A 57,671-nucleotide genomic window follows, 5' to 3' on the forward strand; every position below is an offset into this window, starting at 1 on the left:
GCATACAAAGTGGAAGCGTACGGCATCCAGGTGCACCGCCAAGAAGAAAGTTACACATCAAAAGCAAGTTTGGTAGACATGGATGAATTGCCCACCTATGAAAAGGGTGTTCCAGCGAAGGTTAGATTTAGTGGCCGCAGAGTAAAACGAGGGTTATATCGCACCAAAGAGAACACTTGCATCCACGCTGATGTGAACGCAGCGGGAAATATCATAAGAAAAGTAGTCCCTAACGCTTTTGCCGAGGGGATAGAGGGCGTCGTGTCTCGCCCACTAATGTTAAGCATCGGTTGAAGTTGATACATTAGAAACTCGTCACTTTAGTGATGAGAGGTTCATTTCATCTAAAATCTCCAATAAAAGTTTTTCTGCCATTTAACTGCACTCCTTCTTATTATATGTTTGATTATAGCATACTTGACGGATGTTTTGACATCACCTGCTATAAGGGGAGTGTGATGACTTTTGCACTTTTGCGAATGTAAGTTCTGTGTATTTTAGAATACTACTACAAATTGAAAGCAAGTATTTTGTTCATAAGCAAACGCAGCGTCATATGTGAGCTGTAATATAGAACCATATGCCGTCAATATGTAGAAGGAAAGTTATTTAAACATCCCTTCTATCTCAAATATTACCATGTTTCATGCTATAATCGAGGTAATGTTTAGGGAAAACAAGCTAAGGAGTAACTTCAGGTGGCTTTATGGAGTTTGTGTGTTATATAGTGGGACGATGATAAGTTACTTGATATACTATTTACTAGAATAAAGAGAAAATGATACATAAGCCAACGAGATACTATAATAATTCAGAGGGGACTTAGATGAAGTTAAAACTATTTTTTTTGTTACTATTATTGTTAACAGCCTGTAGCAATCAAACGTTATCGGAAGACGAAATATGGAATAAGACAGTAGAAAATATGAATCAATTAGAAAACTATTCTTTCCAAGGTACGATGGAACATATAGAAAAAAATAATCAATTGGAATCAGATTATGCCATTTCGATTGCTGGAGATAATCAAGTAGAGCCATTCGAAGCCACAATGGACACAACCTTTCAAATACATGATGAATCCCAACAATATAAAACATACTATATAGAAGATACCGTATTTTATGAGGCTGAATCTGAGGAAGAACAATTGATAAAAGTAGAATTAGATGATCAACTGACACAAGTTCCAGATATTCTGGCATTTTTAGATGAACACAAAGACCAATTGACATATCAAGAACAAGCTGAAAGCTATCAGTATACTTATGCTTCAGACTCCGAACAAGAATCATCCATTCTTTCGTCGGTTTATCCTCAGATACTATCATACGCAGTGTTTGAAATGCTTGCAGTTGAGGTAGTGCTAGAAGATATGAATATAGATAATTTAGTAGTTGATGTCGATATTGATAAGGACGATTATGTTATTTCAGAAATCGATATTGCGTTCGAAGGTAAGGGAAAACAAGCAGACGCGCTTACTATAGCGCAAACAGTGGAATATCAACTTTTTGACCATAATCAAGTAGAGGAATTAGCTATTCCTTATGAAAAAACAGAAAAAGCTGTTACTTTTATGGAATACATACAGGGTCAAACGGAAGTAGCACAAGAGGAAAGAGAAAAGGAAGCAATTGAAAATGAAAAGAAATCACTCGGTCATACGCATGGTAACCTTATGAACGGTGGACGTTGGGCTACGGATGGGGAATGGATCTATTATTCGATATTTAGTGATGGACTTTTTCGCATGAGTATGGACGGGACACAAAGACATCGGATAACTGAAAGTGAAGCAACCCACATTAATATTGTGGATGATACATTGTTTTTTATTGATAAAAGTAATGAGAATAAGCTGAGTAAAATAAATAAAGGCGGAACAGCAAAAGAATTTATAAATGATGTATCTGCTAAACATTTAATTGCGACGAAAGAGTGGTTATATTTCATTGAATTGGATGAGTATTATCATTACCCATTATGGCGAGAAAAACATGATGGCTCTTATGGAGAAAAGGTTGTAAATAAAGCGAGCGACTTTATGTTAAATGGAGATAATATGATTTATACCAAAAATTCGGATTCATTGTTGTATTTTCGTGATCTCCAAGAAGATATATATGAGCACACAGAGGAAGAATTTTTCGAATTAGAATCCCCTCATTATCTTATGAAAGATGAATGGCTATACTTTGAACATTGGAAAGCTGACAATAAAATTTATCGAAAAAATATCGAAACAGGAGATACGGAACCATTAACAGTAAATAGCAGCTATAGTTTTAATATGAGTGATAACTATATATTCTATGTCAATGACAATGATAATTTTAGCCTATACCGATATGACCTTTCATCTCAAGAAGAAAAAAAGCTAGTAGATGGTGAAGTACATTATATTCATATTATAGAGGATGAACTATTTTTTGCCCACATGCCGGGACCTAATGCAATAGATTGGTACCGAATGTCATTTGACGGGGAACAACAAGAAAAAATACAATAAAAAGATATAGGAACTAGAAAAAAAGAGGTGTTAATCATGCAATATGATTCGATTATAGTTGGAGCAGGCTCGATGGGAATGGCAGCAGGTTATTATCTAGCCAAACAAGGAAAGAACATTTTATTAATAGATGCAGGAGATCCACCACATACAGAAGGTTCCCATCACGGAGAAACGAGAATAATCCGGCATGCATATGGTGAAGGGGAAAGTTATGTCGAAATGGCTTTGCGTGCTCAATCGTTATGGGAGGAGCTGCAGGCAGAAACCGATCGGAATATATTTGTGCCAACAGGTGTGCTCAATATTGGTAAGGAAGATTCTGCTTTTATTCAAAATGTACGAAATAGTGCTCTAAATTATCAATTAGATGTTGAAACTCTAACAGCAGCAGATATTAATTCAAAATGGCCAGGATTTGCTATTCCAGAAGGATTAATGGGCTGTTATGAAGTAAACTCTGGTGTGTTAATGAGTGAAAATATTATCAAGACATATCGAGAGCTAGCAATTAAGCATGGCGCTGTCCTAAAAGTAAATGAACCAGTAACAAATATTGTGATGGAGGAAAATCAGGTTACGGTTACGACAGAGAAACAAAGTTACAAGGGAGCAACATTAATTTTAACACCTGGAGCATATGCAAAGCAGGCCCTTGCTAATCTTGGTTTAGATTTACCGCTAGAAACAGTGCGTAAGACTTTTTCATGGTTTGCAGCAAATGAGGAATTGTATGCAGACGACCATTTTCCTGCTTTTAGTTTTGCTTTAGATCATGCTACCTATTATGGTTTTCCAAGTGTTGAAGGAGCAGGTGTTAAAATCGGCAGGCATGATGGTGGTGTGAATCGGGATATCCATAAACCAATTGAGCCGTTTGGAACATATACCGAAGACAAACAGGATGTCTCGATGGTGGCAGATCATTATTTTTCCAAAATTGATGATCACAAGGTGGGAAAGGTTTGTACCTATACGAATACACCAGATGGGGATTTTATCATCGACTGTCATCCTGATTATCAGCATGTTGTATTTGCTTGTGGTTTTTCGGGGCATGGATACAAATTTAGTAGTGTTATCGGAGAGTCTCTAGCCAAACTTGTAACCGAGGAACAACCGTTAGTCGATATTACGCCATTTGCTAATGAACGGTTTTTAACTGAGTGACAGATACGAATCTATCTTTATATGATAAGGAAACTAGAGTTGGATTGAATGGAATTCATAGTGATTATAATAGGTTTGTTCATTTTGTTGTTCACGGTAGATAAAATAAGGATACGATATTTTTGGGTCGAACAGAGAAAAGCTTCAGAAACAACTGGGTAAAAGTCGCTTGATGTAGTGTTAGTTATATTTTACAAGGTGTAATTCTGGAATGAAGTATATAAAAAACCGATAGCTGCTGATGGCTATCGGTACTATATTTATCTCATTAGCAAATAAATATTACGCTTGATCGTATTAAGCTAAATGTAATTGATAATGATAAAATTGTGAATCCCGTAGATATCCATTTTTTTTATATAGTCTTTGAGCAGAGTAATTATCTGGTGCAGTGCTTAAAGTAATACTATTAGCACCCGTTTCAATAGCGTAATCTTTTGCTTTATGTAAAAGCATTTCTCCTATTCCTAATTTTCTACTTTTTGCATCCACGTATAAATCATTTAATATCCATTCTTTTTTCATAGAGATCGATGAAAATGTAGGATATAGTTGAGTAAAACCTACATACTTTTCATTGTCTTTAGCAACAAATATAACAGAATCTTTGTTTTGTAAACGTTTTTCTATGTATGATTTAGCACTTTCTATATCTGATGAATGCTGGTAAAACACGCGGTACAAATTAAATAAATACGACACACCCTCTAAATCTTCTTTCTTAGCTTGATATATTTCCACTAATTTTTCTCCTTCCTATATTTTTGTTTGTAAAAAAGACAGTGTAGACTAATAATCAGTCCATTTGCCACAGTTACTAATATTTTTCTACAACTTCATTCTATTTTAACATATTTTTTCCAGACGCCATCTAGAAGAACCTCAACAATATGCTCCAATTATTAGAATGTATCGTGTTTATCACGTTGTTAACCTTCTGTAAAAACCGCACTGATAATAGTCTCACTTTATGCTACTTCAACGAATAATTTATCAAACCACTCTTTCCAATTGCCTATCTTAAAAGCTAGCGAAGTTAATAGCTTGAAAGATTAGGCAAAATTCAATAAAGTGACACCGGTATTAATTTATGTTTTCATATCCTTATAAGGTTATAAATTGCACGCAATATAATGAAGTACTTTCCATAATTTCTTGATAAAGGATGATATAAAATGGGACATGTATGCGGAAAGACATATAACTGCGAAAAAGAATTAACTCTTGCAGTTATCGGTGGTAAATGGAAAATATTGATATTGTGGCATTTAGGTAAAGAAGGAACCAAACGTTTTAGCGAACTTAAATCGCTAATGCCGGGTATCACACAAAGAATGTTAGTCAATCAATTAAGAGAGTTAGAAGAGGATCGGATTATTCACAGGGAAGTTTACCCAGTAGTCCCACCAAAAGTGGAATATTCTTTAACCAACCATGGCCAAACTTTGATGCCTATACTTGATTCATTATACGAGTGGGGTAAAAATTATATGGAGGTTGCATTAGAGGATCGAGACGATATAAAGATATTAGAAAATTCCTAAGGAAAACATCTGTCATGATTTATCATGACAGATGTTTTTTTATAAGGGCAAAATGTATATAACCCTTGGTATCACAACTTTTATATAAAGTAAATTGGAAAAGGTTGTTGTAAAAGGCAAGGTTAGTTATTCAGATGTTTTTTCACTTTGTAAAAATAGCTACTGCAAATCAACGGATACGGCTGATCTTTTCGCTCATTGGCTAGCTTTAATTTAAGTACCAAAAATTACACGCATGAAATTAAAATGGTACTAAATAGTCAATTAAGTACCAAAAATAGAAATAGTTACATCAAAATGGTACTTAAAACAGGTTTTAGTACCAAAATGAACCTTCCTGAACACTAAATTGGTACTAAATCATAAAACACCCAACACCTTCTTGTTTAATACCTCAAGTGTATGTATATCTAAGAAGTTTCAGTTTTCGTTCTCACGGTTCTAAAGTCTGTAAGAGCCCCACTTCAAGCTTCAAGTAATACAAAGATAATTTTCAGGTATAACAAAGACGATTACAATCTGATAAGTCAAAACCTCCAGTATCATGATCTCACTTTATAGATACTTAGTGAATTTTTTGTAACTATATGAGATTAAAGTGCGTACTTCCGCTTCTTTACATGTCATTTTACAATAGAGATGTATCAGAAATTACAATAGTAGGAGTGAAGAAAATGGAACTTCAATTAGCATTAGATTTAGTTAACATTCCGGAAGGTAAAGAAGTTGTAAATGAGGTACAAGACCATATCGATATCGTAGAAATCGGTACACCTGTTGTGATAAACGAAGGATTAAAAGCTGTGAAGGAAATGAAAGATGCATTCCCACATTTAAAAGTATTAGCTGACTTGAAAATTATGGATGCTGGTGCCTATGAGGTGATGAAGGCTTCTGAGGCAGGAGCAGATATTGTAACGGTGCTTGGTGCGACAGATGATGCAACCATTAAGGGAGCTGTTGAAGAAGCGAGAAAGCATGGCACCAAAATTCTTGTCGATATGATTAATGTAAAAGATCTTGAGCAACGCGCCAAAGAAGTAGATAATCTAGGTGTTGATTATATTTGTGTTCATACAGGATATGACTTACAAGCTGAGGGAGAGAATCCATTTGAGCAGCTTGAAGCGATTAAGGCTGTTGTGAAAAATGCGAAAACTGCCGTTGCAGGAGGCATTAAATTAGCTACGGTTCCAGAAGTTGTCCAATCACAACCTGATCTTGTCATTGTAGGTGGTGGCATTACAGGCCAAGATGATAAAAAAGCTGTAGCATCTGAGATAAAAGAAGTTATAGATAAAGAGAAGATTGGTTAAAAGGAGGAGTCTATAATGCAGACTACTCAATACATGTTAACAGTTATCGATGAACTGAAGCGTACAGCAAATCTCACAAAAGATGAAGAAGCAGAACAGCTATTGGATGCAATGACGCGAGCTCATAAAATATTTGTTGCTGGTACAGGAAGATCAGGGTTTATGGGAAAATCATTTGCCATGAGATTAATGCACATGAATCTAGAGGTCTATGTTGTCGGTGAGACGGTAACACCAAGCATAGAAAAAAATGATTTGTTGATTATAGGTTCTGGATCAGGAGAAACGAAAAGTTTACTAGCAATGGCTGAAGAAGCGAATAGCATTGGTGCAACTGTAGCAGTTGTTACAACATCTACTGAATCTAGTATTGGTAGCTTGGCGAACATTTCTGTGAAAATTCCTGCTAAAGCAAAGGCAGATAATGAGGGAAAGCACGATACGATTCAACCAATGGGTTCGTTATTTGAACAATCTTTATTACTATTCTATGATTCATTGATATTAAAATTGATGAAGAACAAAGAATTACAAGGTAGTTCGATGTATACGCAACACGCTAACTTAGAGTAGCTATTGAAAGGGCGAGCCAAAAGACGAGATCATATTCCTTTGGCCGTCCTTTTTTACATGTTATGTTTAAGAATTAAAACCATAATAAAACCTTTATTTCAGCTCTTTCTATTAATCAACTAATGAAGAGAAGCACCTTAAAATGTGTCTTACCCTCCACTTATGGAATTCTCTAAATTTCGTTTATCATCATATCGTTTTCAAATAATTCCACACCGCATTCGTAAATAACTGTACCTGCGTGACCATAGTTGTCCCCTCAAATAATTGAAGAAATGGTTTCAGCAGTTTCTTGACAACAATCTTCCGTACACGTTCACTTTCTAATTCACTAACGATCACGTCAAAAAGATCCTGCTGCTCTTCATTAAAATCATGTTGCGCTTGCAATTGCTCTGCCATTTCCATTACCTCGGATTTCGTTACCACTTTTTTATGGACATTTCTATGAAGTAAGTCAATTGCATAATTGTTTAAAAAACTACTATTTTTCTTTTGCATCTCTGGTATAAGTACTTCTACATAAGACAAAATAGTTTCGATTAATTCATGTAAGGAAAATTGGCTGTTTGTAAGATTTAATGTAAATAGCATATACTGCAGCATGCCAAAATACAATACCGTTGCCTCTGTCGCATATTCTCGAATATCTTCTCCGATAACATCAACGAGACGATTCGCTAGCCATTCCATTTCGATCACTCGATGCTGCAACACTAGTTTTTTTAAATCTGCTTGATCAGAAGATAGAATATTTTCAAATAGCGTCCTTAAATTTTTTTCCTCATTCAGCTTCATGATGATAGTAATTTGTTCAATTAACACTTCTCGATCTTGTGGGTCTTTTCCAATTTGTATGGCAACTCTTTGTTGGCTTGCATCATAGCGAATGTTTTCTAATATTTCAGCAATACAATCATTTTTAGAAGAGAAATAATTGTAAAATGTACCTTTAGATATGTCGGCTTTGTCTATAATTTCTTGGATGGATGTCTGTTGAAAACCTTTTTCGATAAACAAGTTTAAAGCAATGTCTGCTACCTTTCTTTTACGCTCGTTCATAATATCCTCCTGTCCTCTATATGGAATAGTATACGTTTCTTAACCCATAAAAACAATATTTTTATACTTTTGGTACAAAAATATTGCAAAAATTGAACTGTAGGTATAAAATATTCAAGTACTAAATATACTAAGTAAAGATAAGAAGGGAAAAATTATGAATACACAAATAAATAAGACACCATATTTAATGATCAGTATTTTGTTTATCGGTGCTTTCGTCTCGTTTCTAAATAATTCATTATTAAATGTAGCACTGCCATCGATTATGGTTGATTTAGGAATTAAAGACTATTCAACGGTACAATGGCTTGCGACAGGTTACATGCTTGTTAGTGGAGTATTAATACCAGCATCAGCATTTTTAATTACACGTTTTTCAAACCGTAGCTTATTTATTACTGCAATGACAATATTTACGTTAGGTACAGCACTAGCGGCTTTTGCACCTAACTTTGGAATTTTGTTAACTGGACGTATGGTTCAAGCTGTAGGTTCTTCTGTAATGGGACCATTATTAATGAACATCATGTTAGTAAGTTTTCCGCGTGAGAAACGTGGTGCAGCAATGGGTATTTTTGGTATGGTGATGATCGCCGCACCAGCCATTGGACCAACATTATCAGGGTATATTGTTGAATACCATGATTGGCGATTACTTTTTGAAATGATTTTGCCATTAGCTATTATCAGTTTAGGGCTGGCGATTTGGAAGTTCCAAAATGTTATGGAGCAAAATAAAGAAGCCACACTTGATTATTTATCGCTTGTATTATCCAGTCTCGGTTTTGGTGGCGTACTATATGGAGTAAGTAATGCAAGCTCACAAGGTTGGGATGATACGATCGTGTTAACAACATTGATCGTAGGTGGTATTGCGTTAATCTTATTTGTGATACGTCAATTAAAATTGAAGGAACCATTGTTAGATTTACGTCCATATAAGTATCCTATGTTCGCACTCGCATCAATCATTATGATTGTTAATGCAGTTGCTATGTTCTCAGGTATGATTTTAACACCTGCTTACGTTCAGGATGTTCGGGGTATTTCGCCACTACAGTCTGGCTTAATGTTACTTCCAGGTGCGATTATTATGGGGATCATGTCTCCTATTACAGGAAGGCTTTTTGATAAATTCGGTCCACGTATTTTAGCGATTGTTGGACTGACTGTTACAGGGGTATCAACTTATTTGTTGGCACATGTACAAATTGATTCAACCTATACGTATATTGTTCTAGTTTATTCTTTAAGGATGTTTGGTATGGCGATGGTAATGATGCCAATCATGACAAATGGTTTGAATCAGTTACCAACATCGTTAAACCCACATGGTACTGCGATAAACAATACGGCACAGCAAGTATCAGGATCAATCGGAACTGCTGTTATGGTAACCATTATGAACTCTGTAGCGACTTCAGAGGGTGAAAAATTAATGAGTGGAGTTGATCCAACTACATTAACAGAAGCTTCAACAGCTTCCATGACTCAACAAGCTTTACTCAGTGGAATCCAGTATTCCTTTTATGTAGCACTAGGCATCAATATCGTCGCGCTCGTACTTTCCTTATTTATGAAACGAGTGGATACAAGTGATAAAGCGGTACGAGAAATAGAGAAGCAAGAAACAAGCACGTTAGAACCAGCAATAGAATAATAACTGAAAGGCGTAGTACCTACATTTTCATCTGTGGGCACTGCGCCTGTTTAGATAATGAGAATTGTTAAGTTGCCAGAAAAGTAGCCGAAGTTGCCAGTAAAATCGAAAAGTAGCCGAAGTTGCCAGTAAAACCTAGTAAATAGTCGAGCAACTTTCCACATCTTCAAAAGGTACTACCTTATAACAAATTATAGGACCGTCAGTTATGTTGCGCCGATTCTTGGTAGCTCACTATTCCTTTATTCGAGCGAATGCAATTTTTTAATAGGTATTTTCAAATTATTTTACAATTAATAGTTGTAAAATAATTATTTTTTGTGTATATTGTATATAAAGTATATATACAATATTATTAGTGAGGTTTTTTGCATGCAAATAATAATTTCGAATAATTCAAAAGAACCAATTTACGAGCAAATATATGCTCAAATAAAGACACATATTTTGAAGGGTGAATTGCAAGTAGGACAACCGTTACCATCCATGCGTCAATTAGCAAAGGATTTAGATATAAGTGTGATTACGACAAAACGTGCCTACGAAGAATTGGAGAAGAATGGATTTATTTATTCCATTGTGGGAAAAGGATCGTTTGTTTCAGAGCAGAATAATGAAATGATTAAAGAAAGAAAAATGCAAGTCATTGAAGAACAATTAACGGCTGCTATTCAAAATAGTAAAGAAATAGGTGTAAGTCGTACAGAACTTATAGAGTTGCTCACCATGTTATACAGGGAGGAAGAATAATGGAAAATGTAATAGAATTACAAAATGTCAATAAATCTTTTAAAGGTTTTCAATTAAAAGATTTTTCTATGACGGTTAAAAAAGGGTTTGTAACGGGTTTTATTGGTGGAAATGGTGTAGGGAAATCAACAACTATTAAGCTGATTATGAACCTACTACAGCCTGATAGTGGAGCGATTTCGATATTTGGATTGAATTATAAGCAACATGAGAAAGAAATTAAACAGCGAATTGGTTTTGTTTTCGATGATAATATCTTTTATGAGCATTTAACATTGACAGAAATGAAACGAATAATAAAACTTGCCTACTCTAATTGGGATGACAACCTTTTTCGGTATTATGTCGAACAATTTGAACTACCATTAAATAAAAAGATTAAAACATTTTCAAAAGGAATGATGATGAAGGCTTCGTTAACAATAGCTTTATCCCACCATGCAGAGTTAATTGTCATGGATGAGCCTACATCTGGCCTGGACCCAGTTTTTCGCAGAGAGTTTTTAGATGTATTGCATCGTTTAATGGAAAATGAGGATAAGACGATCTTTTTCTCCACTCATATTACAACAGACTTAGACAGTATTGCAGACTACATTACATTTATTGATAAAGGTCAACATATATTTACGAAAGAATCGACGCAAATTGAAGAAGAGTATGCGATTGTTAAAGGAGAAAGAGAACTGTTAGATGCTGATACGAAAAAGGAATTCATCTCCATTCGTAAGTCAAATCACGGTTTTGAGGCGTTAACAGCAAATAAAAAACGTGTAGAAGAAGTGTTTGGTCAAATGGTTTTGACTGAAAAACCATCGCTTGAAGATATTATGTTCTATACGAAAAAAGGAGCGGAGTGGCATGTTTAATTTAGTGTGGAAGGATTTGGTTATGCAAAGGAAAGGGGTCATCATATTGTTGCCTGCTTTATTCGGTTATATAGTGTTTAATCCAACATACACTTTTTTAGGGTTCGTATTTAGCGTTGTCGTTATACAGGATGTTTTTGCTAAGGATGAGCATTCATCCATCAATAAGTTACTTAATTCGCTTCCATATACACGGAGAGAAATCGTCAGTTCCAAATATATAGGAGCTATTATTTTCACTTTGTTAGTAGCTTTAGCAATGATTATTGGAGGTGCGCTAATTCACAGGGAAATACCTGCTTGGAAAGAAATCATGTTAATGGTTAGTCTATCGCTACTAGCTGTTTCATTCATTTTTCCATTTTCATATAAATTCAAATCGCAATATATCTTAAAAGCTTTTCTAGTTCTTTTTGTTGTTTATTTGCTAGTTATGAGTATTTTTATCCATAATTTGAATGATATTTTAAGAGAATTTGTACAAACGATCTTAACCTTGCAAGATCCTTCTGTGTTTTTAGTGATGATATTGTCTATTATGGTGCTATATATCTTTTCATGGTTACTTTCGATTCGCATTTATAGAAATAAAGTATTTTAAAATAGGAGGTGTACTACGATGCGGTGGGGCGTTTTATTAATAGCTGGATGGGCAACGATAACTGGTGGGCTGTTTCTAGGATCGTTAACAGGAACGGTTGTAGCTGAACAGTTTGGTTTTACTAGAAATTATCGGTTATTGACGCAAGGTCTTGTCATGACAGGAGTCGTTGTCCCAATTATTTTATGTTTGTATCAATATTTCTACCGAATAACAGGTATTAAGCCAAAGAAAGCAATGTATAATTGGAAGAAAACTTATCACTTTTTTACTGGGCTGTTGCTAGCTATTGGTTTAGCTTTTTTGGGTATTTTCCTTGCCACCTCTTTTGGCTGGATCTCGATAGAAAAATGGCATACCCCCGATCAATGGCTGATGGCACTACTTGTTAATATAGGTATTGCCTTTTTATATGAGGCATTACCAGAAGAACTCGCTTTGCGTGGTTTTTTGTTTGATGTTTTACGTCATCGTTTTGCTACTTGGGCTGCCGTTCTATTACAAACACTGTTATTCCTTTCTGTTCCATTAACCACAACATTACTACAAGTACTGATTGGGCTGGCACCTGGGAATAATATTAATGGTGGATATATTATGCTGATCCTTTTGTTCGGTATTTGTTTGCAGTTACTGCGTCTCTGGACGGGAAGCTTGTGGACAGCAATAGGTTTTCATTTAGGATACTTAGAGATCACACGATTTGTCGTTAATAATAATTATTACGGTTCGTCGATTTTAAGTTATCAAGAATCTTTTCCTGGATTAGGTGTTTTATTTATATCGCTCGGAATGATAGTAGTTGGTGGTATTGTAGTTTCTCTTTTCATTTTAGGTATGAAGCGGTTGTTGCAAAAAAATTAGGTTATGGTTGCTGAAGTCTCCCTTTTGTGAGTGATCTCTTTTTGGTTATTTGATGAACTACAAACTGGTAGTTATCTGTTATTTTTACAATAAACATCTATAAGTAAAAATACTAGACATGAACGTGAGAATTTATTAATATGATCCTTTCGGTAGAATAGCAGGGGGGATTATATGAATCCATCAAAAAAATCATGGGTACTTACTTTTTTTATGATTTCAACGTTTGCTGTTGGCATGACAGAATATGTGGTAACAGGATTGTTAACCCAATTTGCTAGAGATCTAGATGTAGCGGTATCCACTACAGGATTGTTACTAAGTGTTTATGCCATCAGTGTAGCTATATTTGGTCCGATACTTCGGATGTTGACGATTAAAATATCACCTCGACCTTTGTTACTGGCACTAATGGTAGTATTTATTATTAGTAATGTAATGGCTGCATTGGCCCCTAACTTTGAAATACTATTGCTCTCGCGGTTATGCTCTGCAGCAATGCATGCTCCATTTTTTGGAATTGCCATGTCCGTAGCTATTTCGATATCTCCACCAGGTAAGGGGCCACAGGCGATTGCTTTGGTTCAAGGAGGATTAACAATCGCCGTCATGCTTGGTGTTCCGTTTGGCTCCTTTCTGGGTGGTATGTTTCATTGGCGCTATGTATTTTGGTTTATTGTTATCATGGGAATCATAGCACTTATTGGTATGCTCTTTACCACTCCTAATGTCAAATCAGACGTGCCACCAATATTGAAAAACGAGTTAAAGGTAGTAAAAAACAAAAGTGTTATGCTTGTAGTTGCAATCATTGTTTTCGGTTTTTCAGGTGTCTTCACGGCATACACCTTTCAAGAACCTATGTTGCGAGATATCGCTGGTTTTGACGTTACAAGAATAACCATCGCGTTATTGTTTTTTGGGGTTGGAGCGGTTATCGGAAATTTCGTGTCTGGAAGAGTGTCACCAGAACAACTTACCAATCGATTGATACAAGCGTTATTGGTATTAGCTGTTGTATTAGCGTTATTTACATTCTTGATTCCGTATGCACCGTTTGCTTTTGTCATGGCATTTTTATTCGGAATCGGAACGTTCGGTACAACACCTTTATTAAACTCAAAAATTATCCTCGGTGCAAAAGAGGCACCGGCATTGTCAGGAACTATAGCAGCTGCTGTGTTTAATTTGGCCAATAGTCTCGGTGCTACATTTGGAACATTACTGCTAAGTAGTGGTATTAGCTATCGTGGTATAACATTAACAGCTTCAGGGATGATCTTCTTTGGCTTAGTTCTTGCTCTATTAACCAATCGTAGGGAAGATAAATCCCTCTATCAAGTGGAAAAACATGAGAACATATGAGAAGAAGAACCCAGTGACACCTTACGGGGTTCTTCATCATATCGTTTGCAAATAATTTCACATTCCGTTCTTATATATTGGTAATGTCCTATCTATAAAAGCACTGTTGTCTACACTAAAAAAGATTCCGATCAGCCTTCTTTCATGACCGGAATCTTTTAGTTGAATGATCAGTTTTACATCTAATCTTGTTCATGTTGGTAAGCTTTTCTTATCCCGTCTATTGTCTTTCCTTTAAAAGTTGCCTTATCAACAATCTCCCACTCATCTTTTTCTGTTAATTGATAAATATGGTTTGTGCCATTAAATTCTTTGTATATGATATATGCTTCTTGTTCATTTGCCTTGTTTATAAAGGCAGTGGGCTCAATCATTTCATCATCTGTTTGGGGAAGCGAACGATAAAAGCTGCTGGAAAATTCTCCGCCAAATACAGTCACTGCTGCAAGTTGATATTGTGCAGGGTCAATGGAAACGTAATTAGCCCACTCATCCTCAAGCACATTCCAAGCGTATGTTTGAAAATCGATTTTCCTTAGAGAATGATCTTTATTTAGATTGGTTGTATCTTTTTTTATCGCTACAATATTCTTAGGTGCTAGATCAACAGTTATAGCTAAGTCTGACAGTTGTTCTTGCTCCATATCCGTAATCAAAGTAGGAATAATCGTGATTTCTTCTATTCCTTTTATTGGTTCAAAGGCTCCCCGTAATTGTACAATATCTTTATTAAAAGGTGATAAGTGGAGTCGCTTCTTTTCTTTGCTATCTATTTTCTCGAGCTTTTCCCCGTCATAGTAGATCTCAAGGTCCAATTTATCTTCTCCATACAAAGGTGTAGTAATTTCCGCATCGATGACGATTGTACTTGGAGTTGTTGTAAGTTCATTAATAGCAAACTGGTAGTCATCAATCTCGCTAGTTTGATTAGGTTCATAGATAGCAATCGTATTATTTCGCTCTATGGGCATGTTGAAGCTCCACTCTCCTGATGTCCATAATACCTCTGAAAATGTTAGTTGAGCAGTAAACTTTTCGGGTAAGGGTTGATCCACACTGATTAACCCAAGTAGCGAATCACCTTCACGGTGCCAATTTTCATCAAGATTGGAAACGGGTTGTTGATCAATAGTAAGTTGATATGCCGAACGAAAAATTTCTTGAAAGCTGTCAATCTCCTTTTCTGTTTTTTTAGAAAGATCAATGACATAGCCGATCGCAAAACGATTGTAATCATAATAAATATCGGTTACAGTAATTGAAATTCCTTGATCAGTCACGGTTTCTCCGATTTCGGTTGTCATATTGTTACGACTAACATATTCCAAGCCAATATCATAATGACTTAATACCGAACCAATTCCAGGTATTTGCTGCAAAACACTCGCAACAACAGGGGAGAAGTAGGCAGAGCCAACTAGAGAGCAAAATAAAGTAGCTGCGATGACAATACTAATAAGTGCTTTATTTCGTAATGGAATAGTTTTTCTTGGTGTATTTTTAATAGCATTAGAAATAACTGTTTCTAATTCTTCATCTGGAACCGGGATCTTCTCAACCTTTTTATGAAATTGGTTAATCTCGTTATTCATTTGCACAATCCTCCTTTTGAAATTTTTGCCGTAGTCGCAGTAGCGTTCTATGCAGTGTTGATTTAACTGTGCCTTCAGGACATCCAATGATGATGGCAATTTCACGATCTCGATACCCTTCGAAATATTTTAAAATTATAATAGATTTTTGTTTTTCATCTAATTCGTCAAGCAAATTATATAAATCTATTTGTTGATCAAGATCAACAGGCTTGTCTGCTATTGCTTCCATTTGTTCGTGTATAATGGGGGTAACTTTGCGATGTTTGCGAATATAATCGATAGCAGCATGGATAACAATTTGTTTCAGCCAAGCAGATACTTGTGCACTATCACGTATGGTATGCATAGAAATAAAAGCTTTAAAAACAGCTTCTTGAACAATCTCTAACGCATCGGCTTGATTTTTTACATATAAATAAGCAATCTGATACATTTTAGTTCGTTCTGTTTGGAGGATGTTTTCCAATGCTTTTTTGTTACCTTTTTTAGCTTTTTGTACATCTTTTTTTGTATACATGTTGACCTCCTTTCGCAAACATGACGGATGAGTTATGCAAATCGTTCCATTTTGTTATGATTAATTTCACTATACATTAAATTAAAGTTATATGATGTCTTCTAACAAGTGTAAAAAATGAAACAACTGACATCATTAAAGAAACTTATCCTAATGACTTAAGTGTGACCTCCATCTTTTCATCTGAAGAGGAAGGTTTTTCTTACTCTTTGTATGAAGAAGTAGAAGCTGATCCAAGTATAGAAGCCTATTATTATACAAATGAAGTTGTTTTTCTTATATTAAATCTTCCTCGTAATCAGGGTGAATTATCAGAAGTCATATTAGGTATCACTGGAACAGATATTCAATATAGTTTTGATTCTGGAGATGTGAGGACAAATTTATCTTCTGCAAATGAGATGAGCGACAATGGGGTGATGCTTACCGAAGAAACGGCTAATAAGCTTGGGTATATTTTGGGAGACACAATCGTTGTAAATGTGTCAGACAATTTAACTGTATTAGATGAAAGAGAGTTTGCTATCGAAGGAATTATAACGAACGCAGATCATATCAATGATAAATATCGTTTGTTTACAACAAAGGAAAATATGGACACCATGTTTGGTATAGATACACTATACAGAGTTGAAATGAATATCCGTAATGATGAAGAAGTGGAAACGGTGGAATCAATTAAATCTTTACTTGAGGATCCCAGATATAACCATACGATGCTGTACGATCGTGCCAAAGAATTAGCAGATTTAGAAGAACAGTTTCTTCAGAGAGTTTTCATCTTATATTTAGCAGTTGGTATAATGATTGTAATTACGATGATTGGTTTAATAAATAGTTCGGCAAGTAGTATAAAAGAAAGATTAGAGGAGCTTAGTATGCTACGAGTACTTGGGAGTACAAAGAAAAGGCTAATCGCATTGTTATTATTGGAAGGCGCTTTGTTAACAGGAGCAGTTGGTATTCTGGCAGTAGGATTTTCTACTATATCAGCCTATTGTTTTATGGAAAACTTGAACGCTAATACGTTCGCCACATTACCTTATCTCCTAATTGGTTTGGTTGTTACTTCTCCTCTTATTGGTGCTGGAGCAGTATTATTTCCTGCACTATGGGCAACCAAGCAGGATCTGATGAAGGAATTACACTGATAAAAATAATAAATATGATCTCATAAAATATCGAATGGAAGGGCCATTACTAGTCGCTGTTGCAGATGATGAATCTATCATGACAGAGTCTCATGAATACTACGTTGATATTGAAATAAAGGGTGAATTAACAAGAGGATATAGCCTTGTTGATGTGAATAACAAACTGGACCAAAAGCCAAATGTCCGTGTTTGTGAAGCAATAGATCGTGACAAATTTAAAGAAGATTTGTTGATAAGTATGAATAGCCATTAAATAAAGTGAGACTATGGTGTATGGGAAGTAAAATACCCACGGATCATAGTCTTACTTTATTGCTACCATTATTTCATAAGGGAATTGACAATAGTTCATATAAATACCATACTTCAAATATAGTAATTCTCTGTTTTTATATTTCGTCATGATAATTTAGCAAACATAGGAGATTAGACATGAAAAAAATAAAGCGTTTACCTTTGGATAAATGGAAAATAAATAAGCTGAGGAGTAGGTTTCTTTTTGTACTCATTCTTTTATCAATACCGCCTATTTTTTTAGTAGGAGCAATTGCATATAATATCTCAGCAAATTCGATCGTCGAAAATTATACGAATTATTATAATGAACAGTTAAAAACATTTAATGAGCGGGTCGATTATGTGTTTAACAGTATTATTAAGATGAATCGCTATATCCTATCAAACTCAGATTTGCAGCAACTATTAACAAAAATCGGACTAGATGAGAATGAAAGGGTTGCTGCCTATGAGCTCCAGACCATTATTTCTGATTATATTGTTGAGCGAGAGTATATCGACTCTGTTTGTTTAGTTGATAATCAATATCGAGCTATCTGTAATGGTAGATCCGATAATTTAGGAATCTATGAAACAGATAATAAGGAAGTGATCGTACAACAATCTGAGTGGTTTGAACAAGCAGTATCGATGAGAGGACGAGAGGTGTTTTTTACATATAATGTGCTAGAACCTGAAGATGATCAATCTATTTCTACGGTAAAATGGTTGTTGAATCCCCAGGATAGGAATTTTGATGCAATGGGCTTTTTAATTATTAATTTTAATAAGTCATTGTTTCAAAATGAGAATGCCGTTGCTAAAGGACAAGAGTTCATTGTGACTGATGAACATGATGATCAAATGGAGATCGTGTATGCTAGTGATGATAAACTTGAGCAATATTTTAAGGAAAATAATAAAGATGCTATTAATAACATAATAGATGATGAAGGATTTATACAAAGTCAATTTCAAAATCGTACAACAGGATGGAACTTTATTCATATTATCCAAAAAGATGCTTTACTAAATGAATTACATTCGATCCGAAATATTACATTTCTGATTGCTTCTATTATTTCTATTGTAGCGATTATCTTATCAATTTTATTGTCAAAAACAATAACAAATCCGCTTAAGAAACTAAAAGTAATGATGATTCGGTGGTCGAAAGGAGAATTTGGCTTCTCTGAAAAATTTCCAAACGATGAAGTTGGACAAATAGGTGAAACCTTTAAAGAAATGGCAATTGACAATAAAGAGTTGATGGAAAATTTGAAACAACTTGAAGTAAGAGAGCGTGAGGCAGAACTAAGAGTGTTACAAGCGCATATAAATCCACACTTTCTCTATAATACGTTAGATTCTATTTATTGGATGGCTGTTATTAATCAGCAAAGTGAAATAGAAAAGATGTCTGTAGCGTTATCTGAAAGTTTTAAAATTATATTAAGTAAAGGAAAGACTGAGATCCCAATTCGTGAAGAGTTAAAGCATATCGACTACTACATGACGATCCAAAACATTCGTTATAATAATCGGTTTGACTATATTAGTGAGATTAATCCGGAGATAAACGATATACCTATATTAAAATTGCTTCTTCAACCATTAGTCGAGAATTCGATTTATCATGGTCTAGAGAAAAAAGTAGGGCCAGGCACCATTATTATAAAAGGAAGACACTATCATGACATGATTGAATTTGTAATTGCAGATAATGGTGTTGGAATTAAGGATAAAAAGGCTATTTATCAAGGTTACGGTTTAAATAATATAAAAGAGAGATTAAAATTATATTATGGTACATCTAGCTCATTTAAAATGAAAAGTTTGGCAGGCAAGGGAACGGTTGTGAAAATTAGGTACAATCCTAATGATAAAGGGGTTTATAAAGATGAAAGCAATCATAATAGATGATGAATTTATCGTATTAGAAGGTATGAAGAAAATGATTGACTGGTCTAGTTATGGGATAGAGATTGTGGGAACAGCAGATAATGGAGATGATGGCCTATCGTTGTTTGAAAAGCATCAACCAAATATTGTGTTTACTGATATTCGAATGCCAGGGAAAGACGGGTTAACCTTGGTAAAAGAAATATTACAACAATCTCCTGATGTGTTATGTATTGTCTTTAGCGGATTCAATGAATTCGAATATGTTCGCAGTGCACTTAAATTAGGGGTCATTGATTATTTGGAAAAGCCCATTACGATTCCAACAATCAAGGAAACACTTGATAAAATTTTAGATCATGTGCAAAAGCAACAAGAAATAGTTGAATTGAAAGAAAATGCAAACCAAACTGAACAAATCAAATTGGAAAAGATCACGATGGATCTATTGTTCCAAAATCCTAATAGTTTTGAAAATTGGCAAAGTCAACTAGCTGAAGACAGCCAGAAGGTGGTCGGTGTGATGGCCATCGTCCATGACTCTAGATCACTTCGATTACCAACACGTTCAGACAGTTACCTTGCTATCTCAATCAATACAGGGGTCAATAATATCCTTGTTGTTTACATGTATACCTCAGATACATCGATCATTTTAAAAGAGCTAAAAAATATTACGGTGGAAAAACAGGTTATTGGTATAGGAAATATGTGGAAAGATGTTGTAGAGTTACGTAAAAGCTATGAAGAAGCACTAAAAGCCTATAAATATGCTTTGTTTCGTCAGTTAAAAGGCATGCAATTATATGAAGAAATAAATAGAAATTCCAAATTATCAAAATATATTTCTGAAGAAGAGAAGGAAATTTTATATCATATTATTCTAGGTGATCATGAATTAGTCTATGAATCACTTGATAAACATTTTCAGGAGTTAGAACAAGAAACTTTGGAAACAAGTATATTAGAGGATGCCCTATTAAAATTATTTTATCTTTGTTTAGAAACACTGGAGGAGTCACAATATGATATCCAGAATAAGAATACGTTTCTTCCACAAACCGAATTACAAAATGTGAAGACAAAATCAGAATTAAGAGCTTGGATTTCGTCCAATATTGATTGGATCATTAATGCATCGGAAGAACACCAACGTGCTAAACAGAATCATTTGGTTGAGAAAGCATGTAAATATATCCATCGTCATTATAATCATAATATATCTTTGCAAGAAATTGCGGAAGAAGTTGGATTAAATCCTAATTATTTTAGTGCATTATTTAAAAATGTGATGGGTATGACCTATATAAAATATTTGACTCAATTACGAATGAAAATGGCAAAGCTGATGCTAAGACATGGTGATACCGTTGCAGAAGTTAGTCAAAACATTGGGTATGCAACATATAGACATTTTTCTGACACATTTAAAAGACAAACAGGTATCTCTCCTGGAAAATATAAGGAAGGTATATCTATTTAATGGTATACCTTCTTTTTATAATCAGCAAAGAAAGTATAAAAATAGGGTGCCTGTCTATCTCCGAGCGCCCAGAAACTAGGCGACTTCACGAATCGCCCTACGATGAATCATCACCGGTTCGTAAACTCACCGTGATTCCTTTATCTCAGTTGATTCGCTCCAGTCGCTACGTCTAAACAGGCGCTCTGCGCTTTTCTTATATAAAATCTTAAAAAAACAGACATTTTGCTGAAAAATAAAGCGATTACATTATCGTTTGATTGCGCTTACAATTGAGTTGTGATTATAAAAAGTGATTTGAAAGGGGTATTAGGATGAAATTGAAAGCAATACTTACAGTTACATTTGCACTAATGTTATTGATCATAGTCGGATGTAGTTCGAACAATGGAGCTAATGAAGATAATGAAAGTCAAGGAAATGCTAGTGATGATGTGCGTACTATAGATTTTATTACAGAGGATACACCAGATGTACAAGAGGCAAAACTTTTATCAGATTACGATGCTGAACGGCCAGACACAGATTTACAAATAGAAACAATCGAACAAAATAATATTTTACAACAAATATCTCTACTTGCAGCAAGTAATGATCTGCCAGAATTATTTAAATATGAATCCAATCAGCTTGGAGACTTGATTGATAATGGATCTGTATTAAACGTTGAAGAAGCATTTAACGAGTTAGGTATTGAAGATCAGTTAAATCCAGCCGCAGTAGATTTACTAAAACAACTTAGCGGTGATCGTGGATTATATGCATTGCCTGTTGAACTAAATATTGAAGGATTCTGGTACAATAAAGAAATTTTCGATGAGCAAGGATTGGAAGTTCCTGAAACTTGGGATGAGTTATTAGCGGCAAGTGAAACATTATTAGCTGCAGGTGTTCAGCCTTTCGCTGTAGCAGGTAAGGAAAGATGGCCGATTACAAGATTAATTAATGGTTATATTATCCGTTACTATGGAGCAAACGCGATGGAAGATGTGAGTAATGGAGATTTAAGCATAACGGACGAAGGATTTGTAGAGGCTGTTACCACGATACAAGATATGGGGCAAGCTGGTTATTTCGGCCAAGGTGTGAATACGATTGATGGGGACACAGCGTTAGATACATTCTTACAAGGGCAAGCAGCTATTTATTATAGCGGTAGTTGGGACGTAGCAAACTTTAATAACGAAGAAAGAAATCAAATCGGTATTGACAATATTGGTTTATTCAATGTGCCACTAGTAGAAGGCGGAGAAGGGAAACTTTCTGATTGGTCAATGAATGCCGGTCTAACGTTAAGTATTTCAGCGGAAAAATATGATGAACAGATGGCAGAATGGGTGAAGGAAGCATTCACTGGATATGGAGAAAGAGCGATGGAGGAAATGGGAATGGTGTCAGGTTTCACTGTAGAAAATATGCCAGAAGAAATTAGTCCATTAACAGAGTTAACGCTAGAAACAATTGATAAGGCTGAAAATGCTGCGCTTTGGTTTGAAGGAAGATTTAATGCAGATCAAAAATTAGTAGCAGAACAAAATGCACAACTATTAGTCAATGGAGATATGACACCTGAAGAATATTTAGAATCACTAGATGCAGAACTAACAGAGTGGTAGAGAAAGGGAGGTTAGATAACCTTCCTTTCTAAGTAATAAGATCTAACTGAATTTGAGGTGAATAGGATGCATAAGGTCTTAGGTGATCGCAAGGCAATATTATTATTTATTGCACCTGCATTAATCATATTTATGACACTGCTTTTTGTACCAATCATTTGGTCAAGTGTCTATACGTTTTTTGAAGGGTCATTAATTAAAGGTTTTGATTTTGCAGGCTTAAGTAATTATTTTGCGATATTTAATGATTCAGATTTTTATAACAGTTTATGGATCACCATTAAATTTACATTAGTAGTAACAACAGGCCAAGTTTTTTTAGGTTTAATGTTATCATTATTGTTCGTGTTCTATATCAAAAGAGCTTCTTTTTTAATTAGAACGCTAGTCTTTTTTCCGGTTGTTTTACCTACAGTGGCGATTGCACAATTATTCTCTAAACTATTTGAAATTGCACCAAATTACGGGTTAATCAATAGTTTATTAGCTGCTCTCGATATGGAGCAATTTATTGCACCATGGTTGGGACAGACAAGTACAGCATTTTGGATTTTATGTATTATGGAAATTTGGAAAGCTATGGGTTTCTATGCCGTTATTTTATATGCAGGACTAATGGATGTGCCGGAAGATGTCTTAGAAGCTGCTAAAATTGATGGAGCAAAAGGCTGGAAATTAACTCAATTTATCATCTTACCATTAATTAAGCCTATTCTGATTTCTTCTATTATTTTTAGTTTGAGTGGTACATTAAAAGTATTTGAGCAAGTTGTAGCCTTAACCAATGGAGGGCCAGGTAAATCTACTACCACATTATCTGTTTATATGTATCAACAAGCATTTACAAGTGGTAACTACGGTTATGGGAGTACAATTGCGTTAGTTTTACTTTTCCTTACTTTAATTATTACGCTTATTGTATATAGAGTGTCATGGAAGGATGCAACGAAATAAGGAGGGGATTTTCGATGGAATTAGCTGCAGCTAAACAGAAGAAAAAAGTTAACGCTAGACATGTAATGGCTAATGTATTGGGAAAATTACTCATTTTTGCTATTGTACTTATAGCTGTATATCCAGTATTTTGGTTGCTAATGTCTTCATTAAAGGCACCGGGAGAGTTCGGTGCATCACCAATGTATGCTTTGCCTGAAGGATTCTATTTTCAGAATTATGTGGAAGCATGGAATACTGGAAATATGGGCACTTATTTTAAAAATAGTATCATTGCTACATTTCCAGCATTATTCTTGATTATAATAATAGGAGCAGCAACAGCGTTTGCTATTGAAAAAATGCAATGGAAAATGAAAAAAGGGGTTTTGTTACTTTTTATTTCCGGTATTATGGTCCCGGTTCCAATTGTGTTACTACCACTTTTCACCATGTTCTTTCATACTGGTTTATTGAATAATCTATTTGGATTAATTCTCGTGTACGTTGCCTTCGGGTTACCACTAACTATCTTTCTATTTACAAGTTATTTCAAAGCAGTGCCAAATGAATTGATAGAATCGGCAGTTATGGATGGTGCAAACATTTACCGTATTTTCTTTTCGATTGCACTTCCTATGATTTTAAATGCTGTTGTAACGGTGGCTCTTGTTCAATTCTTCTTCGTTTGGAATGATTTAATTTTCGCAATGACCTTTATTAGTGATTCCGAATTAAGAACAATTCAAACAGGGTTAATGAGCTTTGCAGGGCAATATGGCCAAAGAGAATGGGGGCCAACATTTGCTTCGATCTCGATGGCAGTATTACCAACACTGTTTTTATATCTTTTCTTAAATCGAACGGTTATGAAGGGCATGACAAGTGGGGCTGTCAAAGGGTAAATTTAGTTTTAGAATTAGCCTAGGAGGTTTTAACTATGAGTATGCAAACACGTAAAGCAAGAACCATTGTGGAAAATAATGAGTTTAAACAAACAGCAGAAGCTGTAAAACCAACTTTTTATAAAGAAGAAAAAAGTCCGGAGCATGTGATAACCACGTACCAAGATAAGGATGCTATACATGGTTGGAATCTCAGAAAAGAAGGGGGATGGGAAGACCAGAAGGAGCAAGCATACGGAAAGAATGATTCCTTTATTGTTGATTTTAAAGACCATATGGTTGGCTATGTAACATTATCTTTAAAACCAGTTGGTAGTCCTCCTGATGCACCACTACATTTAAAATTAATCTTTGGTGAGATGCCGGTAGAGGTATCGGAGCCTTTTGATCAATATGATGGCTGGTTAAGCAGCTCTTGGCTTCAAGAAGAAGCTATCCATGTCGATGTGTTGCCGACTCAAATAACGTTGCCAAGAAGATATAGTTTTCGTTATTTAAAAATTACAGTTTTAGACACATCTCCTAAATATAAAGTAGTCTTTGATCAGATAGCTTGTGAAACGATAACCTCTGCCGATTTTCATAGAGTACCTACTTTAAATCATCCCGATCCTCAGTTAGCTGAAATAGATCGAATCAGTGTTAAAACGCTAGCAGATTGTATGCAAGATATCTTTGAGGATGGTCCTAAACGAGACCGCCGCTTATGGCTAGGTGATTTACGTCTACAAGCTTTAGCCAATTATGAAACCGTACAAAATAATGATCTTGTTAAGCGTTGTTTATATCTTTTTGCAGCGGTTCCTAATCAAAAGGGAGAAGTAGCAGCCAATTTATTTATAGAACCAAAGCTTATAGCAGATGATACTTATCTATTCGACTATTCTTTATTTTTCACAACGACATTGCATGACTATTATCAAGCAACGAATGATATCCAGACACTCCAAGATTTATGGCCTACTGCACTAGCGCAAGTTGAAAATGCATTGGATCGACTTTCAGAAGATAATATTGTAATCGATGATCCATCCTGGTGGTCTTTTATTGATTGGCAAGAACAATTAAACAAGCAAACCGCTTCACAGGCTATCCTCATCTATGCATTAAAAAAAGCAACTGAAATGGCGAAGATTATAACAGATCCTAAGTTGAATTGGCTAGAAGAAAAACTAACTACTGTCACCAATGCAGCAATCGAAAAGTTATGGGATAAGGAACAAGGTTTTTTTATAAGTGGTGAAGATAGGCAGGTTTCATGGGCAAGTCAAATTTGGATGGTAATAGCAGGTGTATTTGATAAAGAGAAGAATAAGAAACTATTACATCATTTACTCGAAGAGAATCCGACTGTAGGCATTAATACGCCGTATATGTATCATCATCTTGTCGAAGCTTTAGTCATTAGTGATAATCGAGAACTAGCGATCAAGTATCTGATAGGTTACTGGGGGAAAATGGTAGATTTAGGTGCTGATACTTTTTGGGAACTGTTCAATCCGGAAGACCTTACTTTTTCCCCATACGGAAGTCATTTGATAAATAGTTATTGTCATGCATGGAGCTGTACACCTACGTATTTAATACGAAAGTATAATCTATAATTTTTGAAATTAGGAGTGAAATCATGCTACAGGTAGATTCATTGCGATGTGAGTATTTAGATAACCCTTTAGGCTTAGATGTTAAACAGCCTCGGATCAGCTGGAAATTATCTTCAACAACAAGAGCTACAAAACAAATTGCCTATCAAGCGCAAGTATCATTGAATCAACAATTTAGTCAACTATTGTGGGACTCTGAGAAAGTAGTATCTGATCAAAGTGTCCATATTCGCCTTAATAAATTAGAGGTAGAAGCTTTTACAACCTATTTTTATCGGGTTAGAGTATGGGATAACTTTGGTAATATATCAAATTGGTCAGAGATTGCATTTTGGGAAACAGGAATGCTAGGTTCTGATAATTGGCGAGCGGATTGGATTGCTTCTCCTCAAACGGAAGATTTAGAGGATTGTAATTATCTTAGAAAATCGTTTCGTCTTTCCAAAGAGGTCAAATATGCGCGAGCCTATGCAAGTGCATTGGGATTATATGAACTTCATTTAAATGGCAAGCGAGTAGGTGATTGTTATTTTACTCCTGGTTGGACAAGTTACAAACAACGAGTTCAATACCAGGCATACGATATAACAGAGCAAGTACATAAAGGTGAAAATGCAATCGGCATGATTCTAGGAAATGGTTGGTATAAAGGATATTTTGGCTTTGAAGGCAGAACCAATATTTATGGTGACCGGAGAGCAGGCATTGCTGAATTACATGTTACTTATGAAGACGGTGAAAAGGAAATCATTGTAACAGATGATAGCTGGAAGACCTCGACAGGTCCGATCAAGATGTCTGAAATATATTTTGGTGAGATTTATGATGCCCGTGACGAAATAGTAGGTTGGTCGGAAAAAGCATTTAATGATGTCGGGTGGCAAGCAACAGAGTTAATAGATTATCCCAAGAATAATATCATTTTCCAACAAAATGAACCAGTAAAGAAAATCGAAAATATTAAACCTAAAGAATTAATCCACACACCAGAGGGAGACATAGTCCTAGACATGGGGCAAAATATGGTTGGTTGGATGAAGTTCCGTGTTAAGGGTAACCAAGGCCAAGAAGTGTCCTTGACACATGCTGAAATTCTCGATAAAGATGGCAATTTTTATGTGGGTAATTTGCGGAAAGCAACACAAAAAATCACGTATATATTAAAAGGCGATCCATCAGGAGAGACGTTCGAACCACACTTTACTTTCCAAGGTTTTCGTTACGTGAAATTATCAGGTTTTAAAGATGAGATTGCATTAGAGGACTTTACAGGCATAGTACTACATTCTGATATGACTGATACTGGTGAATTCAAATGTTCAAATGATTTAGTCAATCAACTACATCATAATATTAATTGGGGGCTCAAGGGAAATTTTGTCGATGTACCAACGGACTGTCCACAACGAGATGAACGACTTGGCTGGACTGGTGACGCACAGATGTTCTTTAGAACAGCAGCATATCTGAAGAACGTGGCTCCATTTTTCACGAAATGGTTAAAGGATTTAGAGATAGATCAATTGGAAAATGGTGGAGTTCCTTACGTAATACCGGATATTATTCAAAAAACTAGTGGGAATTTAGGTGGTGTCACCCATTCGGTAGCGGCATGGGGAGATGCTTCGGTGATTATTCCTTGGTCCATGTATGTTTATTACGGTGATTCACGAATTCTGGAAGAACAATATCAAAGCATGAAGAAGTGGGTAGAATATATTCGCAGTCAAGGGACAAAAGAAGAATTATGGGATACTGGTTTTCAATTAGGAGATTGGTTAGGCTTAGATTCAGAACCTGACACTTATACTGGTGCAACCGATAAAAAGTTAATCGCAACCGCTTTTTTTGCTCACTCTACAGAGTTATTGATGAAAACAGCAGAGGTGTTAGGAAAAGACGAGGATGTGAGAACTTATCAGTTTTTACTAGATAAAATTAAAAAAGCCTATCAAGAGCGATTCCTAACGGATACGGGGCAATTAACAGTATCTACACAAACTGCTCATGTCTTAACATTAATGTTTGAACTGGTAGAAGAGCAAATGAGCAAACAGGTTGCAGCAGATTTAGCAATCTTAATAGAGAAGGAAAGCTATCACTTAACAACTGGCTTCATTGGTGCACCATATTTAAATATGGTATTGAGTAAACATGGTTATCACGATATTGCTTGTAAGTTGCTATTACAGACGGATTATCCTTCATGGCTTTATCAAGTAACAAAAGGTGCTACAACTGTTTGGGAACATTGGGATAGTATTAAAGAGGATGGTTCGTTCTGGAGTGATGATATGAACTCGTTCAATCATTATGCTTATGGTTCGATCGGTGAATGGCTGTATAAAGTATTCGGAGGAATCGACTCGTCCACTAGCTACCCTGGTTATAAACATATTTTATTGGAGCCACGTACAGGGGCTGAAATGGATTGGGTGACAGCCAGTGTAGATACGAACTACGGTAAGGTAGTTTCTGCATGGGAATATAGGAAGGATGTTTTTACCTATCATGCTACTGTTCCGGTTAACACGACAGCGACTGTTATTTTAAACTCTGTTTCACCGGAACAGATTACCGAACAAGGTGCCCCTTTATCAGAACTTGAAGGTGTAAATTCCTACCGATATGAGAATGGAAGTACGTTTATTGAATTGGGTTCCGGAAGTTATGATTTTAAAGTGATGTCATCATAGCCTTTCCAATGATCGATATGGGGAGAATTCTTGAAGAGGGCGACTACGTAGCAAAAAATATATAAAAACAAATTACCTTTATCTGGGTAATAATTATCGTTATTGTTTAGCGGCTTCGACTCTGAACAAAAGCAGAACTTCCTTAAGAAAGTAAAGAAATTCTGCTTTACTTTTCCCAAATACAATTCGTAGCCTTAGCCAAAAATGGCTAAGGCTATTAAATGTGTAAAGCATGTGGATACGCTCTAGAGTTCAAGTCCCGCGTGTACAAAAGACACTTGATAGTCCAAACCTCTTACTAAGAGCGAGGAGTTGCTCTTAGTTTTAGTGAATTTTATTGTTCATAAAGAAAAGCGTCGTTAGTTTCTTCACCAGCAACTGTTTGTACAGCATTCTGTACTGCATTTGCTGGCTGTGTATTATTTTGGTTTTGATTTGTTAGCATATTTTGTACTGGTTTCGTAAACTGTTGTACTTGAGGATTATTTAGTGCGTTATTAACTGTTTCAGGTAACCGCTGAAAAGTCCCGTTTTGTACACCTCTGGTAATACCATAAATGGCAGCACCTGCAGCACCCACTGCTAATACTCTGTTCATTAAACCCATATCATCATTCCTTTAATAAGATTTGGAACAGTTTTATTTTTTATTTAAACTTCAATATTTATGCGGTAATTTAATTTCCAATCATTAATCCTAGAGTGTTTTGATATATATAAGGTGATCAGAGATATTTAAGTGCAGTAGTTGTTATAATGTTAATGGAATGGGGAAAAATAAGGCTAATTAACAATATAATCAAGAATCCCACCCTCTATTGAAAAAGCCTCCCTATTTTCTCAAATTAGCACTTTCGTCTTTTCAGATTTTGATGATGGCTTACCGCGCATGTAATAAATCAATGACAATTTAAGATAAATGTAGTTATTCCTGAAACCTTCATGCAATAACATCCGTACATAAAATTACAAGAAAAGAGTTTAATCACTAACAAAGTGAGAAATTTACATATAAAAAAGGAGGAAATACATATGAACCAAAAACGCTGGATTGCTTTAGTTGTTGCTGCAGGGCTATTTTTGGCTTCAATAGGCTTTCAGTTTTTCTCAAGCATGGCAACTGCTGATTTTGAGAACATGCTTAATTTTCAAGATCCGGACGATAAATTCGGTGAAAAGGTGATTGAGAGAGGATCGGGCAACAATAAAATAGCAGTACTTCATTTAGATGGGGTAATTCAAGACACAACACCAAGTACGTTAATTAATACCAATTCTTATAACCATCAACGCTTTTTAGATATGCTAGATAAAGCTGGTGAAGATAATCGTGTGAACGGGATTATCTTACGTGTGAATACACCTGGTGGTGGTGTCGTGGAAAGTGCAGAAATTCATGATAAGATCCTGGAAATTCAAGAACAATACGAAAAACCAATCTATGTATCAATGGGCAATACCGCTGCATCAGGTGGCTATTATATTTCAGCCCCAGCTGATAAAATTGTTGCACATAATGCGACACTTACTGGTTCGATTGGTGTGATTATGGAAAGTTTTAATTTTGCCGAATTTGCTGATGAACATGGTATTGATTTTAACACGATTAAGAGTGGTGAATATAAGGATATTATGTCAATGTCTCGTGAAATGACAGATGATGAACGCGAGATATTACAAACGATGATCGATGATATGTATGCGGAGTTTGTGCAAGTTATTGTTGATGGAAGAGAGATGTCCGAGGATCGTGTCCGTGAATTAGGGGATGGGCGAGTATACACTGGTTCACAAGCACAAGAAGAAGGGCTTGTTGATGAACTTGGTTCTTTAGATGACACGATAGAAATCATGAGGGGAGATCATGATTTGGCAAATGCTCAAGTGATTGAATACGAGCCTGGCTTTAATTTTAATCAATGGTTTGGTGGTACTGTTCAAAGTATGCTTAGATCAGAATCTGATTTAATTGGTATTAAGGATTTACTGAGAGAGAATAATGCGCCACGTGCCATGTATCTCTATTCACAATAAGGAGGTGTCGGAATGACTGAAGAACAAATGAATGATCCCACTACGCAATCAACGAAATTTCGATATGCAGGATTTTGGATGCGATTCTGGGCATACCTGGTTGATTTAATTATTGTTTTCAGTATTAACGGCATCTTACTTGTGCCATTTAAATTTATCAACGATGGATTCACGATGGGTATCGGATTTTGGACCGTTGCAGGGATTATCAGCTCGATCGTTTTTTATCTTTATTTTTTGTTGATGACAAAGTTTTATAACCAGACACTAGGTAAAATGATTTTCGGTTTAAGAGTCATTCGTGAGGATAGTCAATCGCTTAGGTGGAGTGATCTAATCTTTCGCGAGATCATTGGAAGATTCATTCACCGCGTGTTTTTTATCGGTGTCTTTTTGTACTTGTTTGTCGCATTTGGTGCTCAAAAGCTAGGTATTCATGACATGATTGGAAATACACGGGTTGTGTTGGAGGAATAATTCAGATATTAAAAGTGCCTGTCTACTTATAGCGATTTGATCGTAATAAGTGACAGGCACTTTCTTTTAAATGATTTTTAGGCTTCTTTTCTCGTAAAACTTAAAATCAAACCTAGTATTCCACCTGCAATTGCAGGAATTATCCATCCTAGTCCTACCGTATATAAAGGAAGTACAGCTGTAAATAGTTCGTTCACTGTTTGTATCTTTATACCAGCTGCATTTAAGCCATCAAACAAAGCTACAATAAATGTGAAGAAAATACTCACTTGATATACTTCTCGTTTTCCTTTGAAAAGCGGGCTTAAGAATGTTAAAACCATTAAGCACATCGCCAATGGATAAAGCATAGATAACACAGGTACAGAAAATTCTATAATAGTAGTTAAACCGAAATTGGAAACAACTGCACTAAACAATGTGAAAATAATTGCCCATACCTTATATGATATATTTGGTACAATTTCATTAAAGTAGGATGCACAGGACGTAATTAGTCCAATACTTGTCGTCAAACATGCAGCCACAACAATAATTCCAAGAATGATCTTCCCGTATGATCCGAAATAGAATGCAGATGCTCCCGCTAAAATCGCTCCACCATTATCCATTAACCCAATCTCTGTAGTACTAATTGCACCAAGGTAGGCAAGGGAGGAGTATACAATAGCTAAAAGTACTGCAGCAATTAGTGCAGCTTTCATCGTTGAAACTAGGAGTTCCTTTTTAGATAAAGCGCCCTGATCTTTCATGGCATTAATAATAATAATCCCAAATACGAATGCTGCTAGTACATCCATGGTTAAATAGCCCTCTTGAAAGCCTTTGAAGAAACTGTTTGTCAAGTAGGCCTCGGTTGGTTCCTGAATCGTACCAATAGGATTAAAAAAGGCAGCCAAGATTAATATCGCAATAACAATCAATAAAAGTGGTGTTAGTACCTTTCCGATAATATCCACGAGTTTTTTTGCCTGTAATGAGAAGTATAACGATAATCCAAAGAAAATAATGGTAAAGACAGGCAACGCCCAATTGATTGATTGGTTCTCTAGAAACGGCATGATCCCTATTTCATAAGCAACAGTATTTGTTCTTGGCAATGCGAACATTGGTCCAATTGTTAAATACAATGCAACCGTAAAAATAAGACCGTACAATGGATGAACCTGACTTGCAAGTGACTGCAAATTACTTTTACCTGAAATGCCTAATGCTAATACAGCAAGTACAGGCAATCCAACCCCAGTTATGATGAATCCTATGTTGGCAGTAAGTAAATTATCACCAGCAGCTTGACCTAATTGTGCTGGAAAGATTAAATTTCCAGCGCCAAAAAATAGGGCAAACAACATAAACCCTACTGTAACGACACTTAATGAACTTCGTGATGACATATTAAACCTCCGTTATTTTAATCAATATCAGATAAATGCTCAATATCAGATTATTTCGGCGACATGGTTCGTCAAAATATTTACAGAATATCATGGAATTATCTGAAAAGCAATTTATTTTTAATAGCTGTTTTTCGGTATAGCATAACCGTTCTCGAAATCGGCATTAGATAAGCAATACTAAGAAACAGATTTTATTTTCTAACTTCGATCTCGTCCTGTGAACAACAACATCGAAACTAGACTCTTGATTCGCTAACTGTTTCTCGCATTTTCTTTAATGAAATTCTAACGACATTGAAGGTGAGTTTTGGAATATTATGTTAAGATGATAGAGTCAATGTCAACTGTTAACGGAGGCTAAGTATGATCACTATGGTGAGTATTGTTTTATATCTAATAATTCTTTTTTGTATAGCTACACTATTATTTTTTTCTTTGACTTTTGTATTAGGAACGCAAGACCCTATGATCGCATATCTTTTATCTATAATTGCGACTCATTTGGTCTTAAATACTTTAGGTGGATTAAGGAAAAGTAAATTTTAGATTTTGATAGTGAATTGTAAGTAGTTCCTATTGTAGAGGGTTCTTGTATCTATAATTTTACAAACGAAAGGAGAGACGAAGAAAAAATGAAATACTTAAGAAATTTATATATTGTCATGATAGCCATAGTTTTTGTTAATCTAACAAGTGAATTCATGTTAAACGGGGATTACTCGGGCATTGCGAGTTGGATTATAGTCATGCTCTTTCTCTTTGGAACAATCTATTATTGTGTTGCAAGGTTTTATCTAGCTGAGAAATAAAACTAACCCATCATCCTGCATGTTGCCATTGTTATTAGTACACGGACAATTTAATTTACTATCAACTTTCGCGAAATACTATCAACTCCCATCAACATTCAGTTATAAAAGTAGATATATTGATTCAGAAAATATCATATTTGTGATTCCTTTTTATCAGAACCAATAAGTGGAATCATGCCAAAAGTAATGATAATATAGTCATAAAAACTTAATCAATATTAAGTTGGCTATCTACAGGGGGATAATTATGCAAAAGCGGTGGTTAGACAGGTTGAGGTTTAAAAATATCAAAATTGGAAGAAAATACGGATTTATTTTAAGTGTAGTATTGATGTTGTTTATCATTTCAACAGTCATAGTAGGTGTCTTACTAAACAATATTAGATCGGACATACAATCGATGGAAGAAAGTGAAATGAATGCAGTCAATGCTACAGAAATGGCGTCGTTGCTTCGTGCTAAGGCAGTCAATTTTTATCAATATATGGAAAATCCATCATCTGAAATAATTGATGAATTTAATGAGTCTAAAGATCAAATAGCAGCGTTAAATGCCGAATTAGAAGAAAGTATGGAAACCAACGAGCAGAAAGAATTATATCAGCAAGCGGCTGTCTTAGATAAATCATTTAATAATGAGTTTGAGGAAGTTGTTTCATACATAAACAGTGGAAACGAAAATTTGGCAGCTAGTCGAGCAGAAAATGCCAAAGAACTACGCTTACAAGCAGTAGAACATATAGATGAACTAAAAGAGTTACTACATAGCGAGATGGAGGAGGTTTCCAGTCGAGCAAAGGAAAGTCAAAAGGTGGTCTTAACGTCACTGTTCATTGCGATCGTAGTTTCATTAATTATCAGTATTATTCTCATTAGTCTGGTGAATCGGACCATTTCACGTAACCTATCCAAAGTAGTGTCTGTCAGCAATGAAATAGCACAAGGTAACTTACAAATAGAACAGCTAGATTACCAAGCAAATGATGAAATCGGGCAATTGTCAAGTTCTATCAATAAAATGAGTGACTATCTAAAAGGAATGATCCGACAAGTTTCTGAAGTTTCTGATACTGTCAGTGCACAAAGTGAAGAATTAAATCAATCTGCCAATGAGGTGAAGTCTGGAACAGAACAAATTGCTGTCACAATGCAGGAATTGGCGTCTGGTTCCGAAACTCAAGCTAATCTTGCAGGCAATGTATCTAGTAAAATGAGCGAATTTGTACAAAAAGTTTACGAAGCAAATGAAAATGGTGAACAAATCCAATCAGTATCTACAAATGTACTAAATAGAACAGAAGATGGCAGTGGAATGATGAAGTATTCTGTGAAACAAATGGAACGGATTCATACGATTGTTCAAGAAGCTGTAGAGAAAGTCCGTGGTTTGGATGATCAGTCCCAAGAGATTACCAAGCTTGTGTCGGTCATTAAAGATATTTCAGAGCAAACCAATTTATTAGCTTTAAATGCTGCGATCGAAGCGGCACGTGCAGGTGAACATGGAAAAGGATTTGCTGTTGTAGCTGATGAAGTGAGAAAGCTTGCCGAACAAGTAGCTGATTCTGTTTCTGATATCACAGGAATTGTCTCCAATATCCAAAATGAATCTGCTAATGTGTCACAATCGTTAGAAGAAGGGTATGGAGAGGTAGAAGCAGGTACAAACCAAATCAAACAAACAGGAAAAACTTTTGAACAAATTAATAGTTCTATAAGCGAAATGGTAACTAGCATAAAAAAAGTGTCAACAAATCTTTCAGATATGTCAGCTTCGAGTAACGAAATCAATAGCTCAATTGAAGAAATAGCTTCGATATCAGAGCAATCTGCAGCAGGAGTGGAGCAAACTTCTGCATCTGCTCAACAAGCAAGCAGTTCCATGGAAGAAGTATCATCCAATTCCGAGGAATTAGCTAAATTAGCAGAAAAATTAAACAGTCTAGTACGGCAATTTAGATTATGAACAACTTATGGATAAGTTTTGGTGAGTCCATGTCTAATCGTGTTTGCATTTCCAAATATTTGTTAGTATACTAAAATGGAAACTGAATAATTTAACCATTCGGCTAGGGGAGCATGTAGATGCTGAGAGAGGAAATCGACCCTTTGAACCTGATCTAGTTAAAACTAGCGTAGGGAAGTGGAATTGGTAGTTATATAGATTGTTTGATTAGTCTGTACATTACTAACCCATCTCCCTGCATTGGTGATGGGTTTTTCTTATGTAATCTCAAAATTTACTGGCAACTTTCGCAAGTTATCTGGCAACTATGGTGGATTTACTGGCAACTTTCATGACTTCTCTGGCAACTTCTATTCATTAAACAAGGAGAGTGTAAAATGACTACATTGTTTACCGATCGTCTATGGAAAAGAGTGGAACCGATTTGGAATTCATATCTAGAACATCCTTTTGTAAAGGGGTTAGGTGACGGCACACTAGAACAGGAAAAGTTTAAGCATTGGCTAAAGCAAGATTATGTTTATCTAATCGATTATGCAAGATTGTTTGCGATTGGGAGTTCAAAAGCAGAAGACTTGGAGAAAATGGCGACTTTTGCCAAGCTACTACATGGTGTCTTAGATGTGGAAATGGATTTGCACCGTAACTATGCTGCGGAATTCGGTATTTCGAAAGAGGAGCTTGAATCTACAGAACCGTCTGCGATTACTACCGCATATACGAGTTATATGTTGAATTTGTCTCAGCGTGGTGGGGTGGAAAATGTAGTTGCATCGGTACTAGCGTGTGAGTGGAGTTACAATTTTATTGGGAAATCACTGGCTAAATGGCCAGGTGCATTAGACGATAATTTTTACAGCAGTTGGGTAGAAATGTATAGTTCTAATGAATTTACCGCATTAGCGGAAGAAACGAAACAATTAATGAACCAAATTGCAGAAGGCAAGCCAGAGCAGGAATTAGCAAGACTTGAAGAGATTGTGGTGAAGACTAGTCAATTTGAATATATGTTTTGGGATATGGTTGAAAAGAAAGAAGATTGGCCGGTGAATGCCGAATGAACAGAGCATTAACCAATTTAGTAGATGATAGAAAAGATGAATTAAAGTATATTTTATCTGACCTTATCGGTTTTCCTACCGTTAGTCCGCCTGCTAGAAATACGTCTGACATTCAGAAGTATATCGCGGATTATCTAGAAAAATTAGATTTTGACACTGAACGATGGGATGTCTTCCCGAATGATCCTAATCTTGTCGGGATTAAGAAAGGAACAGACTCTGATACATATAATAGCCTGATTATTAACGGGCATATTGATGTAGCGGAGGTGGGAGATGAATCTAGTTGGACAGTGCCTCCGTTCTCTCTTACTGAAAAAGGTAAATATCTGTATGGCCGTGGGGTTTCTGATATGAAAGGGGCTGTTGCATGTGCCTTGTTTGCGACTAAGCTATTACATGAAGAAGGAATTGACTTAAAAGGCGATTTGCAGTTGCAGACGGTAATTGGTGAGGAAGTCGGTGAAGCGGGAACACTTTCTTGTATTGAAAAAGGATATAATGCTGACTTTACGTTAGTTGTTGATGGCAGTAATCGTGAAATCCATGGTCAAGGTGGTGTAATCACAGGTTGGGTTACGGTTAAAAGTAAACGTGTTTATCATGATGCAATGCGTGCGGAATTAAATGAAACAGGCGAGGATGCCAGTGCGATTGAGAAAATGACCAAGGTCATCGAAAGCCTTCGTAATTTAGAGAAGAAATGGGTGGAGACAAAGGAGTACCCTGGCTTTAAAAAAGGTACAACTACTATTAATCCGGCTGTTATAGAAGGGGGACGTCATGCAGCTTTTGTTGCGGATGAATGTCGCCTTTGGATTACGGTTCATTTTTATCCTAATGAAGATTATCGCATTGTTTCGCAAGAAGTAGAGGAATATCTCCATCAATCACTTAAAGACGACTTATGGTTTGAGAAAAATCCGCTTCATTTTGAATGGGGTGGAAAATCTATGATAGAAGATCGTGGTGAGATTTTTCCTTCTGCAGAGATTGATCCAGAGCATCCCGCCATTAAACTTCTCCAAAAGTCACATCAGGATATCGAACAGGAAAAGCCTTTTGTTGGTATGTCGAAGACTGTGACAGATGCTGGGTGGTTTAGTGATGCAGGTATACCAACCGCGATTTATGGTCCAGGTAAATTACATGAAGCACATGCAGTTGATGAAAAAATAGAACTAGAAGAGTTGATTCAATTCACGAAGACATTGTTAACGTTTATTCCGGCTTGGTGTAATACTAAGAAACGATGAGCTAAATAAGTACATGTCAATTACAATGGAAAAGAATACTAATTATATATAAAATTACCCTGCTTAACATGGAAGTTTACAAATGATAAGCAGGGATTTCTTATTTCAAACTAGTATTCTATCAACTGGACAAATGTTTCTGAAGAGTGTCTGAAAACGAGAAGTGAGTAAGTGAAGTAAACAAATAATCATTCCGTGAAAATAAATGATCAGATACCTATCTTCCTTAAAATCAATTTTGTTCATCCTTCTATGAAAATGAAGATTTATTTATATGAAATAAATCGTTATAATGGTGTGGTGCAAAATTTAAAGTTGGCAGGTGATTTATTTCATAGCCATTGGAAAGAAGGCAAGAAATTGACCGAACTTGATATCTATTTATTACTTATTTTGATCATTTTTGGATTTTTGTCTGGTTTCATCGACTCTGTTGCGGGCGGTGGTGGGCTTATCACATTGCCGGTATTGTTATCAAATGGAATGAATCCATCAGCAGCTGTTGCTACGAATAAACTGGTAGGGACGATGGGTTCTTTTACGAGTGCCTTCGTATTTTTAAAGTCGGGAAAACTAGATTTGTCATCTATCTATAAGTTATTTCCACTAGTTTTTATTGGGGCAATGATTGGGGCGTGGACAGTACACTTGATTGACCCTGAAGTCTTAAAACCCTTAATGCTGATCATGCTTGGTGTCGTAGCTTTTTATACTGTGGTCAAAAAAGACTGGGGCAGTATTTATGCAGAGAAGAAACTAACAAGTCGTAATCTTATCATATTTATCATTACCATTTTTGTAATTGGCTTTTATGATGGGTTTCTTGGACCAGGTACAGGCTCATTTCTTATATTTGCTTTTTTAATCATTGGTGCGGATTTTATTAAAGCGGCAGGAAACGCAAAGTTTTTGAACTTTGGAAGTAATATTGCAGCATTAATCATGTTTATCTTTTTAGGTGAAGTAAACTATGTATATGGATTTCCGATGGCTGTTGCATGTATTGTAGGTTCAGTTTTTGGGGCAAGGTTTGCTATTAGTCGGGGGAGTGGTTACGTCCGTGCTATATTTATTATCGTAACGTTCTCACTTTTAGCAAAAAATTTATTTGATGTATTCTGGTAATCTAGCTCCCGAACGATATATCTGGAGTATTACAAAGACTTTCGTGAATAGGAATATGTCAGCTTTCGAATAACTCTCATGTACTCTTTACTGATAAATGATAGTACGATATATTATAAATTAATCAGTAAATACATATTATGGGAGGTTAACTAAATTTGAGGGAATACATTCGGATATTTATTTTTATGTTTATTTTCTTTTTAATAGCATGTAATCAAGAAGAAAGTACAGAGCAAGTAACAGAAGAGAAACCTGTAGAGGAAGAGACCATTGAAGAGGAAGAAGGAACGAATGAGTCGGACGATGAGTTTAATTATGACGCATATCATTACGCTGATGTCAAGGAGCGTATGCTATTAGACCTTGAGTCTACACCTTTAAGTGGAGATAACTATAATGAAAGTGAAGTACAGGAACTTATTAACCAGTTTCCTGATAATTTAGAACCAGAGCAATATTATGATCAAATGCTATCTTTAATAGGAGAGGATTATCGTACCTATTATGAATCGCTTACCAACTATGACGTCTCTTTCAAAGGACCGAGTGGGAAGCCCGGTGATATTGAAAGCCCAGATTCGACCGGACTAACACCATTAAATGTTTCTATACTTTTTGATGCTAGCGGTAGCATGAATGCACAAATAAATGGTAATACAAAGATGGAACTAGCTAAAGATGCAGTAGAATCATTTGTTAGTGACTTACCTGATAATGTAAATATTTCTTTAACGATTTATGGTCACGAAGGAACAGGAGATAATAGTGATAAAGAGTTATCCTGTAACAGTATTGATGAAATATATCCAATGGGTCCATATGATGAGGATGAATTTGGGGAAGCACTTGATTCTTTTGCTCCAGCAGGTTGGACTCCTCTCGCAGATGCAATTCATAAGGCAAATGAAGCATTAAATCAAAGTGAAAATCAAGGATATGACAATATTGTCTATGTCGTTAGCGATGGTGTGGAGACATGTGACGGGGATCCAGTATCAGCAGCAAAAGAATTAACGCAATCTGATATAGAAGCAATTGTAAATATCATTGGTTTTGATGTGGATGATGAAGGTCAACAGCAATTAAGACAAGTAGCAGAAGCTGGTGATGGAGAGTACTCTACTGTGCGAACCGAACAAGAATTAAAAAGATACTTTGATGAGGAAAAACGAAGATTAATTAATGAATGGTATTCATGGCAAAATGAAAATGTAAACAATTATTATACTTCTCAAAATGAACGTGTAAATGAATTATATAGTATTCAAAATGAAATGGTAAATAAAGCGTACACTGAACAGAATCGATTTATAAATTTATCCTATCATTTAGAAGATACTTTCGATCTGGAATTAAATGATCTTCGTGATAAAGCAAGGGATATTGGGGAAGAATTACGAAGCTTTGCACGTGATTTAGGAACTGAATTACGCGAGAAACTCAGAGATGACGGTAAAGAGTTAAGAGAAGATGTACGTGAACAAGGATCAAATGAACGTGATAAATTAAGAAATAATGATTAAGGACAAAAGTACGCTTAACGACGTAAAATTATCTCCTAGCCAGAAAAGAACAGAATGGAACAAACCAAGATAAATCAGAACGATGATTCCACTATTAATGGTGTAGTTTTTTTATCTATAAACTGCGAAGTGATGTGTACTCCCAAGTAAATTTTGAGCTGCGCGCGGACATTTGTTCCGTTATTTGTGACAAAAGTGCTGTTTTTATGGTGGTCGCAGACATCTATTCCGCTACGAAAATAGTGCTAATTTAAGCCAAAATGAAGCAAATAAGGGATTCAATGTCCGCTAACATCGGAAAGTAAGTGATTTTCAGTCAAATAACGCACTAAATGTCCGCACCTCGTTAAATTGCTACTAGTTCGTAGTATGTAGCTAATATGCTATACAATCATTCGTCTTTTACATGGAAGTTTTAATTTTGTCCAGTTTGTTTTCTGCCAGTGCAAGTGTACAGAAAAAGGAGAACACTGATTGGTATTCTTTCGTCCTACATTTCTAAGTGTCCGCTCTGTGCTTTGCTATCTAATCATAAAACTCCATATGTGTCTTTTCTTGTTTGTAGTAAGCCAATCTGTCTTGTAAAGTACCTGTATGAAACTCAAACTTATGCCCATCAGGATCTGTGAAGTAAATAGATTTCTTGTCTCGTTGATCTCTTGGACGGCTTGGTAATATATTGACATTCAAGTCTTGTAGCTTCTTGTACATTTTATCAAAATCCTCTTCTTCGATTGAAAAGGCAATATGTGTGTATGATTGATCTATTTCATTACGTGGTATATCCTTTTCTACATTTAAAGCAAGCCACATACCATTCAAATCGAAATAAGCAGTGTTTCTTCCTTTAACTAATAATTTGGCATCAAATACTTTTTGGTAGAAATCAATTGAATTTTCTAAGTTAGAAACCGAAAACAAAAAATGATTTAGTCCTTTTATCGACACGTTTATCACCTCAATTAGATTATAGTAACTTTTTGTTCATATCTCCACCGTGTTTTCATTATCAAACATACGGATGTTCCTAACAAACGCATAAATTTTCGCCAGTCTCATATAAATGAACTAATCATAAGAAACTGGGGGAATGTTGATGTCAAGGGCAACAGAGGTTGAAGAATCTTCTAATCTATCAGAAGAAATGTTAAAGAAATACTATGATTTAAACCTTCAGAAAAAAGAATTAGAGAAAGAAATGAATCAGATTAAAAAACAAATCCACCACTGCTTAGATGAACAGTTTGGAAAACAACAAAAAGCTGAAGTACAACTAGGTAAATATAAGGCACAGCGCATCATTCGAACTTCTGCTCATTACGATCAAGAGAAGACAGTACAAAAATTGGAAGAATTAAATTTAGAAGACTTTATCTTAAAAGTAAAACAACCAGATACAGAAAAACTAGAAGCAGCAATGAAGATAGATTTAGTCAATGAGGAAGAATTCCAGGATTGTAAAATGAACAAGCTGTCGCAAGCTATTACAGTAAAAGAATTGAGTATTTAGCTATGATAAAGTTTGGATTTCAATAATCCAAACTTTTTTATAGCTAATAATATTCACTTTTTAAGTAAATGCATGATTTTACATTTCCTGATGTTCAATTGCAAATCTCCCCCCATTATATCCAAATCATGTAATTAACATTAAATTTATCAAAATATATTGTTCGAAAAGGTTCCATACGAATGACTTCTTTTTCGGCACCAATTAATGACAGAATCCTATAAAGGATAAAGTTTCTAACATCTCCATTCTCCTATTGTTTTGCATTTTCCATTCAATAGTAACATAAAATTCCAATTGATGATTGACATTGTTTTACCAAAAAAAGATTCTCTCCATCGATAAATGGTTACTTTTTCTATTGTTATCTAAAAAAGATGTGTAACATTTTATTGACTTTATCTTCCATATGAGTTATTATTACGTTATACGATATATCGCAATACGTAATAAGGAGGGGGAGTAATGAAATGAAAAAAAATAGGTTTTCAGAACCTTCGTTACTTATTTTGATCAGCCTTGCTGAAAAAAATCGCCACGGTTATGCGATTATGGAAGATATTGAACAGAATTATGATATTAAATTAGGGCCAGGTACGTTGTATGGTGCAATCTCACGACTAGAGAAAGCAGGATATATACGTGTTCTTGAATCAGAAAATCGAAAAAAGCCTTATGAAATGACGGAGACAGGTCGGATATATTTAAGTGAACAAATTAAAGAAATGCAAAAAATAACTACGCTTGGGTTAAAAAGGCTTGGTTTAGTATGAAGTGGTTCATCTATTTGTATCCAAAAAAGTGGAGAAAACGATATGGAGATGAGTTATTTGAACTGTTGAATCATACCGATTGCTCCATTAAAGTAGTCATTGACTTACTCTTAGGCATAATAGATGCTTGGAAAATAGAACTGCATGAAAAAGAGATCTTAGGTTTTCGAATGAGTCAGATTTTACTTCTAGTTAGTTTAATCAATATCTATATCATTTATAGATGGATATCATTAAGGGAGGTTATTTTCTTGGAACAAGCTGCGTTAATCATTGCTGTGTTAGCTTTTCTCTTGTCAGTTTCGGTTTTTATCGTGAGTATTTTTCAGGAAGGAATAAAAAACGCTTTTTCAGCAAACTCAAAATTAGCTAAAATATCAGTGGGCCTATTTGGAGTTTATGCGCTCAGTTTCACCGCATTTTTAATGCTAGCTAATTAAACAAATAGTACAGGGGCATCCTTTTTATTAAAATGGATGCCCCTTCTGTTTTAACGATATCTTCTGTAGAAAATCGTGCTTATTATCTATTGTAAAGAATATCCTACTAATTGTCTTATTTTTCCCATGTTTAATTGGTTCATGTAAAATAGCTTCAAATGTTGGCTCATCAAACCCTAATAACGAAAGGTCGAGTACTTCTTTATTCTTCTTATCCTCTTCATAATGAATATGTCCACTTAAAATCTCTTTAATATTATCTATAGGTATAGTAGTTTGTGGCCTCAATCCGATTTTGATGAATAACGTATTGTTAGTCAAAATAATAGGATTTTTAACAACTAATCGTAAATCAATAATTAGATAAACAAAAGAAATGTTAGCTAATACAAGGTGAATCCAATGAAGTAAGGGACTCCAATTGTATAAGAGAAAGGATACGGCTACCGATTCTAGCACAACTACAACTAACATGGCGCAAATAAAACCAATGTAACCAGATTGTTTATGGTAGGTAAAAAAGAATGTATCTTCCGAGCTTCTTTTTTCTGCTATCATTGTTTCGCCTCCTTTGGACTTCAGTAAATATTGGGGGGATGAATGATGATCATTTACTAGTATTATACTATATCTTCAAGATAGATGGATAGTTTAATATGGAATTACATGGTAAAATAAAATTCATAGAAAACTTTTTGCATAGTGACGGCAAGAGATAACTAAATCAGGATATTATAAAGACGAGTGTATCAATCAAGCATTTATTATCCAAATAAGAAAGGAGTGACACGATGAAAGAGATAATTAATTTAATTGAGAAGTTTGAACAGTTTAACAGTTGGGTGAATGAATTAGAAAAAATAGATGAGGATCTCTTCTTTACACCAATTAATGAGGGAAAATGGACACCGGCAGAAATTATTAGTCATATTACTTACTGGGATCGTTACATATTAGAGGAATTAATGCCTCAAATGAGTAAAGACGCTAAGCTTGAAAGTGTTGCTTTTGATGTGATTAATCAACCAGCTTCCGAGTATGCTTTATCGGGAGTTACGAAAACACAATTGATACAAGAACAGATCGAAGCTAGAAATCATTTGGTAGAAGCGCTTAAAGAAAAATCAGAGCAAGAATTTTTTGACACATTTGTTTTAAATGGGGAAGAAATTGACCGATATTCTGGCTATCCACACTCACTTTTTAACTACATTAGTGCCTTCGTCTGGCATGATAACCATCATAAAGAACAAATAGAGACATTTTTAAATAAGAATCAGAACTCATAATAAGCTGCCTGTCAATTTAGCGACATAAATCGCTTCAAGTGACAGGCATTTTTTATAAGGAAAGCATAAAATTTTGAGATTTGTCTACGCAAGCACCCAGCAACTAGGCGACTTCCCGAATTTTCCTACGATAAAGAAGACTTGCCGATTACTTAAACCAGAGGCTTAGTCGCACTTATACCTTAAGGTGAAAGTCATCATCGGTTCGTAACCCCACAGTGATTCCTTATCTCAGTTAATTCTGAAGTCGCTACGTTTCTAAGCGGGCGCTCTGCGCTTTTCTTAGATGAAAGAAAGTATAAAATCAGTGCAATAACTGCGTTAAACGAAGTAGTTATTTTGAAATGTTTGATGTATATTTGCAACGTTCCGACCAATTACTTCGCTTTCCACGGGCAGGGCATCAACTAACTTTGCAAAGTGGATTTTCGGGCTCGCGCTATTCCCGCAGGAGTCTCCGTAATTAGTCTCCGCTACGAGAAGTGCAACAACTATTGTGATAAGTAATAGGTTGACTTTTTTACAATGGCCAAAGTGAAAATCGCTATCCGTGAGTATAACAGAAGCTGTGTTACTTCATGCTTGTGTTTTAGAGCAGCACTTAACGAAGGCAGCCCACTTCTACTCCTGCGGGGTTTACCAGTTTTTCTTATTTCCCAAAAATATAAGTATTTATAAAGTCGTTACGGAATTTACCTTTTGGATCGTAGTGCTCTAGCAATTGCTGAAAGTCAGCCAGTTTTTCATAGAGCGGTTGTACTTGTTCTTTCGTCATGGTAAATAATTTACCCCAATGCGGACGAGCATGATATGGCGTAAGCTTTTCTTCAATTTGTGGTAACACTTTTTGTACAGATTCCCAGTCATCTTTCCATGTTAAATGAATGCCGATCGAATCTTGTTGATAGCATGGGCTCATCCATAATTCATCTTTGGCAATGCTACGTATTTCACAAACATGTAATAATGGTGCGATTTGATCGCGGATTTTATTTATTTCCGTTAGTGCCTTAAATGCATACTGCCTTGGAATGATATACTCAGATTGTAATTCATCTCCACTGCTAGGTGTGAAATCGATACGAAAATGTGGCAGTCTGTCGTACCAAGGTCCCGGAATCCCCATTTGTTCGGTACAATTAATAGCCTCGATTCCAGCTATAGGATGGCAATGGTCTATTGCTGGCTTCGCTCCATATAAATCAGAATATGATTGTGGTTCTTTCTCTTCAGTATGTAGCTGTTTTAACCAAACTTGATTGATCGTATCACTTTGCCAATTAGTAAATAAACTAACACTGTATGCGCTTGAGAAAATGTCATCCAAGTGGTTTTCTAGTTGTGCTAAAGGTAACTGCTCGAAGACATATTGGCTGATTTGAAAGGCAGGAATGATGTCTAACGTCATCTTTGTTACAATCCCTATTCCCCCAAGACCAACTACAGCCCCTTTTAATTGTTCTTCATTTTCCTCTCGAGAAAATTGGATTAATTCACCGTCAGCAGTAACTACTTCCATGGCATGAACGGAGTCAGATAAACAGCTGTTTCGGTCTCCTGAACCGTGTGTTGCTGTTGCACATGCACCGACAACGGAAATGTGCGGTAAAGACGCCATATTCTCTAATGCAAATCCATTCTTTTGAAGGAACCGGCTTAGGTCACTATAGATAATTCCTCCTTCAACTGTAACCGTTTGATTATCACGGTTTAAAGCTATTATTTTATTCATTTTTTGTAAGGACACCATATTTTCACTAGAATCTGCAATTCCATTAAATGAGTGGCGAGAACCTATTACTCGTAATTTATCACATTGTCTGACGAGTTGTTGAAGTTGTTTAACGCTTTCAGGTTCATGCCAATTTGCCGCGCTATATGTATAATTACCAGCCCAGTTCTTTTGTTCATCCATATGATTAAACGCTCCTTTATATGGTCATTTTTTAATTTATTTTATCATACTATTCAACTTATAAGGACGAATTCGCTCATTTTGTTTCATTTCTTGTCCGTACCCTAACCAAAAATTTTAAAATGATATTTAAAATATTCAGAAAATATTATATAATTTCTAAATATGCATCTAAGAGGGGGAGTAACATGAAAGGATTAGAGAGAATTAGTAGTTTTGTAGGGAATACATTTGCGATTTGGGTTGTACTGTTTGCGGTCTTATCATTTCTTATACCTTCAGGATTTACGTGGTTGGCAGCCTATATCACACCATTATTAGGTATTATTATGTTTGGAATGGGACTTACGCTATCAGCCAATGATTTTAAAGAAGCATTTAAACGACCGAAAGAAGTGGCAATCGGAGTAGCTGGTCAGTTCTTGATTATGCCATTACTTGCTTTTGCGCTCGTAACTATTTTACCTGTTTCCAAAGAGGTGGCAGTCGGTGTTATCTTAGTAGGCTGTTGTCCTGGTGGTACCTCTTCAAATGTTATGACTTACTTATCAAAAGGGGATACAGCATTATCGGTTTCGATTACTGCGGTTTCTACGATTCTGGCACCATTTATAACACCAGCACTAATTTATCTATTTGCTAGTCAGTGGTTAGAAGTATCTGCAGGGTCTTTATTCGTATCTATTGTGCAGATTGTTTTAGTACCGATCTTGCTAGGTTTGTTAGTTAAGGCATTGTTGAAAGATAAAGTGGAAGCAGGGGTAAAGGCGATTCCGTTAGTATCAGTAATTGGTATTGTATCTATTGTTACAGCAGTAGTAAGTGTTAACCAGGAACAAATTGCAGCGACTGGGTTATTAATTTTCTTAATAGTGGTGCTTCATAACGGACTAGGCTATCTGGTTGGCTACGGGCTAGGAAAAGTAATGAAGATGGAACCTAAGCAACAAAAAGCTGTTTCCATTGAAGTGGGCATGCAAAATTCAGGATTGGGTGCCACGCTTGCCGCTGCACACTTTAATCCATTAGCAGCTGTGCCAAGTGCAATATTTAGTGTATGGCATAATATTTCTGGACCGATTGTTGCAACTATTTATCGAAAACTACAGGAGAAAGAAGATCAAAAGAATATAGGTGCATAAGTAGAAGAAAAGGTTAGATTTTAAGTGGCAGCTTGTTCGCAAGGTCTGCCCTTTTTTTATACACAGAATCTAAAGTAACTTTGAAATCTTTCTGAAAATATTATAGAAAATTGTAGATTTTTGTTATGTGGAAAAGTTGCTTCTTTCATAAGCATAAATAATTGCCAAGTTAAGGAGCGCTTGTGCATTATATTTGATTGAATTTAATATTTAATTGTATCTTTTAATTTAAAGTAAGTTTGGCATCATAATGAATTGTATCCAATTAATACACCAGAGATAGAGAAAGGGTGGACAAATATGGCGAAAGTAGAAAACATGACAAATAATGGTGGTTATATAATAGATGTAAAAACCACTGCTAAAACAATTACTATGAAGATAGTAGGTACTTTTACACCAGATCAAGCGGAACAATTTCATCTAGACTATCGTAAACAAATCAGCATCATTTCAACGATTGATTTTGTTTTAGAGGTAGATTGTAGAGAGATGAAGGCAATCAATCAGGAGATGATACCTAAATTAATGCGATCTTATGAGCTATATAAAGAATCAAACTATAAAAAAATCGTATTTGTAGTTAATGATAATGAAGCTATCCAAGAGCAGTTAAACCAAGTTGCTCAATCTATCATTCTACCTAACTATCAAATAATTAGAGTATAATTAGCCGAATAAAAAGGGCCAAAACTTAAATTTTGGCCCTTTCGCTACTAAATTTGATTAATTTACAAAAAAGGGGATGGTAAAAATATTAGTTTTCCAAGTTCACTCTTAGAGCATTCGCCATAATTTTAGGCAAGTCTGTATTATCATAGAAACCTGCAAACTTTTCAGCTTGAGGACCATATGCATAAACAGGAATGTCTGCTCCAGTATGATTAGTACTTGTCCAGCCAATACCAGCATGATCACTTACTACTCTATTAATAGCAAGTGCTACATCACTAGCATTCTGAATGGATTGTACTTCATCTTCCGTAAGGCTTAAATTAGTATATTCTTCAACTATTTCTTTTGCGTTGGAGCGGTCCTCATTCAATTGAGTAGCCATGAAGTCTCCAGTCGCTGTTACCTGATTCAATATGTCAGCGTTCAATCCTGAGTATGCACCAGATCCTGTTGTCATACCACCAGTATCATGGTCACCAGCAACAATCACTAGTGTCTTACCATCTTGTTCAGCAAAATCAATGGCAGCTTCAACTGCTTCTTCAAATGCCGCTACATCAGACATAGCCCATGCAGCATCATTGGCATGCCCTGCCCAGTCGATTTGACTTCCTTCTACCATAAGGAAAAACCCATCCTTATCTTGCTCTAAAATCTCGATGGATGCCTCTGTCATTTCAGCTAAACTAGGCTCTACACTTTGATCGCGGTGTAATTCAGGAGAAAGTGCATCATCAGCAAAGAGTCCAAGTAGTCTTTCGCCTTGATTTACATTAATATCGGCATTGTCTTGTAACTCTTCTCTAGTTTCCACGTAGGTAAATCCAGCATCTTCTGCTTGTTCGATCAGATTGACGTCTTCTTGGTTACCACCTTCTGCTTCAGGTAAGAACATATTTTTCCCTCCACCTAGAAGGACATCTACTTCACTAGAGATATACTGTCTGGCAATTTCTGTTTGATTATTTCTATCTTCTACTTTTGCAGCAAAAGATGCAGGTGTGGCATGTGTGATCGTGGATGTAGCTACTAATCCAGATGATTTACCAGCTTCTTCAGATACATCTAAGATGGTTGTTAGTTCATTTCCTTCTTGATCAAGGCCGATTACACCATTATTAGTTTTTACACCACTAGCCATGGCTGTACCAGCGGCTGCAGAATCTGTTACGTCAGCGTTTGCCGAATTGGTCGTAAACATTCCTTTTAGGTGTTCGTCCCAAACAGCATCTTCCCCTTTGTAGACACGGTAATTGGAAGCATAGTCTCCACTAAATCCGTCTGGAATCATGTAAATAATATTATCGATTTTCTTTCCACCATATCCATTACCGTTTCCTTTTCCTGGTGATTCAGGCTTGTCCGCAAAAACCGGAACACTCACAGCAGACAAAATTAGACCTGTACTAAGAGCTACAGCACCAACCTTTTTAAACATTCTTTACCAACTCCTTCATAATTTTGCTTACAGTTACAAGATACTAGATAAATATTGATAGACTATTAATGGATGGTAAACATTAAGTGAAAAAAATACCGGCTTAACATCCATGATTATTTACCTTGATCCATGAAAATCTGATGACTATCCTTCTTCTTTACTAGTTAACGTTCGGTACTTTACGTCATTAATCTGGATGTGGAGAATATAATATCAAAAAATGGCATTTTTTTATGGTGTCTATGCTAAATGTGTTTACTATCCACATCAAATAGATCTTTTATACTAAGCTAAAAGCATTGTATATTTTGCGAACAATCCTTTAATACTGTAAAATATCTTATGGTTTGTAGAATGGTGACATATACCAAAAGAAAAAAGAGGAATAATAAATTGGGTAATAATACTTATTTCATCTGAAATGATCTACATCTACCAATGCGAGACTCCAATTAAATATACAAGAGAAAGGAAAGAGTATATGGCAAAAATAGAAAGCATGACAGCTGATGGTGGTTACGTTATTGATGTTAAACCCACAAGTAAAGCTGTTTATATGAATGTAGTGGGGACCTTTACACCTGAGCAAGCGGACAAATTCCATCAAGATTATGAAAAACAGATAGGCTCTATCTCTACTATTGATTATGTGTTACAAGTAGATTGCAAGGATATGGAGGTAATCAATCAAGAAATGACACCAAAGTTAGCCCAATCCTTTAAGTTATATAAGAAATCTGGTTTTAAAAAAGTCGAATTCTTCATCACTAATAATGTAGTGATCAAAAAGCAGCTCAACCATATTGCCAAAACGGTTGATTTGCCAAACTATGAAATAATTGAAGGATAAAATAATGCGAAAAGCCCTTTAAATAGGTTTTTCGCGTTATTTTTATTATCATGAAAAAGATTGAAATACTCAAGATCTCAACAATAATATATTCATTTGGAACCGTTTATGGTCCGCAAATTATGATCGAACAAATTGGGCATATGTAGAAAAGAATATATCGTAATTTGCCTCATTGATAAATTAATACTGCAAGAACACTTTAAAATGGATGATGAACAAGTAAACGTTCATTGCATTTTCTAAAGTTTAAATTTGAGAATTATTGTCACTCCTTAAACTACTAAGAGTATAACCTTTATTGACGGAAATTTACTTTATATAGAAGTATAATTTTTAACTTTTTTTACAAAATAAAAAAGGTTTAGCAACGGTCCATAAAGTATTTAATATTGAAGGGTAGTGTTCAACATGGTTCCATCGATTAAGCCTGTAATTGGAATTACGTGTTCGATTGTTAGTCACAATAACATCCCCAGTTATAATCTGCATGAGAAGCATATTCAGTCCGTAATGCAAGCAGGTGGAGTTCCTATCATTATTCCCACAGGTCCAGAAGTGATGGCGGAAGTATGGGTCAGTATTTGCAACGGCATTATACTTAGCAGTGGAGAAGATATCGATCCCAATTCGTTTGGAGGTCATCCATCTCCCAAAATTCAAAACACCAATAAAAAAAGGGATCTTACTGAAATAGAATTGGTGAAATATGCACAAAAACAAAGTAAACCAATTCTGGGGCTTTGCAGAGGTGCAACCATGTTAAATGTTGCATTAGGAGGCACAGTAATACAAGATATCGAGACTAGTAATCCTAATGCAATCAACCATAACCAACAGGCGGCAAGACCGGAACCTACCCATTATATTCAAATCGATAAGACGAGTCAGTTATATCAGGTTCTTGCCAGCTCAAGTATCCAAGTAAACAGCATTCATCATCAGGCAATTGATCAGCTTGCAACAAATCTGAAAAAAGTAGCGATTGCCCCAGATGGTATCATTGAAGCGGTGGAAGGAGTCGATAAAACTTCCCCAATGATAATGGGCATCCAGTGGCATCCTGAGGAGATGGCGAGTGAAGACGCAACAATGCAAGGGATATTTGATGCTTTTGTTAAAGCATGCAAAAATTAAGCATATTGTTAGGGGAGAGTATTATGTCTACATCAGAAGAAAGGTCCTATGTCTGGTATGCAAGCTATGGATCTAATTTAAGCAAGGAAAGGTTTTTATGTTATATCAAAGGTGGACGACCTAAAGGTTCGGAAAAAAGAGAGGTAGGGTGTAGAGATAAATCCCTTCCAATTGCTGAAGGAACACATATCATGCCATATCCGCTATACTTTGCAAAAGAATCACAGCGCTGGCAGAAACAAGGGGTAGCTTTTATCGGATTGAGTAAAGATGAACAGTTCCATACATACAGTAGAAAATATTTAATAACAGAAGAGCAATTTATGGATGTAGTACAACAGGAAAATAACGGAGCGGAGATACATATTGATTTAAATGAAGTGGTGGAGAGCGGATACAAGACATTACGAGACTCGTGGTATGGAACGATTTTGTTTTTAGGTGAAGATGATGGTTACCCTATCGTCACTTTCACTGCAGATTGGGATTTAGATGTCCCTTTTCATACACCATCTAAAGAATATTTAAGCATGATCATTCATGGTTTAAAATCAACATTATCGCTGGAGAATAAGGATATTTTAGATTATTTGATTACGAAACCAGGGATAGATGGTCATTATACGACAGCAAGACTTGAAAAGATAATTGAAGAAGTGTAAAAATACGATTGTCCGGGATTCCCGGACTTTTATATTGTCTTGGTCCTAAATTCTCCGAAGTTGATAATTATTCTTAGAAATAAATAACGCACTTACGAGATTTTTGTTTTTTACGAAAAATTATATACATAAATGTTCCCTAAGAGGAAAATATATACTTGAATTTAAAATACAGGAGGTTACTATAGTGCAAAATCAAAACCAAAATCAGATGCAAAACAATGCGCAAATGCCACAAAATATGGCGAATCAAGGGACTAGTCATAATCATGGTGCACATGAAATGATGGATTCCCATGAATTAATTGGTGGCTTAATCGGAATGATGGAGCAGTATCAGTTGTATGATCAACATATTCAAGATCAGGAATTAAAAGGTATCCTGCAGCGCCAAACTTCCTTTCTTACGCAAATGTATAACACCATCGTAGAAAGCTTCCAAACTGGACAAGATCCACAAGTACCAACACAACAGTACAAGATGCAACAAAATAACGAGGTTACTTACGGCACTCAGGCTGGGCAACCAAAAAAACCAAAGCAGTCTGTTAATGAGTTTACGGATGAATGTTTCTCCTCTTTTATGTTAGGTCATACTAAATCAGTGGCTTCTGGACTCACTATGGCAGCAGTAGAGATGAACAATCCGGTATTGCGTCGCATTATTGCAGATAGTGTGCCGAACATGATTGAGATGAGCTATGAACTGTTCCTATATCAAAACAAACATGGTTATTATCAATTGCCGAAACTAGACGCTCAAGATATGAATAATATGCTGCAAGCTTACACGAAAGCTCCTCAACAGGGTATGCATTAAGAAAAAAATAAGCAAACCTCAAATACGTTACGCTTTTGAGGTTTGCTTTATATATTCTAGTCTGTTTTTAATTTGGAATACATCTGTAAATCAATAAACTTATCCTTTGATTTTTCACACTGTCTTAATGTCCCCTCATAAGTAAAACCTAACTTATCTAGAACTCTCACCGAATTAACATTTTCCGGTTCCACCTTCGCTTCGATTCGATGGAAACCTAATCTATTATAGGCATAATCAATAAGAGTTGAGATGGCCTCTGGCGCGAAGCCTTTACCCCAGTGTTTTTTGGCTATTTCATAGCCTATTTCAACCTTTTTATTCTCGAAATCAAGTGAATTATATCCACAGGATCCGATAATTTCGTTAGAGTTTCTTTCTATGATGGTAAAACGGATTGCTTTATGATCTTGTGCCAACCCGTCGAGAAAAGAGATCATTTCCTCGGCCTGCTCTTTCGTTGTAAAGTTACTAATGTTCATAAACGCTGTTACATCAGAGTCAGACCAAATGGTAAACAGATTAGCTGCATCTTTAGAAGTCATCTTCCTTAAGTGCAGTCTTTTCGTATATAGTTGTTGTATCAATACTTTTACCTCCCATTTGTGAGTTTAATTGCTGGAAAAAAATATTGATATCTGTGCATCATTCAGTCCCTTCTAAGCTATTATCTTGTCGAACACTTAAAGGTAAGCATAATCCTTCAGGTTTAAAACTGTTTCCTTGTCTGTTAAATAGGCTGCAACTTCTCTCCCAATAACGGGTCCTGCTGTTAATCCGGAAGAACCTAAACCATTAACGGAAAAGATATGATCTGCAGTCCATCCAATATACGGCAATGAATCCCTTGTAAAAGGACGTAAACCTACAGCCATAAATTGGTCTTGGATAGTAGTTTCCGGAAAATAACGCATTGCCTCATGATGAAGGTATTGTTGATTTTCTTCTGATGGGGCAATGGAAAAATCTTCGGTATCCTCGTGAGTTGTTCCAATCGCAAACTGGTTATGCTCAGTTCCTACAATGTACATTGGCCCAAGTCCCATCACAACGGGGTTTTCTTTACTCTGATACGCATCATCCAGTTTGAGGTGCAATAATTCTGCCCGTTGATGTCGGACTAAAGGTGTATGATAATACTCACTAGCCCATGCACCAGTAGCATAGATAACAGTACCTTTTGCCTCATCAGGCTTGATAGCTTGTTGTATCCATTTACCACCATGAAGGCGTATCCCTTCTTTTAAAGCTGAAAGTAGACTTTCTCCACGGATTTGCCCCCCACCTTCTACAAATACGGCTGGATAACAATCAGTCAGATTTGGATGCATTTCTTTCACTTCTGCTTTTGACAGTTTATAAACTTCTCCCATTTCTGGTGAGCCATCCTGTTTGGCAGAAATCCGTTCATATGCAAGTTGCTGAATCCGCTCATCTTTAAAAAGACATATCGCTCCATTTCGTTTGTATCCAGTAAACTGCCCGGTTGTTTCCTCAAGTTCTTGAATGAAATCCGGGTAATAACGAGCACCTTCCTGAACAAGTCTGTACCATTTTTTATTTCTGCGCTGACTGACCCATGGGCAAATGATCCCTGCTGAAGCAGTAGTTGCTTGTCCTTTATCATAGCGATCAAAGACAGTAACAGAATTCCCGGTTTTGGCAAGATGATAGGCTATGGAAGCTCCGGCAATTCCACCGCCAATGACAGTATATGTCGACATGTAACCCCTCCTAAATGATATTATAGCGCAAATCGACGTTGAAACGAAATAGCTGAGGAGTGATGCCGATATTTCCCGAGAAATAATTTTTAACACAACATTCTTCGCTAAAGTGTTGTATTTAAAAGTGTGATAACTAGAAATATGTTGCATTAATTGTTACAATAATGCTATATAAAATCAGACTCCCACTAATGGAGATTTACGGACGATTAGCGCCGTGATAAATAACGGAGAGGGGATATCTACACATTGAATACGAAATACCTAGACTTACTTGCTGAAAAATATGACAGTGAAGAAAAAGTGGTAACCGAAATCATTAACCTGAAAGCAATTCTGAACTTACCAAAAGGTACCGAGCACTTTGTCAGTGATTTGCATGGGGAATATCATGCATTTCAGCATGTGTTGAGAAATGGTTCAGGGAAAGTGAAAGAAAAAATAACGGATATTTTCAAAGATAAATTGTCACAAGATGAAATTAATGAATTCGCTACTTTGGTCTACTACCCTGAAGAGAAATTAACATTAATCAAAAATAATTTTAATCATAAACAGGATTTACATAACTGGTATGAGAAAATTATTTGCGATATGATTCAACTGATCCCATACGCATCTTCTAAGTATACTCGCTCAAAGCTGCGTAAGGCATTACCAGAACAGTTTGTCTATGTTATCGAAGAATTGCTTTATAAATCTGATAAATATTCCAACAAAAAACCGTATTATGAAAAAATCGTCCAACAGATCATTACGCTAGGCCAGGCAGATAAATTGATCACCGGACTTGCTTATACGATTCAACAGCTGGTAGTGGATCATCTTCATGTAGTAGGAGATATTTACGATCGTGGACCTGACCCAGATAAAATTATGGATACGCTCATTAACTATCATTCTCTAGATATCCAATGGGGAAACCATGATGTTCTATGGATTGGTGCTTTTGCCGGTTCGAAAGTTTGCCTTGCTAATATCATTCGTATTTGTGCCCGTTATGATAACCTCGATATTATTGAAGATGTTTATGGGATTAATCTTAGACCATTATTAAATTTAGCTGAAAAATACTATGATGATAACCCTGCTTTTAGGCCGAAGGAGCATCCTGATAAACCTCTATCAGCGGATGAGGCATTACAAATTACTAAAATTCATCAGGCGATAGCAATGATTCAATTTAAATTAGAAAGTCCAATTATTAAACGACGTCGATTCTTTAATATGTCGGAAAGACTTTTATTGGAGAAAGTAGATTATGAGAAGAATCAGGTAACGATTTATGGAAAAACATATTCACTTGAAAATACTTGCTTTGCTACAGTAGATCCAGAAAATCCGGCAAAACTGTTACCGGAAGAAGAGGAGGTAATCGATAAACTCTTACTTTCCGTTCAATATTCGGAGAAATTATCTAGACATATGAAATTTCTCATGAAAAAAGGGAATCTATATTTAAGATATAACGGCAATTTATTAATTCATGGTTGTATTCCTGTTGATGAAGACGGAAATATGGAACAGATGGAGATTGAAGGCAACACCTATAAAGGCCGTGACTTACTGGATAAGTTTGAAGAATACTTACGCCATGCTTTTGCAAATTTGGAAGAGACAGATGATCTGGCAACAGACATGGTTTGGTATCTCTGGACAGGGGAATATTCATCCTTGTTTGGAAAACGTGCAATGACAACATTTGAGCGCTATTTCATTACAGATAAACAAGCACATAAAGAACAAAAAAATCCTTATTTTTATTTGAGAGAAGATGAGGAAGTATGCCGTAAAATGTTGCAAGAATTTGATCTTGATCCTGATCAAGGACATATTATCAATGGCCATACCCCTGTTAAAGAAGTAGAAGGGGAGAATCCAATCAAAGCAAACGGTAAAATGATTGTCATTGATGGTGGGTTTTCCAAAGCGTATCAGTCAACTACTGGTATTGCTGGATATACATTGTTATATAATTCATTTGGCATGCAGTTAGTTGCTCACCAACATTTTAATTCTAAAGAGGATGTTCTGCTAAATGGTGCAGATGTTTTATCAGTTAGAAGAGTAGTAGACAAAGAACTCGAACGAAAAAAAGTGAGAGAAACCAATGTTGGAAAGGAATTATTAGAGGAAATTGAAATGTTGAAGCAATTGATGGAATACCGTTATATGAATTAAACAATTATTTTATCCTCCCCCTCTTCTTTTATAGGAAGAGGGGATTATTAACCCTTGAGGCGTAGTATAATTTAGAAGTAAGTAGTATAGAATCTGCCATGTAAAGGTGATAACACTTTTAAAAGCAGGTGATCAATGTCTCACCTGCTCAAACAATTTATACAAATAAAAGAGCCCCTTTAGTTGTTCCTCCACTAAATAATCCATATAAATAAGTGAGTCTTTTGCTACTTTTTTTGCTTTGAAAATGTTATTGTTATCAAATTCTTTTACCATTTCTCTGATAATTTCTATAGAGAAATAAGCTTTTCTAAGTGTTCGAATAATTAATAGTTTACTGATATCTTGTTTGGTGTAACTCCTATAACCATTTTCTTCATTACGTTTGGGTTCTATTAATTCTTCCTTTTCCCAATGGCGTAAAACAGTTGTAGGGAGTTCTAATGCTGTTGCTACTTCACCAATTGTGTAGGAATTCTTTTGTT

General features: G+C 35.7%; 52 protein-coding genes and 1 riboswitch (1 of these 53 running past the window's edge). Of the genes, 39 read left to right on the forward strand and 13 right to left on the reverse strand.

Annotation, left to right across the window (positions count from 1 at the left end; all coding sequences use genetic code 11):
* From GHT08_RS10860 to solA, 3 genes are all read left to right on the forward strand, one after another.
* On the forward strand, positions 1–294 hold a 294-nt coding region (locus GHT08_RS10860), incomplete at its 5' end, for a zinc ribbon domain-containing protein (RefSeq protein WP_163581433.1).
* A gap of 532 nt (positions 295–826) precedes the next feature.
* Complete coding sequence (locus GHT08_RS10865) at positions 827–2,512, forward strand: DUF6612 family protein (RefSeq protein WP_163581434.1); 1,686 nt, start codon at positions 827–829, stop codon at positions 2,510–2,512.
* A 36-nt stretch (positions 2,513–2,548) separates the two neighbouring features.
* Positions 2,549–3,682, forward strand: coding sequence for an N-methyl-L-tryptophan oxidase (gene solA, locus GHT08_RS10870; RefSeq protein WP_163581435.1), 1,134 nt, complete (start codon positions 2,549–2,551; stop codon positions 3,680–3,682).
* 297 nt (positions 3,683–3,979) lie between these two features.
* Here solA and GHT08_RS10875 read toward each other — a convergent pair whose 3' ends face one another.
* The gene (locus GHT08_RS10875) at positions 3,980–4,423 is read right to left on the reverse strand and encodes a GNAT family N-acetyltransferase (protein ID WP_163581436.1); all 444 of its coding nucleotides are present in this window, start codon (positions 4,421–4,423) and stop codon (positions 3,980–3,982) included.
* Between the two features lie 434 nt (positions 4,424–4,857).
* Here GHT08_RS10875 and hxlR point away from each other — a divergent pair, with 434 nt between their 5' ends.
* The 3 genes from hxlR (at position 4,858) to hxlB (ending at position 7,115) form a co-directional block, all read left to right on the forward strand.
* Positions 4,858–5,226, forward strand: coding sequence for a transcriptional activator HxlR (gene hxlR / locus GHT08_RS10880; protein WP_163581437.1), 369 nt, complete (start codon positions 4,858–4,860; stop codon positions 5,224–5,226).
* A gap of 674 nt (positions 5,227–5,900) precedes the next feature.
* Positions 5,901–6,542 carry a 3-hexulose-6-phosphate synthase gene (gene hxlA, locus GHT08_RS10885; protein ID WP_163581438.1) on the forward strand — a complete coding sequence of 214 codons (642 nt, stop codon included), beginning with the start codon at positions 5,901–5,903 and terminating at the stop codon, positions 6,540–6,542.
* A gap of 15 nt (positions 6,543–6,557) precedes the next feature.
* A complete protein-coding gene (hxlB, locus tag GHT08_RS10890) occupies positions 6,558–7,115 on the forward strand; it encodes a 6-phospho-3-hexuloisomerase (RefSeq protein ID WP_163581439.1) in 558 nt (185 codons plus the stop codon).
* A gap of 189 nt (positions 7,116–7,304) precedes the next feature.
* Here the strand turns inward: hxlB and GHT08_RS10895 are convergent, their stop codons facing one another.
* Positions 7,305–8,177, reverse strand: coding sequence for a TetR/AcrR family transcriptional regulator (locus GHT08_RS10895; protein ID WP_163581440.1), 873 nt, complete (start codon positions 8,175–8,177; stop codon positions 7,305–7,307).
* 157 nt (positions 8,178–8,334) lie between these two features.
* On the opposite strand from GHT08_RS10895, the gene GHT08_RS10900 reads away from it, so the two are divergent.
* The 6 genes from GHT08_RS10900 to GHT08_RS10925 all read left to right on the forward strand — a co-directional run bounded on the left by GHT08_RS10900 (position 8,335) and on the right by GHT08_RS10925 (position 14,289).
* Positions 8,335–9,840 carry a DHA2 family efflux MFS transporter permease subunit gene (locus GHT08_RS10900; RefSeq protein WP_163581441.1) on the forward strand — a complete coding sequence of 502 codons (1,506 nt, stop codon included), beginning with the start codon at positions 8,335–8,337 and terminating at the stop codon, positions 9,838–9,840.
* 372 nt (positions 9,841–10,212) lie between these two features.
* Entirely contained in the window at positions 10,213–10,590 is a 378-nt protein-coding gene (locus tag GHT08_RS10905) for a GntR family transcriptional regulator (RefSeq protein ID WP_018932989.1), read from the forward strand.
* Positions 10,590–11,459, forward strand: coding sequence for an ABC transporter ATP-binding protein (locus GHT08_RS10910; RefSeq protein WP_163581442.1), 870 nt, complete (start codon positions 10,590–10,592; stop codon positions 11,457–11,459). The genes GHT08_RS10905 and GHT08_RS10910 overlap by 1 nt, the downstream gene beginning before the upstream one ends.
* A complete protein-coding gene (locus GHT08_RS10915; protein WP_163581443.1) occupies positions 11,452–12,060 on the forward strand; it encodes an ABC-2 transporter permease in 609 nt (202 codons plus the stop codon). The genes GHT08_RS10910 and GHT08_RS10915 overlap by 8 nt, the downstream gene beginning before the upstream one ends.
* 18 nt (positions 12,061–12,078) lie before the next feature.
* Complete coding sequence (locus GHT08_RS10920; RefSeq protein ID WP_163581444.1) at positions 12,079–12,924, forward strand: CPBP family intramembrane glutamic endopeptidase; 846 nt, start codon at positions 12,079–12,081, stop codon at positions 12,922–12,924.
* Between the two features lie 174 nt (positions 12,925–13,098).
* Positions 13,099–14,289, forward strand: a complete 1,191-nt coding sequence (locus GHT08_RS10925) for an MFS transporter (RefSeq protein ID WP_163581445.1) — start codon at positions 13,099–13,101, stop codon at positions 14,287–14,289.
* Between the two features lie 182 nt (positions 14,290–14,471).
* On the opposite strand, the gene GHT08_RS10930 is transcribed toward GHT08_RS10925, so the two are convergent.
* Both GHT08_RS10930 and GHT08_RS10935 read right to left on the reverse strand, forming a co-directional pair.
* Positions 14,472–15,881 carry a DUF4179 domain-containing protein gene (locus tag GHT08_RS10930; RefSeq protein ID WP_163581446.1) on the reverse strand — a complete coding sequence of 470 codons (1,410 nt, stop codon included), beginning with the start codon at positions 15,879–15,881 and terminating at the stop codon, positions 14,472–14,474.
* A complete protein-coding gene (locus tag GHT08_RS10935; protein WP_163581447.1) occupies positions 15,874–16,401 on the reverse strand; it encodes a sigma-70 family RNA polymerase sigma factor in 528 nt (175 codons plus the stop codon). The genes GHT08_RS10930 and GHT08_RS10935 overlap by 8 nt, the downstream gene beginning before the upstream one ends.
* A 209-nt stretch (positions 16,402–16,610) precedes the next feature.
* Between GHT08_RS10935 and GHT08_RS10940 the strand changes: the two genes are divergently transcribed.
* The 9 genes from GHT08_RS10940 to GHT08_RS10980 all read left to right on the forward strand — a co-directional run bounded on the left by GHT08_RS10940 (position 16,611) and on the right by GHT08_RS10980 (position 28,970).
* Positions 16,611–17,552 carry an ABC transporter permease gene (locus tag GHT08_RS10940; protein ID WP_163581448.1) on the forward strand — a complete coding sequence of 314 codons (942 nt, stop codon included), beginning with the start codon at positions 16,611–16,613 and terminating at the stop codon, positions 17,550–17,552.
* Positions 17,553–17,574: 22 nt separating this feature from the next.
* Positions 17,575–17,808: a nucleoside hydrolase gene (locus tag GHT08_RS10945; RefSeq protein ID WP_272953894.1), complete on the forward strand. Its 234-nt coding sequence runs from the start codon at positions 17,575–17,577 to the stop codon at positions 17,806–17,808.
* Between the two features lie 179 nt (positions 17,809–17,987).
* Positions 17,988–19,754, forward strand: coding sequence for a sensor histidine kinase (locus tag GHT08_RS10950; RefSeq protein ID WP_163581449.1), 1,767 nt, complete (start codon positions 17,988–17,990; stop codon positions 19,752–19,754).
* Positions 19,732–21,216, forward strand: coding sequence for a response regulator (locus GHT08_RS10955; RefSeq protein ID WP_163581450.1), 1,485 nt, complete (start codon positions 19,732–19,734; stop codon positions 21,214–21,216). The genes GHT08_RS10950 and GHT08_RS10955 overlap by 23 nt, the downstream gene beginning before the upstream one ends.
* 314 nt (positions 21,217–21,530) lie before the next feature.
* Positions 21,531–22,832, forward strand: coding sequence for an ABC transporter substrate-binding protein (locus GHT08_RS10960; protein WP_163581451.1), 1,302 nt, complete (start codon positions 21,531–21,533; stop codon positions 22,830–22,832).
* A 66-nt stretch (positions 22,833–22,898) separates the two neighbouring features.
* Entirely contained in the window at positions 22,899–23,786 is an 888-nt protein-coding gene (locus GHT08_RS10965; RefSeq protein ID WP_163581452.1) for a carbohydrate ABC transporter permease, read from the forward strand.
* 14 nt (positions 23,787–23,800) lie between these two features.
* On the forward strand, positions 23,801–24,670 hold the full coding sequence (locus tag GHT08_RS10970) for a carbohydrate ABC transporter permease (protein WP_163581453.1): 870 nt from the start codon (positions 23,801–23,803) through the stop codon (positions 24,668–24,670).
* Between the two features lie 35 nt (positions 24,671–24,705).
* Positions 24,706–26,274 (forward strand): alpha-L-rhamnosidase-related protein, encoded by a 1,569-nt coding sequence (locus GHT08_RS10975; protein WP_163581454.1) that lies wholly within the window; start codon positions 24,706–24,708, stop codon positions 26,272–26,274.
* Positions 26,275–26,297: 23 nt separating this feature from the next.
* Positions 26,298–28,970 carry an alpha-L-rhamnosidase gene (locus GHT08_RS10980; RefSeq protein WP_163581455.1) on the forward strand — a complete coding sequence of 891 codons (2,673 nt, stop codon included), beginning with the start codon at positions 26,298–26,300 and terminating at the stop codon, positions 28,968–28,970.
* 334 nt (positions 28,971–29,304) lie between these two features.
* Here GHT08_RS10980 and GHT08_RS10985 read toward each other — a convergent pair whose 3' ends face one another.
* Positions 29,305–29,577 carry a hypothetical protein gene (locus GHT08_RS10985; RefSeq protein WP_163581456.1) on the reverse strand — a complete coding sequence of 91 codons (273 nt, stop codon included), beginning with the start codon at positions 29,575–29,577 and terminating at the stop codon, positions 29,305–29,307.
* 425 nt (positions 29,578–30,002) lie between these two features.
* Here GHT08_RS10985 and sppA point away from each other — a divergent pair, with 425 nt between their 5' ends.
* Both sppA and GHT08_RS10995 read left to right on the forward strand, forming a co-directional pair.
* Positions 30,003–31,004, forward strand: a complete 1,002-nt coding sequence (gene sppA, locus GHT08_RS10990; protein WP_163581457.1) for a signal peptide peptidase SppA — start codon at positions 30,003–30,005, stop codon at positions 31,002–31,004.
* Positions 31,005–31,016: 12 nt separating this feature from the next.
* Complete coding sequence (locus GHT08_RS10995) at positions 31,017–31,481, forward strand: RDD family protein (RefSeq protein ID WP_163581458.1); 465 nt, start codon at positions 31,017–31,019, stop codon at positions 31,479–31,481.
* 77 nt (positions 31,482–31,558) lie between these two features.
* Here GHT08_RS10995 and brnQ read toward each other — a convergent pair whose 3' ends face one another.
* Positions 31,559–32,875: a branched-chain amino acid transport system II carrier protein gene (gene brnQ, locus GHT08_RS11000; RefSeq protein ID WP_163581459.1), complete on the reverse strand. Its 1,317-nt coding sequence runs from the start codon at positions 32,873–32,875 to the stop codon at positions 31,559–31,561.
* A gap of 1,062 nt (positions 32,876–33,937) precedes the next feature.
* Here brnQ and GHT08_RS11005 point away from each other — a divergent pair.
* The 5 genes from GHT08_RS11005 to GHT08_RS11025 all read left to right on the forward strand — a co-directional run bounded on the left by GHT08_RS11005 (position 33,938) and on the right by GHT08_RS11025 (position 40,624).
* On the forward strand, positions 33,938–35,656 hold the full coding sequence (locus tag GHT08_RS11005) for a methyl-accepting chemotaxis protein (protein WP_163581460.1): 1,719 nt from the start codon (positions 33,938–33,940) through the stop codon (positions 35,654–35,656).
* 95 nt (positions 35,657–35,751) lie between these two features.
* A riboswitch (TPP riboswitch) is annotated at positions 35,752–35,849 on the forward strand.
* 184 nt (positions 35,850–36,033) lie between these two features.
* Positions 36,034–36,717 carry a thiaminase II gene (gene tenA / locus GHT08_RS11010; RefSeq protein ID WP_163581461.1) on the forward strand — a complete coding sequence of 228 codons (684 nt, stop codon included), beginning with the start codon at positions 36,034–36,036 and terminating at the stop codon, positions 36,715–36,717.
* Positions 36,714–37,973, forward strand: a complete 1,260-nt coding sequence (locus GHT08_RS11015; RefSeq protein WP_163581462.1) for an acetylornithine deacetylase — start codon at positions 36,714–36,716, stop codon at positions 37,971–37,973. Before tenA ends, GHT08_RS11015 begins: the two co-directional genes overlap by 4 nt.
* Positions 37,974–38,333: 360 nt before the next feature.
* Positions 38,334–39,098 (forward strand): TSUP family transporter, encoded by a 765-nt coding sequence (locus GHT08_RS11020; RefSeq protein ID WP_163581522.1) that lies wholly within the window; start codon positions 38,334–38,336, stop codon positions 39,096–39,098.
* A gap of 158 nt (positions 39,099–39,256) precedes the next feature.
* Positions 39,257–40,624: a vWA domain-containing protein gene (locus GHT08_RS11025; protein ID WP_163581463.1), complete on the forward strand. Its 1,368-nt coding sequence runs from the start codon at positions 39,257–39,259 to the stop codon at positions 40,622–40,624.
* Positions 40,625–41,149: 525 nt separating this feature from the next.
* Here the strand turns inward: GHT08_RS11025 and fosM are convergent.
* The gene (gene fosM, locus GHT08_RS11030) at positions 41,150–41,572 is read right to left on the reverse strand and encodes a FosM family fosfomycin resistance protein (RefSeq protein ID WP_163581464.1); all 423 of its coding nucleotides are present in this window, start codon (positions 41,570–41,572) and stop codon (positions 41,150–41,152) included.
* Between the two features lie 148 nt (positions 41,573–41,720).
* Here fosM and GHT08_RS11035 point away from each other — a divergent pair, with 148 nt between their 5' ends.
* The 3 genes from GHT08_RS11035 (at position 41,721) to GHT08_RS22185 (ending at position 43,347) form a co-directional block, all read left to right on the forward strand.
* Complete coding sequence (locus tag GHT08_RS11035) at positions 41,721–42,134, forward strand: hypothetical protein (protein WP_163581465.1); 414 nt, start codon at positions 41,721–41,723, stop codon at positions 42,132–42,134.
* A gap of 470 nt (positions 42,135–42,604) precedes the next feature.
* A complete protein-coding gene (locus GHT08_RS11040) occupies positions 42,605–42,907 on the forward strand; it encodes a PadR family transcriptional regulator (protein WP_163581466.1) in 303 nt (100 codons plus the stop codon).
* Between the two features lie 251 nt (positions 42,908–43,158).
* Positions 43,159–43,347 (forward strand): hypothetical protein, encoded by a 189-nt coding sequence (locus tag GHT08_RS22185; RefSeq protein WP_238343552.1) that lies wholly within the window; start codon positions 43,159–43,161, stop codon positions 43,345–43,347.
* A 27-nt stretch (positions 43,348–43,374) separates the two neighbouring features.
* Here GHT08_RS22185 and GHT08_RS11050 read toward each other — a convergent pair whose 3' ends face one another.
* Entirely contained in the window at positions 43,375–43,905 is a 531-nt protein-coding gene (locus GHT08_RS11050; protein ID WP_163581468.1) for a hypothetical protein, read from the reverse strand.
* Positions 43,906–44,138: 233 nt separating this feature from the next.
* Between GHT08_RS11050 and GHT08_RS11055 the strand changes: the two genes are divergently transcribed.
* Positions 44,139–44,636, forward strand: coding sequence for a DinB family protein (locus GHT08_RS11055; RefSeq protein ID WP_163581469.1), 498 nt, complete (start codon positions 44,139–44,141; stop codon positions 44,634–44,636).
* Positions 44,637–45,285: 649 nt separating this feature from the next.
* On the opposite strand, the gene GHT08_RS11060 is transcribed toward GHT08_RS11055, so the two are convergent.
* Positions 45,286–46,551 (reverse strand): FAD-binding protein, encoded by a 1,266-nt coding sequence (locus GHT08_RS11060; protein ID WP_163581470.1) that lies wholly within the window; start codon positions 46,549–46,551, stop codon positions 45,286–45,288.
* Between the two features lie 188 nt (positions 46,552–46,739).
* Here GHT08_RS11060 and GHT08_RS11065 point away from each other — a divergent pair, with 188 nt between their 5' ends.
* Both GHT08_RS11065 and GHT08_RS11070 read left to right on the forward strand, forming a co-directional pair.
* Positions 46,740–47,693: a bile acid:sodium symporter family protein gene (locus GHT08_RS11065; protein ID WP_163581471.1), complete on the forward strand. Its 954-nt coding sequence runs from the start codon at positions 46,740–46,742 to the stop codon at positions 47,691–47,693.
* A gap of 300 nt (positions 47,694–47,993) precedes the next feature.
* Entirely contained in the window at positions 47,994–48,362 is a 369-nt protein-coding gene (locus tag GHT08_RS11070; protein ID WP_163581472.1) for a hypothetical protein, read from the forward strand.
* 88 nt (positions 48,363–48,450) lie between these two features.
* On the opposite strand, the gene GHT08_RS11075 is transcribed toward GHT08_RS11070, so the two are convergent.
* Positions 48,451–49,806, reverse strand: coding sequence for an alkaline phosphatase (locus GHT08_RS11075; RefSeq protein WP_163581473.1), 1,356 nt, complete (start codon positions 49,804–49,806; stop codon positions 48,451–48,453).
* A gap of 484 nt (positions 49,807–50,290) precedes the next feature.
* Between GHT08_RS11075 and GHT08_RS11080 the strand changes: the two genes are divergently transcribed.
* The 4 genes from GHT08_RS11080 to GHT08_RS11095 all read left to right on the forward strand — a co-directional run bounded on the left by GHT08_RS11080 (position 50,291) and on the right by GHT08_RS11095 (position 53,278).
* Complete coding sequence (locus tag GHT08_RS11080; RefSeq protein WP_163581474.1) at positions 50,291–50,659, forward strand: hypothetical protein; 369 nt, start codon at positions 50,291–50,293, stop codon at positions 50,657–50,659.
* Between the two features lie 411 nt (positions 50,660–51,070).
* Positions 51,071–51,796 carry a gamma-glutamyl-gamma-aminobutyrate hydrolase family protein gene (locus GHT08_RS11085; RefSeq protein WP_163581475.1) on the forward strand — a complete coding sequence of 242 codons (726 nt, stop codon included), beginning with the start codon at positions 51,071–51,073 and terminating at the stop codon, positions 51,794–51,796.
* Positions 51,797–51,819: 23 nt separating this feature from the next.
* Complete coding sequence (locus GHT08_RS11090) at positions 51,820–52,458, forward strand: hypothetical protein (protein WP_163581476.1); 639 nt, start codon at positions 51,820–51,822, stop codon at positions 52,456–52,458.
* A 187-nt stretch (positions 52,459–52,645) separates the two neighbouring features.
* Positions 52,646–53,278 (forward strand): spore coat protein, encoded by a 633-nt coding sequence (locus GHT08_RS11095; RefSeq protein WP_420370967.1) that lies wholly within the window; start codon positions 52,646–52,648, stop codon positions 53,276–53,278.
* A gap of 56 nt (positions 53,279–53,334) precedes the next feature.
* On the opposite strand, the gene GHT08_RS11100 is transcribed toward GHT08_RS11095, so the two are convergent.
* Positions 53,335–53,865 (reverse strand): GNAT family N-acetyltransferase, encoded by a 531-nt coding sequence (locus GHT08_RS11100; RefSeq protein WP_163581477.1) that lies wholly within the window; start codon positions 53,863–53,865, stop codon positions 53,335–53,337.
* A 96-nt stretch (positions 53,866–53,961) separates the two neighbouring features.
* Positions 53,962–55,002: an NAD(P)/FAD-dependent oxidoreductase gene (locus GHT08_RS11105; RefSeq protein ID WP_163581478.1), complete on the reverse strand. Its 1,041-nt coding sequence runs from the start codon at positions 55,000–55,002 to the stop codon at positions 53,962–53,964.
* Between the two features lie 252 nt (positions 55,003–55,254).
* Here GHT08_RS11105 and GHT08_RS11110 point away from each other — a divergent pair, with 252 nt between their 5' ends.
* Complete coding sequence (locus GHT08_RS11110) at positions 55,255–57,186, forward strand: fructose-1,6-bisphosphatase (RefSeq protein WP_163581479.1); 1,932 nt, start codon at positions 55,255–55,257, stop codon at positions 57,184–57,186.
* Positions 57,187–57,318: 132 nt separating this feature from the next.
* On the opposite strand, the gene GHT08_RS11115 is transcribed toward GHT08_RS11110, so the two are convergent.
* Positions 57,319–57,671, reverse strand: the 3' portion of a protein-coding gene (locus GHT08_RS11115; RefSeq protein WP_163581480.1) for a MerR family transcriptional regulator. The gene runs 343 nt beyond the window's last position; only the last 353 of its 696 coding nucleotides appear in the window; the start codon falls outside the window, past its right edge; its stop codon occupies positions 57,319–57,321.

The organism is Gracilibacillus saliphilus, assembly GCF_010994085.1.
Taxonomy (GTDB): Bacteria; Bacillota; Bacilli; order Bacillales; family Amphibacillaceae; genus Gracilibacillus; species Gracilibacillus lacisalsi.

Excerpts from the sequence above, each read along its gene's own strand:
- GHT08_RS11065 (WP_163581471.1), top strand. The coding sequence starts at position 46,740 with ATGAAAGGATTAGAGAGAATTAGTAGTTTTGTAGGGAATACATTTGCG.
- GHT08_RS10950 (WP_163581449.1), top strand. The coding sequence starts at position 17,988 with ATGAAAAAAATAAAGCGTTTACCTTTGGATAAATGGAAAATAAATAAG.
- GHT08_RS10960 (WP_163581451.1), top strand. The coding sequence starts at position 21,531 with ATGAAATTGAAAGCAATACTTACAGTTACATTTGCACTAATGTTATTG.
- GHT08_RS10965 (WP_163581452.1), top strand. The coding sequence starts at position 22,899 with ATGCATAAGGTCTTAGGTGATCGCAAGGCAATATTATTATTTATTGCA.
- GHT08_RS10920 (WP_163581444.1), top strand. The coding sequence starts at position 12,079 with ATGCGGTGGGGCGTTTTATTAATAGCTGGATGGGCAACGATAACTGGT.
- GHT08_RS10900 (WP_163581441.1), top strand. The coding sequence starts at position 8,335 with ATGAATACACAAATAAATAAGACACCATATTTAATGATCAGTATTTTG.
- GHT08_RS11080 (WP_163581474.1), top strand. The coding sequence starts at position 50,291 with ATGGCAAAAATAGAAAGCATGACAGCTGATGGTGGTTACGTTATTGAT.
- GHT08_RS10970 (WP_163581453.1), top strand. The coding sequence starts at position 23,801 with ATGGAATTAGCTGCAGCTAAACAGAAGAAAAAAGTTAACGCTAGACAT.
- GHT08_RS11005 (WP_163581460.1), top strand. The coding sequence starts at position 33,938 with ATGCAAAAGCGGTGGTTAGACAGGTTGAGGTTTAAAAATATCAAAATT.
- GHT08_RS10985 (WP_163581456.1), bottom strand. The coding sequence starts at position 29,577 with ATGGGTTTAATGAACAGAGTATTAGCAGTGGGTGCTGCAGGTGCTGCC.
- GHT08_RS10975 (WP_163581454.1), top strand. The coding sequence starts at position 24,706 with ATGAGTATGCAAACACGTAAAGCAAGAACCATTGTGGAAAATAATGAG.
- GHT08_RS10925 (WP_163581445.1), top strand. The coding sequence starts at position 13,099 with ATGAATCCATCAAAAAAATCATGGGTACTTACTTTTTTTATGATTTCA.
- GHT08_RS10980 (WP_163581455.1), top strand. The coding sequence starts at position 26,298 with ATGCTACAGGTAGATTCATTGCGATGTGAGTATTTAGATAACCCTTTA.
- GHT08_RS11070 (WP_163581472.1), top strand. The coding sequence starts at position 47,994 with ATGGCGAAAGTAGAAAACATGACAAATAATGGTGGTTATATAATAGAT.
- hxlB (WP_163581439.1), top strand. The coding sequence starts at position 6,558 with ATGCAGACTACTCAATACATGTTAACAGTTATCGATGAACTGAAGCGT.
- GHT08_RS11055 (WP_163581469.1), top strand. The coding sequence starts at position 44,139 with ATGAAAGAGATAATTAATTTAATTGAGAAGTTTGAACAGTTTAACAGT.
- solA (WP_163581435.1), top strand. The coding sequence starts at position 2,549 with ATGCAATATGATTCGATTATAGTTGGAGCAGGCTCGATGGGAATGGCA.
- GHT08_RS11015 (WP_163581462.1), top strand. The coding sequence starts at position 36,714 with ATGAACAGAGCATTAACCAATTTAGTAGATGATAGAAAAGATGAATTA.
- GHT08_RS11105 (WP_163581478.1), bottom strand. The coding sequence starts at position 55,002 with ATGTCGACATATACTGTCATTGGCGGTGGAATTGCCGGAGCTTCCATA.
- GHT08_RS11090 (WP_163581476.1), top strand. The coding sequence starts at position 51,820 with ATGTCTACATCAGAAGAAAGGTCCTATGTCTGGTATGCAAGCTATGGA.
- GHT08_RS10955 (WP_163581450.1), top strand. The coding sequence starts at position 19,732 with ATGAAAGCAATCATAATAGATGATGAATTTATCGTATTAGAAGGTATG.
- GHT08_RS11060 (WP_163581470.1), bottom strand. The coding sequence starts at position 46,551 with ATGGATGAACAAAAGAACTGGGCTGGTAATTATACATATAGCGCGGCA.
- GHT08_RS10865 (WP_163581434.1), top strand. The coding sequence starts at position 827 with ATGAAGTTAAAACTATTTTTTTTGTTACTATTATTGTTAACAGCCTGT.
- hxlR (WP_163581437.1), top strand. The coding sequence starts at position 4,858 with ATGGGACATGTATGCGGAAAGACATATAACTGCGAAAAAGAATTAACT.
- GHT08_RS11050 (WP_163581468.1), bottom strand. The coding sequence starts at position 43,905 with ATGATAGCAGAAAAAAGAAGCTCGGAAGATACATTCTTTTTTACCTAC.
- GHT08_RS11075 (WP_163581473.1), bottom strand. The coding sequence starts at position 49,806 with ATGTTTAAAAAGGTTGGTGCTGTAGCTCTTAGTACAGGTCTAATTTTG.
- GHT08_RS10935 (WP_163581447.1), bottom strand. The coding sequence starts at position 16,401 with ATGTATACAAAAAAAGATGTACAAAAAGCTAAAAAAGGTAACAAAAAA.
- sppA (WP_163581457.1), top strand. The coding sequence starts at position 30,003 with ATGAACCAAAAACGCTGGATTGCTTTAGTTGTTGCTGCAGGGCTATTT.
- GHT08_RS11040 (WP_163581466.1), top strand. The coding sequence starts at position 42,605 with ATGAAAAAAAATAGGTTTTCAGAACCTTCGTTACTTATTTTGATCAGC.
- tenA (WP_163581461.1), top strand. The coding sequence starts at position 36,034 with ATGACTACATTGTTTACCGATCGTCTATGGAAAAGAGTGGAACCGATT.
- GHT08_RS10930 (WP_163581446.1), bottom strand. The coding sequence starts at position 15,881 with ATGAATAACGAGATTAACCAATTTCATAAAAAGGTTGAGAAGATCCCG.
- GHT08_RS10905 (WP_018932989.1), top strand. The coding sequence starts at position 10,213 with ATGCAAATAATAATTTCGAATAATTCAAAAGAACCAATTTACGAGCAA.
- hxlA (WP_163581438.1), top strand. The coding sequence starts at position 5,901 with ATGGAACTTCAATTAGCATTAGATTTAGTTAACATTCCGGAAGGTAAA.
- GHT08_RS10895 (WP_163581440.1), bottom strand. The coding sequence starts at position 8,177 with ATGAACGAGCGTAAAAGAAAGGTAGCAGACATTGCTTTAAACTTGTTT.
- GHT08_RS10910 (WP_163581442.1), top strand. The coding sequence starts at position 10,590 with ATGGAAAATGTAATAGAATTACAAAATGTCAATAAATCTTTTAAAGGT.
- GHT08_RS11035 (WP_163581465.1), top strand. The coding sequence starts at position 41,721 with ATGTCAAGGGCAACAGAGGTTGAAGAATCTTCTAATCTATCAGAAGAA.
- GHT08_RS10915 (WP_163581443.1), top strand. The coding sequence starts at position 11,452 with ATGTTTAATTTAGTGTGGAAGGATTTGGTTATGCAAAGGAAAGGGGTC.
- GHT08_RS11085 (WP_163581475.1), top strand. The coding sequence starts at position 51,071 with ATGGTTCCATCGATTAAGCCTGTAATTGGAATTACGTGTTCGATTGTT.
- GHT08_RS10995 (WP_163581458.1), top strand. The coding sequence starts at position 31,017 with ATGACTGAAGAACAAATGAATGATCCCACTACGCAATCAACGAAATTT.
- brnQ (WP_163581459.1), bottom strand. The coding sequence starts at position 32,875 with ATGTCATCACGAAGTTCATTAAGTGTCGTTACAGTAGGGTTTATGTTG.